The following is a 57085-nucleotide window of genomic DNA, read 5'->3' as shown; positions in this document are numbered from 1 at the left end:
ACTATTCGCATCATCACCGGACATTCCTGACCTGTTACGCCGATACCCACCGCTACGGCTGGCACCACGTCGACCTCTTCGTGCACGACGAGGACGGCAACGAAGTGAACTGGGTCCACTGGCAGACCCGGGAGGACGGACCGGACGGCGCCGACGCGGCCACCGCGCGCGTCGAACCGAACCTGCGACGGACCACCGACTGGCAACACGGAATCAGCGCCGACGGCAGCGAGTACTGGATCGCCGAGGCGGCATGGGCTCAGTGAACCGGAGGATCGGGGAGGCGCCCCACAGCCGGTTCGCCGACAAAGCGGCGAACCGGCTGTTCTGACGTATCGGTACCGGGCTTACGCGACGCTTTCGGCGACGCGCTGGAACACGACCTCCCCACCCAGCACGGTGGAAACGACCTGCATTGCCGGAATGTCGTGTGGGTCGATGGTCTCGAGGTCGCCGTCGAGGATGCACAGGTCGGCCACCTTCCCGACCTCGAGGGAGCCCTTCCAGTCGTCGGCGAAGTCCTGCCAGGCCGCGTTGATCGTGTACGTGCGGACTGCGTCGGCGAGCCCGATGCACTGGTCGGGCCCGCTCACCGCGCCGCTCGCCTTGCTCTCGCGCAGGATCATCGTCGAGATGCCCTGGCGCCAATCGGGTGGTGTGACCGGTGCATCGGAACTGCTCATCAGGTGCACCCCGGATTCGACGGCGCTGCGATACGGCCATTCGTAGGCGGCTCGCTCGGTCCCGACCACCCCGACCTCCAGGTCGGCGATCGTCCATTTGATCGTCGGGTTCATGTTGACGCCGATGCCGTTCTCGGCCAAGCGCTTCAGGGTGGCTTCGCTGATGAAGTCGCCGTGGATCAGGTAGTGCCGGGCCTCCTCGCGGGGGTGCGCATTCTGCGCGGCGATGATCGCGTCGGCGACGGTGTCGATGGCACGGTCACCGGTGACGTGCACACCGACCTGGTAGCCGGCCTCGTGGCCGATGCGGACCATCTCGGTCACCTCGTACACCTGACGTTCGTCGGTGTCGCCACCGACGCAGAGTGAGCCGCAGCCGCCGCCGACGTACTCCTCGTGCATCCACGCGGTCTTGCTCGGCGGGATGCCGTCGGCGAACACTTTTACCCCGAGAACCCGGAACATCCGCGGATCCACCGATTCCGGAACATCGATCTCGGCGAGGTTCTGCCCGAAATCCTCAGCAGATCCGGACATTCCGGTGGGCAGGAGGAGAAGGTTGACGCGGGCGCCCAGTTCGCCGCGGCGGGCGAGGTCGGCATACACCGCGAGGCCCTCCGCCCCCATTGCGCCACCGGCGAGGGCCTCGCCGCCGGGGCCGATCGCGGGATCGGTGAAACTGGTGATCCCCTCGCTCTGCAGGGTCGAGATCGCCGAGCGGAGTGCCTCCTCCCGGCGCTCCCGGGTGAGGGCCGGGAGAACACGCTGCACGAGGGCCTGCGCACCCTCCATGACGATGCCGGTCAGCAGGCCGTCCTCACCGACGGGCATGAGGCTGCCCGGCGGCAACGGGGTGGTCTCGTCCACCCCGGCGAGCGCCAGCGCCGCGCTGTTCACCCACGACGTGTGCCGCGAGAAGTCCTGCAGGAATACGGGATTGTTCGGGGACACCTCGTCGAGGTCCCAGCGGGTCGGTGTCCGTCCGTCTTCGGTGAGACACTCGTCGAGATACCCGTCGTCCCAGCCGGTTCCGATGATCCACTCGCCGTCCCCTGCCGCCGCGGCGGCCTCCCGCACGAGTTCACGGACGTCCGCGATCGACCGGACCGTCGGGAACGACACGTCCAACGACAGCGGCGGGGTGTCGAGCCCGTACGCGATGGCGTGCAGGTGTGAGTCGTTGATTCCCGGGAGGATCGTCTTCCCACCGAGATCCGTGACCACCGTGTCCGGTCCGATCAGGGTTTCGATCTCCGCATCGCTGCCCACTGTGTGGACGAGTCCGTCACGCACCGCCAGGGCGGACGCGATCGTGAAGTTTTCGTCGACGGTGAAGACCTTGCCGTGGGTGTAGACGGCATCGGCGTAAGTCATCGGTTCCTCCAGGTTGCTGTCGGGGAGAGCGGTCAGACGGCCATCGGGGCCATTCCGAGGATCATCAATGCGGATCCCGCCGCCGCGGTCCTGACGCCGGACCGGCGTTCGCGGGGAGGTGTGGATCGAAAGAGGTGCAGTGCCACCAGGACCCAGCACACGAGGACGACGACGGGCAGCCAGCCCGTCGAGATTCCGGCGCCGCCGTGATGATGCCCCGGCGTCACCGAGGCCGACGCCGCCGGGGTGGGAGCGGACGTCGGGGCCAGGATCAGCAGCACCCCCATGGCGGTGAGGTCCACCGCGCAGGGCACGGCGGTTCGGCGGTGCATCGTCTCACCTGTGACGAAGACGGCGAGACCGATGAGGACGGCACCCTCGAGCAGGTGAATGCCCGCCGGCAGGCCGGGGATCAGCATCGCGACCATGGACACCGCCATCGCGCCGTGCGCGATCCGCACCCGGCAATCCGTTCCGTGCGCCCGCCACATCGGCACGACTGCGCCGACCGCTCCGACGAGCATCGCCGCGTGCACGGCAGGGATCTCGAACATCGTCGGACTCAGATCGTGGGGGTGAGTTCGCGGTCACGCTCGACGCCCGCCCGGCTCTGCCGGGTGACCCGGGCGACGACCAGTCCGGCGACGAAGAACATCGCGATCACTGCCAGCAGGATGTCCGCGAGTAGTTCCGACCCGCCGATCAGCGTGGTGAAGTTGTCGAGCACCAGCCCGGTGACGGCCACCAGCCCCACGCATCCGAGCAGCGGGGCGATACGCGTGTGCCAGAGCCGGGTATCCAGCCGGGTGCGGGCGAAGAACGCGACGATCGCGACGCTGGTGAGCACCATCAGCACCAGGATGCTCACGGTGGCCAGACCAGCCATCCAGGTGAACAGCTCCAGCACCGGGTCCGCGCCGACGAGCGCGAACACCCCGACGACCACCGTCGCCGAGATTGTCTGGGCGACCGAGCCGATATGCGGGGAACCGTGCTTGGTGTGGGTGCGGGACAGTGCGCGCGGAGCCGCGCCCTTGCGGGCAAGGGCGAACACGTACCGGGAGATGGCGTTGTGGAAGGCCAGGAGCGCGGCGAACAGGCTCGTGACGAGCATGATCGCCATGACGTCGGCCGCGGGACCGCCCAGGAAGTGCGCGGCTGCGGCGAACGTCAGCCCGGCAGGGTCGGCGGCGGCTGCGGTGGACACGTTGTCGCTGCCGAACGCGAGAACCACCGCCCAGCTCGCCAGCGCATACACAAGTCCGATGACGATCACGGCGGCGTACGTCGCGATCGGAATCGTGCGCCGGGGGTTGCGGGCTTCTTCTCCGTAAATCGCGGTCGCCTCGAAGCCGATGAACGACGCGATCGCGAACATCAATGCGACACCGGGGGATCCGCTGAAGAACGACGTCGGGGTGAACGACGCGAAGTCGATACCTGCGGCCCCGCCCCGCACCAGCACGCCGAACGAGAGCAACAGAATTATGCCGATCTCGAGCACGAGGAGCACCCCGAGAACCTTGGCGCCGAGGTCGATGCTGCGGTATCCGAGCACGGCCACGAGAGCGATGAGTACCAGCGCCCACATCCACCACGGCAGGTCGGGTCCGCCGTACTGGACCACGAGACCCTGAATCGTTGCAGCGGCCAGGCCGTACACGGCGGCCTGGATGGCGGTGTAGGTCAGCAGAGCGAGGCCGGCCGCGCCGAGCCCGCAGGACTCGCCCAGTCCTTTGGCGACGTAGGCATAGAAGGCGCCCGTGTCGACCATGTGGCTGCTCATGGCCGCGTATCCGACGCTGAAGACGAGCAGGACCAATGCGGCAATGAGATAGGCGGTCGGGGCGCCCGCGCCGTTGCCGATCGCGATCATGACGGGCAGAGCGCCGCCGATCGCGGTCAGCGGCGCCGCCGCGGCGATGACCAGGAAGACGATTCCGACGACGCCGATGGATCCGCGTAACTTGCCGGCTCCCGTTGTGGTGTCAGACATCTGTCCCCCCGTCCGAGTGGCAGCTGCCGGCTCCGGTCGCGCAGTGCTTCGACGTCGTGCGCGGAACGTCGAGAGCGGGGTTGCGGTCGAAGAATCCGTTGGGCTTCAACGTGAATCCGGTGTAGTCGACGGGCATGATCGGCCAGTCCTCCGGACGCGGAAAGTGCGTGAGGCCGAACGTGTGCCAGACGACGACGTCTTCGTTCTCCAAATCGCGATCACCGGCAACGAAGCTGGGCAGCCCGGCACCACCCGCGTGCTGGTTCACGAAATCCCCTGAAGCGTAACGCTCCTTCTCGTCGAACTGGGTGACCCAGAGGTGTTTGGTGGCGAACGTCGCCCGCGCCGCGATCGAGGAGTCGTCGTCGGCCAGCAGGACCGGCTGCCCCTCCGGGTGGAGTGCGTACGCCACCGGCTTGCCCAGGCGATTCAGCTTGTTCGGGTTGCTGATGTGCCACACGCGTCCGACGCTGTTGTCCGCGAGGCGCTGCGCCTCGGATTCCTTCGTCAGCGGCGTGCGTTCGAGTGTGAAAGCGTTTCCGTGCGGGTTCCCGGGGCCCATCTTCACCCGCTTGGTCTGCACCTCCTCGACGGAGTTGCGGTCGCCGTCGATCATCATGTCGAGGCGGGCGCTGAACAGGTGCTGGTGGTACGGGGCGCCGAGGCCGGGAGCGATCTCCGAGGCGTACGGGTAGTCGCCGCCCGGGTGACCCGACGTGAAGACGATGCCGGTGGCCTTGACCTCGAACTCGATGGTGCCGTCGAGGTACAGGTACCAGAAGAAGCCGTAGTCGTAGTTGCCGATCGTGGTGAAGAAGGAGATGACGAGACGGCGCTGACGGCGGGTCTCGGCGGAGCCGGCCCACAGGTCGGTGTGCTTCCACAGCACCCCGAAGTCCTCCTCGTGCATGCATACTGCGTTCTTCAGCGTCTTGGGAGTACCGAACTCGTCGGCGATGACGGCGTCGAAGTAGGTGATGTCGCCGACGCAATCGCAGCCGAGTTCGAGGGCGTTCGCGTAGCGGCCCACCATGTACTCGCCGGTGTCGAAGTAGTTCTGCCACGACCGGACCGGCGAGGGATCGCCGTAGGGCACCACCATCTCGGCGATGGACGCGCGGTGGATGATCGGGCGCACCCGATCGCCGTCGGCGAATCCGAGCTGGTGGAGGACGAGACCCTCGCGTGCGTCGAACCCGACTCGGAACGACCACTTCTCCCAGTCGACGCGGTTGCCGTCGACGACGAAGCTGGGTCCCTCGGGCTGGCTGATCTCGATGGGCTTCTGGGTGGTGCGCAGGGGGCCGGTGACGGCGAGGTCGTCGAAGTTGCCCGACTCCTCGGGGATCGGGACGGCGCCGAGGTCGAGAACGTCGGTGACGGTTCGGGTCATGACGTCGACGAATCCGACGAGCCCGTCGATCGGATGTGCCCAGGCGTGATCCTTCGGGTGGTCCTGGCGGAACGCGAGCCCCCGAAGGATCCGCTTGCCCGTCTCGCCGGGGTAGTCGAAGACACCGGCGGAGAGGGGAGCGACCCGGACGTCGGCGACGTCGAGGCCGCGGGCCGCGAGCGCGGCGAGCCAGCGTTCGTCAGCGGCCAGCACCTGTTCGACGAGCTCGAACTCCTCGTCCAGAACCGGCATCTGACCGTCGCGGACCGCGTCGAGGGTCACCGAGCTGATCACCGACCGCTGGGTCACGGACACCACGACGTCCACCGCGTTCGGCGACGAGATGTCGTGCAGCAGAACGCGAAATCGGCGATCGGCCTCGGTGCCAGCCGCCGTGTACAGCGTCGACTTGTCCGGTTCCTCGAGGCCGACATAGACGAATCTGGTCTGCTCGGTCAGCGTGTCGGCGGCCTCGAGGATCTCGCGGAGGGAGGCGATTTCTTCGACGGTCGGCAGCGACAGCGGGTGGTCGATTCGCGCAGGGGAAAGGGTGGGCATGTCGCGATCCTTTGGTTCTACGGATGTTGAATAAAAGCTTAGTGACGTACGTTACAGCCGAGGTGTCCTCGTGTAAACAGTGAGTTTCGCGCCCGGCAAACTGACCGTTCGGTCAAAAGCTTCTCTATCAGATTTCGCAGCAACGGTTTTCGCTGAGCGGCGGAAGGCTCAGAGTGCGGCGACGAACTGCTCGAGCATCTCCAGTTGACGGTCCGGCGACGTTTCGCCCGGCGTGAGGACGCCCAGAATCTGCATGCCCATCATCATGTTGAGCAATTGCTCCACCACGATGCTGACGTCGATGTCGCCGACGGTGCCCTCCTCGCGCGCCTGCTCGAGGAAGATCGCCAGTTGCTCGCGCCAGTTGTCCATCGTCTGTCGGTTGGTCGCAGCCATCTGCTCGTCGTACATGGCGCGCGGCCACAGCGAGGCGGCGATCCGGGCTTCGAGGAGTTTTTCTTCGTTGGTCGGCATCACTTCGCGGCAGAGGATGCGTAGGGCATCGAGTCCGGTCGCGTCGCCGAGGGCTTCCCTGATGCGGCGGTCGGTGGCTTCGGAGATGTGTTCGTACGAGGTCCGGAGGATCTCGTCCTTGCCGGCGAAGTAGTGGCTCAGGGCGCCGTTGGTGTATCCGGCCTCGGCGGCGATGTCGCGCATGTTGGCAGCATCGATACCGCGGGCGGCGATCAGCCGCCAGGCGGCGGCGGTGATACTTCGCCGCCGCTCGTCGTGATCTACAAGCTTAGGCACGACGCGTACCTGCCCTGTCGGCGATCATGCGACCACGGTATCAATGCGCTCCACCGAGTACCGAGGCAGCGCTTACCGTCGGGCGGCCGACCGGGCGGCGGTACCCGTGGCGAGTTTCTCCAGCAGTCCGATGAGTGTGAGGCGCTCGCGCTCGGTGAGCGCATTCGCCCACTGCTGCTCGCGTTGGTTGTGGATGGTGTAGGTGCTGACGATCGCGTCGTGCCCGGCGTCGGTGAGGCTCAGCTGGACCGCTCGCCGGTCTGCGGCGGATGTTTCCTTCCTCAGCAGTCCGTCCCGCTCGAGCGTGTTGACCAGGGCGGACACGGCCGCGCGACTCATGCCGGACAACTGGGCGACCCGTTTGGACTCGCAGGGGCCGGCGAGCCATAACACGAACATCACTCGGAAGCCGGGCCAGCTCCACCCGCTTGGCCGGTGCACGCTCGACTCGAGGTCGTACACCAGGGCGCTGGTCACCCGGTGGAGAGCGAGGACCAGGCGCATGGAGACGGGGTCGACCTCGGGCAGTTCCGCGGCCGTCTGCTTCACGGCGAAATCGACGAAGGACAGAAAGTCGAGTTCGTCGGCGGGCGGAGTTGTCGAGGTCATGGCTGTCACGATAGCGCCGATCCGCCGCGAAATTATCAAAGCTTTGCTTTTTCTGTGAGGACGGTTACATTGGACGGACCAGATGATCAATGCTTTGACTATTGAGGTGGTTTCCATGGCGACAACATCCTTCGCATCTTCGGCGGACCTGGGGGAGAAGGAACAGACCCTCGAAGTGCTGGCGGACGGCGTCTATGCGCTGACCGCCGAGGGTGATCCGAACATCGGTGCGATCGAGGGCGAGGATTTCGTCGTCTGCTTCGAGGCGCTGGCGACTCCCGTCGCCGCGCAGAGCTGGCTGACGAAGCTGCGTGAGCACACCGACAAGCCGGTGCGGTACCTGGTGCTCTCGCACTACCACGCTGTTCGGGTGCTCGGGGCGTCTGCGTTCGACGCGGAGACCATTATCGCCCACGACAACACGTTGGCGCTGATCCACGAGCGCGGAAAGCAGGACTGGGAAAGCGAATTCGGCCGCATGCCGCGACTGGCCAAGGGCGCCGACTCCGTTCCCGGTCTCACCTGGCCCACCATGACCTTCTCCGACACACTGTCCATCGACCTCGGGGGTGACCGGGGCACGCTGGAGTTGCAGTACCACGGACGCGGCCACACCGAGGGGGACATCGTGGCGTGGTTGCCGAAGCACCGCATCCTCTTCGCCGGTGATCTCGTGGAGGCGCAGGCGGCGTTGTACACCGGCGACGCATTCCACCGTGATTGGTCGACCGGGACATTGGACGGGCTCGCGGCGCTGAACGCCGAGGCGCTCGTCGGCGGTCGCGGCGCGGTTTCACGCGGGCGCGCGGAGGTCGATGCCGCGATCGGGCAGACCCGGCACTTCATCGAAGTGATGCTGCGTGAGGTCGCCTCGGTGCAGCAGCGGGGCGGCACATTGAAAGAGGCCTTCGAGGCCACGCACGCTGCATTGCACGAGCAGTACGGGCACTGGCCGATCTTCGAGCACTGCCTGCCCTTCGACGTCTCCCGTGTGTGGGACGAGCTGTCGGGGATCGAACGTCCGGTCATCTGGACTGCCGAACGCGACCGTGAGGTGTGGAATCAGTTGCAGGACTGAGTGAGCCGACGTCGCCGCTATCACTGTTTCAGAGGATCTCATGACAATCAAGAAGACGCCTGCCGGCACCGTCGCCGTGCTCGGCAACGGGCCAGTCGGCCAGACGACGGCGCTGTTGTTGGCGCGTTGGGGAATCCGCGTGATCCTGCTCGATGCGCGGGCCGAGCGGGACCCGGTCGGTTCCAAGGCGATCTGCCAGCAGCGTGACGTCCTCGATGTCTGGGACGCCGTCGGGGTGGGCCGCCAGCTCGCCGAGGAGGGTGTGACGTGGGAATGCGCCCGGACTTTCCACCGTGGTGCGGAACTGTTCGCGCAGACCTTCGTCGATCGGGGACGTTCGGCGTTCCCGCCGTTCGTCAACATCTCACAGGCCCGGACGGAGCAGCTACTCGACGAACAGATCGGGGCCACTCCGCTCGTCGATGTGCGGTGGGGACACTGTGTGAGCGCGGTCGAGCAGGACGGTGACGGGGTGACCATTGCTTGCGAGACCCCGGACGGGCCTGCCGTGGTGCGCGCCGACTACAGCGTCGTGGCACTCGGTTCACGAGCCGGCCGGATTCGCGAGCAGCTCGGTGTCACGTTCGAGGGCCGCTCGTTCGACGACAAGTTTCTGATCTGCGACATCCGCGCGGATATCCCGGGGTGGGCCAACGAACGCCGCTTCTATTTCGATCCCGACTGGAACCCAGGCAGGCAGGTGCTGATCCACCCCTGCCCGGACTCCACGTTCCGCATCGACTGGCAGGTTCCCGGCGAGTACGACCTCGACGACGAGGTGGCGTCGGGGGCCCTCGACACCCGGATCCGCCGCATCATCGGTGACACCGAGTACTCGATCGTGTGGAAATCGGTCTACCGCTTCCATTCGCGGGTCGCGAGCCGAATGCGGGTGGGCCGGGTCCTCCTCGCGGGAGATGCCGCCCACATCGTGTCACCGTTCGGTGCCCGGGGCCTCAATTCCGGGGTGGCCGACGCCGAGAACGCCGCATGGAAGCTCGCTTTCGTCATCCACGGCTGGGCCGACGAGGAACTGCTCGAGAGCTACCACGGCGAGCGGCACGCCGCCGCACTCGAGAACATCGCGATCACCACGGCCACGATGGACTTTCTCGTCCCCCAGGACGAGTCCAGGAGTCGGCGTCGCCGCACGATCCTCGAAGCCGCGGTCGGCGATGTGCAGGCCCGCGCCTTGGTCGATTCGGGACGGTTGGCGGAGCCGTTCTGGTATGTCGACTCGACATTGACCACCACAGATCCGTTGCGGCCCTTCGCGGGTCGGCCCGCGCGGGGATGTGTCCCCGACGCCGGCCCGGGAATCCTGATCCCCGACGTGCCCGTGCAGATGCCGGACCGGTCTGCTGTCCGGGTGCGCGAGGTTGCCCGGTCCGGTTTCCTCCTCTTGTGCGGCTCGGCCGTCGATGTCACTGCGGTGCGCGAAGTTGCCGCCGACGCGACCACCGCCCCGACTCGGATACACGACATCGAGAGTGTCGACGGCGACGGCGCGTTGACCCTGGCGTTGTCGCCGGGCCCGAAGGAGGTATGGCTGATCCGGCCGGATGCCTACGTTGCGGCGGTCGTCGACGGTCCGGACGCGGCGGCCTTGCGCTCGGCGATACGCCGGGTCACCGGGTGCATTGCCTGATAACGAAGGAAGGGTCTTTACAGCCCCGCCGTCGCGATGTACGTTTCGACGATCAGTTTATTTCTACAAGCGTAGATCCAACTATTCGCTGTGAGACAGATACAGCACCTTCAGGATTCGATCGGGTTCCACACTGCCCGAGGCGAACCCGATCCACGGTCATGCAGCGACGGCTGGAGCCGTCGCAGCACCACACCCAATCTCGAGGAGAAGGCAATGTCCCAGTTCGAAGATCTGTTGACGAAGGTAGGCGCACCCGCCGGCGAGGGACGCGAGATGAGGGAGCCCGCGACAGGCGCGGTCGTCGGGTACGCGCCCGTGCACACCGTCGACGATCTCGAACGTGCGATCGCCTCGGCATGGGCCGCGCAGCCGGCATGGGCAGCGCTGGGCCACGCCGAGCGCTCGGCGATCCTGCACCGCGCGGCCGACCGGGTCGAGTCGGTGGCCGAGGGCCTGGCGGAACTGCTCGCCCGCGAGCAGGGAAAGCCGCTGAACGGTCCGGGCGGTGGCGCTCGCGCGGAGGTCGGCGCGACGATCGCCTGGATTCGTGCTACTGCGGACACCCCGCTCGAACCCCAGGTCGTGCGCGACGACGAACAGGGCTACTCCACGCTCGAGTACCGACCCCTCGGCGTGGTCGCGGCGATCGGACCGTGGAACTTCCCGATGATGGTGGGCATCTGGCAGATCGCACCGGCTCTGCGTATGGGCAACGCCGTGATCGTCAAGCCATCCGAGTTGACCCCGCTCAGCGCGCTCGCTCTGGTCGAGGTGATGAATGAGGTACTACCCCCGTCCGTGCTGGTCGCGCTCTCCGGTGACCGCGAGGTCGGGGCACGGTTGTCGGAGCACCCGACGATCGCGAAGGTCATGTTCACCGGTTCCACCCCGACCGGCCGGGCCATCGTCGAAAGTTCGTCCCGCAACCTGGCCCGGCTGACACTCGAACTCGGTGGCAACGACGCTGCGATCGTGCTCGGCGACGTCGATCCGGTCGCCGTCGCCGAGGGACTCTTCTGGGGTGCGTTCGTGAACACCGGCCAGACGTGTGCAGCGATCAAGCGCCTGTACGTGCACGAGGATGCGTACGAGGGCATCGTCGACGCGCTTGCCGCGGTCGCGGCGTCGGCGCCCATGGGTCCAAGCCTCGACGAGTCCAGCATGCTCGGCCCGTTACAGAACAAGAAGCAGTTCGACATCGTCGCCGACCTGATCGACGACGCAAAGGCACACGGCCGTCGCATCGTTACCGGCGGCATTCCGGCGACCGATCTCGGCGAGTTGTTCTACCCGATCACCCTGGTCGCCGACATGAAAGACGGCGATCGACTGGTCGACGAGGAACAATTCGGCCCTGCCCTGCCGATCATCAAGTTCACCGACATCGACGACGCCGTCGCGAGCGCGAACCGGCTCGACGTGGGACTGGGCGCGTCCGTGTGGTCGGCCGACCTCGACGCCGCGGCGCAGGTCGCGGATCGTCTCGACGCCGGCACCGTGTGGATCAACTCCCACGCCGTTCCGCATCCGGCCGTCCCGTTCGGCGGAGTAAAAGGCTCCGGCTACGGACTCGAGCACGGGGTCGAGGGTTTGAAGGCCGTCGCAGCCCCCCGCGTGGTCAACCATCCACCGAAAGGACAGTGATCGGGAAGGGCGGCAGCCTCATCGGTCAGTCCGACTTCGCAGATTCGTCGATGAGACGCTCCAGATAGTCGAGATCTTGGCGGAGTAACGCAATGGCGCGGGCGGGACCTTCGGGTGTGACGGGATGTGGGTTCTCCTGAACCAGGGAACGTACTGCCATGTCGGCGAGTTGGCCGGCGATAGCCCGGTCGTTCTCGGCATTCCCGGGTTGGTGCCACCACGCGATCCAGTTGATCATGCCGATCACACCGAGTGCGGCAGTTCGGGGATCGACGGGGCGCATCTCGCCGAGTCGGATTCCGTCTTCGATGACTCGAATGAACTCTTTGAGCACGTGCCGGCGGCTTTGCTGGTACGTGGACGCGATCTCCTCCGGAAGTTCGGCTTCGGATCGGATGATCAGCCGGAATCTGTCCGGACCTTCCGCCTGGTGCAGGGCGATGGCGGTGGCCATTTGCCGAAGCTTCTCGGTCGGACCGACTTCGGGACGCTCGTTGATCTCGTGCAGGAGAGCGGCGGGCGTCTCGGTGCTCTCACTGACCAGGCGCGAAAGGAGCTCGTCCTTGTTGGCCACGTAGTGGTAGAGAGCGGGCCGGGTGAGGCCGGTCGCATCAGCGATGTCCTGGAGCGTGGTGCTGGCGAAGCCTTTCTCGGCGAACAGCCGAGTAGCCTGCTCCATCATTTGCTTCTCCACGAGCTCACGACGAGGGTTGCTGCGGCTCGCTGTGCTCTCGACCGTGGCCTGATCTGCGGTGGTCGACTTACCCCGCCCACGGGGTCGGCGCCCGGGTGCAGCTTCCTCGCGTGTCATGCCCGAAGGATAACGGGAGCCCGACACGGGCCGGGTGCTCATCCCGAGGCCCCGAATCTGGCCAACACGGGATCGGCCGGTGTCGATGCGGGCTCATCGAAGAAAGCAAGGTCAATGCGTGCGCTGGCCAGACCGGCGGCGATATCTTCGCGGCATGAGGTGGGGGCTTCGACGACGACCAGGGCATCGGTGTGGTGGCGGAGTCGTTCGGCGAGATCGAGCCGGGTGAGCACGGCAGCCCTGGTAGGGGGGCCGGCGAGCCACAGAAGACGCGCGTTCGGTGCGGACGCGACGAGGTCGGTGGCTTCGGCGTCTAGAGCTGAGTCGAGATCGACATCGAGTACGACGGTGGTCGCCGACTCCCGCAGCTCTGGCGTTGCGATCCGGTGCTCGAACCGGTCGTTGTCGTGGTCGAGCGGTTGCTCGAAAATCCAGTCCGCGATGGCCGTGCTGGGGACAGAGTCGACGGGTGCGTTCGCGTAGCTGGCCAGCCCCTTACGAACCAGGTCGGGTGCGGACTCGTGGAATCTGCTGACGCTGACCTTTCCGGCGCGGGTCATGTAGGCGATCATCAGCTGTTCGACGGGAAGGTTCATGCGTCGCGGGAAGGATTCCCACCAGAGTTCGCTGCGGTGCGCGATCTGCTGAAGGTATTCGACGGCGGGACGCCGTACCCGCTCGTACTCCGCAAGGGCGTCTTCGAGGGTCGGGGCCGTGGTGAGTGCGCGGTCGAGGGCGATGGCGTCCTCCATCGCCAGCTTGGTTCCCGAGCCGATGGAGTAATGCGCGGTGTGGGCGGCGTCGCCGAGAAGGGCAACGTTGCCGCTGTGCCAGCGCCCGCACGAGACGGTCCGAAAGCGCATCCAGCGGGTGCGGTTGCCGATGAGCGGGTGATGTTGCAGCGTGTCGACGAACGCATCCTGCAGGTACTGCAGCGCGAAGTCGTCACTGTCCTGCGGTGCGGTCTTGTCGGTGGAGACGTCGAAACCTGCCCGCCGCCACGTTTCCTCGTCGGTCTCGATGAGGAAGGTGCTGCGGTCCGGGGCGTAGGGATAGGCATGCGCGACGAAGGTTCCGTGTTCGGTGGTCACGGGGATGAAGATGGCGCTGGGAAGCGCGAAATTTGTTCCGCACCAGAGATACAGGCCGGCGCCGGTGTCGATGCGGGGCCGGAGTGTGTCGGCCATCTGGGTGCGAGTGGCACTGTTGATCCCGTCGGCAGCGACGATCAGGTCTGCGTCGAGTTCTGTTGCGTCGCGTCGTTCGCCGAAATGCAGTCGCACGCCGGCGTTCTCCGCTTGCTGCTGGAGGACGTGGAGCAGGGTGGTGCGCGCGACGGCGAGAAGGTCTCCGTGTGCCAGCCGTGCGATCTGATCGCCGACCTGCATCGACATTTCGTGGGGGTGGGCCGCTGCCACGATCGCCTCGAGTGACGCCGGGTCGGCGTCCCGGAGGTTGCGCTGAGTGCGCGAGGCGAGACCGACGCCGAAGCCGAATGTCTGATCCGGGGGGCTCTGTTCGTAGACCGTCACCTCGGCGTCCGGGTGGCTGCGTTTGAGCAGTCTCGCGGCGTAGAGGCCACCAGGCCCGCCGCCGAGTACTGCGACTCGCTCGAGATTCATGACAACTCCAGTCTGTGACGTTTAAGTAGATTATTCTACGCAGCTGTCGAATCGTCAATCCGACATGTGGCGATCTCGGAAGTAGCTCCGGTGTTGCGTTTCGCGACGCCCCGGCCCCGCACGGGTTTCGGGGCATGCCTCGCTGAGGCATGCCCCGAAAGGTGTTGAACCGTTGGTTTACACGACCGTGTGACTCATTTCTGCCTCGGCGGCCACTCTCGCTGCGATCTCGGCACGCAATCGCTTCTTGTCGATCTTGTTCACGTTCGTGTGCGGCAACGACGAGGCCCATTCGAGCCGTTCGGGCCATTTGAACTTGGCCACACCGAGTTGCGCCAGATGGTCCTGAATATCGCTGAGTGGCAGCGGTTCTCCGTCAGTGGCTACCAGGTACGCGCAGGTTCTTTCCCCGAGTCGCGGGTCGGGCATGGCGACGACCGCCGCGTTTGCGACTCCGGGGTGTGCGAGCAGGAGCAGTTCGAGTTCTTCGGCGTTGATCTTCTCCCCGCCGCGGTTGATGAGATCTTTGATGCGGCCTTCGATCGACAGGTACCGCTCACCGTCGATGATCGTGATCGCGGCGAGGTCCCCTGTGCGGTAGAAGCCGTCGGAGGTGAAGGCTTCCCGGTTGTGGTCCGGGGCGTCGAAGTAACCGGGGATCGTGTACGGGCCTCGGCAACAAAGTTCCCCCACCTCTCCGTCGCCGAGTTCGTTCTCGGTGCCGGGCTCGAGGATGCGGATTTCATCGTCCGCGGCGACCGGGGTGCCCACTGTCGTCAGTCGCGCCTGGGTGGGGGCACGGGGCGGAGTCACCGTGAACAGGCCTTCGGACATGCCGAACAGCTGCCCGGCCCAGTGGCCGGCACCGTCGTCGACACGCTCGAACAGTTCGAGTGGAACCTTGGCACCGGACAGTACGACGCGGTGCAGCGTTTCCCGGGCCTTGTCGAAGTCCGGGCTCAGCACGGCCTGGTAGTGACCGTGCCCGATCAGGACCTCGGTTGCCCGGGCCCGTGCCATCAGTTCGAACGCCGAGGAGGCGTCGGCAGTGGCTAGGATCAGGCAGGCACCGACCGAGTGCGCTGCGTGCAAACCACAGGTGATCCCGGCGTTGTGGATGATCGGAATCAGATGTGCCACACGACTGTGTTCGTCCCAACCGAGTCGCCGCGCGTAGAGCAGGGCGTTGTTCCAGTATTCGGCGTGAATGCGTGGAATGACCTTCGGGACCCCGGTGGTGCCGCCGGAAAGTTGGAACGCCGCGACGTCGAGTGGGTCGGTCTGTGCCTCGGTCTGCTCGACGATCGCTCGCGCCGACGTGACCGGGATGTCCAGCCCCAGTTCCTCGAGTCTCGGTTCGGCGCCGTCGGCGGCGCCGGCGACGGTGAGGATATGGCGAATAGTGGGATGGTCGGCGGCATGTTCGCGGGCGAACCCGACGAGATCGAAAGTCGGCAGACTCGCCTCGACGATGTGCGCAACGGCACCGACCTTGCGACTGATATTCCCGATTTCGTGCATGCGGTGCGCAGCCAACGTCGCCACCGGAATCAGCCCGGCTTTGACGCAGCCGTACCAGGCGAGGACGGTTTCCAGTCGGTTGGTCAGTTGGAAGATGACCGGGTCGAGTCGCTGGAGACCGAGCCGGATCAGCCCGACCGCGATCTGGTCGGTGCGCCGGTCGAGTTCGATGAAGCTGATCTCCCGTTCCGCGGTGATCACGGCCGATCGGTCCGGGAATCGGATGGCGATCTCGTGCAGTCGCTGCCCGGTGGGATCACTACTCCACGCACCGCTTGCGCGGTAGTGATCGGCCCGATCCTCCGGGAACGGCACCAGGCGCCCACCCCAGTCCGAGAATGTCACGGTCGATCTCCTCTGCTGATCCTGATTGTGGCGGCGGGAAACATCACCGCTCCGTGACGGCAGGCAGAAGCCGTGCCAGCTCGAGGGCGTGGTCCGGGTGATCGGCAGGCACGATGCCGGAGTAGATGGCGGTCCAGCAGCCCGGGCAGCACAGCTGCCGGAATACGACGGGGGTGTCGACGTACTCGGCCGGGTCGGACGTGACCTGTGGTCCGGCGGTCGACGACGGACCTTCGAACCGTGCCAGATCGAGCGACGTGTTGTTCTTGTCGTCTCCGAGAAGTCGTCCGCACTGGGCGCAGGCGATGGCGCGGGTGTCTCCGATGGTGACCTCGGCGAGGTTGTCGTCGAGTCGGCGAGCGCCGGTCAGATCGAGTGTGGGGGCGTCGATCGGTGCGGCACCGGAGCGCTCTCGCCTCTCGGTGCGCATCGCGTCTCGCCGATCCGAAGTTCGAATCTCGTCGACGGCGCCGTCACCGAGGATGACGCCGTACACGGTCTCGGCACCGGATGCGGTGACCTTGCCCTCGCGGAAGTCGGCGGCCACCGCGGCCGGGTCGCGCAGCAAGGGGTCGCCGTATCCGCCGCCGCCCTGCCAGTGCATGTACAGCACCTCGCCGGGGGCGACATAGCTCTCGGCGTAGCAGGCTCCGAGTTCACGACCGCCGCCGAGGTCGTCGAGCGACCCCGGAATGCGGCCGGCCGCGAATTGCTCGACGATGTCGGTGCCGCGGGCAAGCACCTCGACCCCGGTATTTCCGGGGTATCCGCCGGCGAGTCCGTTGTTCTGGGCGACGGCCTTGCCGGCGGATGCCAGGACAAGGCCCATCGGCAGGCTGGTGCCGTAGGGGGTGATGGCGATGGAGGCGCTGACACCGCCGCGGTGACGTCCCGGTCCGCCGGAATCGGGTTCCTCGCGGCGCCACAGGGTGAGCAGCGGATAGAGGAACTCGGTCATCTCGGTGTCCGGAATGCGGCCCATCGGGATGCAGAACAGGCCACCGGTGTCCATGCCGTCGGCGGTTGGGCGCGCACCGTATCCGCCCGCCATGGGTTCCATCATGATGTTGAGGAACGGGACCGATTGTTCGGGGCGCTCGTCGAGACCGGCGATCACCGCGGTGTCCCAGGTGCCGCAGCAGGCGGCCTGCACACTCGTGCCGAGATCGACGGAGCGGTCGAGCATCTGGGACAGGCATTCGGCGATCAGGGTGCCGGTGAGCCACGCCGGTCCGATCGGGCCGCGGCTGACGGCGGCGGGGAAGGTGGCGTTGTTGATCGTCCCTTCCTCGGCGACGAGGTCGAAGCAGCGCATCAGCCCGCCCGCGGACCACGGAATGTCGCCGGCGAGGATCGGCAGCAGAGCCAGCATGACGCCGCCGCGCATGCCGGCGTAGGTGCAGTTGATGACGCCGGTCTGGGGGTCGGTGCCGGTGAAGTCGAAAGTGAGGTGATCGGCGGTCTTGGTCATCGCGACTGTGATCTTGTGGACGCCGCGGTCCCCGGTGTGTGACTGGTCCTGGTAGCCGGTGGCCTTCCAGGTTCCGTCGGGCAGTGAGGTGAGCTTGCCCCGCAGCCGACTCTCGGCGTCGGCCATCATGCGCTTCATCACGGCCTTGACGGTGTCGGCACCGTACTGCTCGATCACGGCGAGAAGCCGATTGCGGCCGACCGTGTTGGCGCCGATCTTCGCCCGCAGGTCGAGTCCGACGAGCATCGGGACCCGCGAGCGCCGTACCCAGGCATCGGCGACGTCGCGCTGCAGTTCGTAGTCGCGGACCACCTTGATCGGCGGGGTGGGCAGCGACTCGGAGAACACATCCTTGGCTGCGGGGTCGAAGGAACCGAGGCCGGATCCGCCGAGATCGGGCTCGTGGCAGATCGCACTGGTCCAGGCGAACAGCTTGCCTTCGTGGAAGATCGGCTGATAGACGATCACGTCGCTCTGGTGCAAGCCGCCCCCGACCCAGGGGTCGTTGCACAAGAACATGTCACCTTCGGTGATGCCCGGATTGGTGGCGCGGTGCTGCAGGGTCCAGTAGATCGCGAGGTCGACGGCACCGACGAGCATGGTGTTGTAGAGGCCGACCTGGACTTCCTGGCCGAGCTCGTCACTGATGGCGAAGTCGAAGTCGTTTGCATCGGTGACGATGGGGGAGCCGGACATTCGCTTGAGTGCCTCACCCATCTCGTCGGTGACCGACCACAGACGGTGCCGGATGACCTCATAGGTAAGCGGGTCGAGGTTGTCGATCTGTTCGTCGGTGACGGTGTGGACTTCCAGCGTCGGCGGAAGGGATCGGGAGAGCGCGTCGGGGTCGACGGGTCGGCTCGAGAAAACCTCGGCGCCGGGAATTTGCATGGTCATCTTCGGTGCTCCTAGTGGGCGACGATGTTGAGGTTGCCGAGACGGTCGACGGTGCCGGTGGTGCCGTGGGGGACGACGACGGTGGTCGTCGGGACCTCGACGATCGCCGGGCCGGACAGTACGTGTCCGGCGAGCAGCTTGCTGTAGTCGTAGACGTCGGTGTCCACGTATCCGATCCGGCCGTTCAGGCAGACCTTGCGGGTGCCGATCCTGGCGGCGGATGCATCGGCGGAGTCCGCGGACTTCAGTTCCGGAAGCGTGGGGGAGAAGGGCAGAATGCCGGTCGCGCGCACCCGGTAAGTAATCGCCTGAATGCCGGCTTCCCGGAATCCGCTGTCCTCTCCGTAGAGTTCGGCGTACCGCTGCTCGAACAGATCCGACGCCTGCGCGATCCCGACTGCGTCGAGGTCTCCAGCCGGGATCGGGGTGGCGACCTCGGCGAGCTGCATGGTGTAGCGCATGTCGATCTCACGCTCGATCTCGACGCTGGTGAAGGTCAAGCCCTGTCGGTTGATCTGTTCGAGCACCTGGTTTTCCAGCTGCGTGAAGTTGCGCTCGGCGCGGGCGGGGTCGAGGGGCATGGCGGCTGGGTCGGACAGTTCGGCGGCGAGGACGATGTTGGACGACGCGAGACCGTACGCCGAGAAGGCCGAAGCGACTTGGCCGAGCGGAACGATGACCTCCCGGACACCGACCTCGGCGGCGTAGGCCGCGCAGTGGGCTGGGCCGGACCCGCCGAAGGCGTAGAGGACGAAGTTCCGGGGATCGTGGCCGGCCTCGACCACGGTCTTGCGAAGCAGGTCGCCGGTCTGGGCGTTCTGGACCGCGTAGATGGCCGCGGCGGCGTCCTCGATCGACAGACCCAGGGGCTCTGCAATTCTGGTGCGGATCGCTTCGCGCGCAAGGTGTTTGTCGAGCGGTTTACGCCCGCCGAGGAGGCCACGTTCGGGCAGGATTCCCAGCACCAGATTGGCGTCGGCGTTGGTCGGTTCGGTGCCGCCCTGGCCGTAACAGGCCGGGCCGGGGACGGCCTGCGCGCTGTGCGGGCCGATTTGCAGGTTGCCACCGGCGTCGATCCAGGCGATGGCGCCACCGCCGGAGCCGATGGCGTGGACCTCGAGGGTCGGCACGTTGATCGGATGGTGGTTGATGATCGTGCTGGAGGACCGGACGGGCTCCCCGTCGACGACGAGTCCGACGAGGAAGGTGGTTCCGCCGACGTCGGTGGCGATGATGTTGCGGTGGTCGAGTTGCTTGCCGAGGGAGACGGCGCCCACCACACCGCCGGTCAGCACTGATCCGACTGTGCTGATCGCGTTCTTCGGTGCCTCCGCGGCGGCGACAGCGCCACCGTTGCTCTGCATCACCAGCAGAGGTCCCGCGAGTTGGAGCTTGCGCAGCTGGGACTCCAATTCGCCGAGGTAGTCTCGGAGCCCGGGCCCGATCTGGGTGCTCATGATGGTCGTCGCGTTGCGGGCGAACTCGCGGATGCGGGGACTCACCTCGCTCGACAGGGAAACGAACATCGTCGGGTCGATTTCGTGGACGAGTTCGCGAATGCGCTGTTCATGCACGGGGTTGCGGAACGACCACAACAGCGAGACCGCAATCCCCGACACCTCCTCGGCGAGGAGCTCGCGGATGGACTCGCGGGCGGAGTCCTCGTCGAGGGCTACGACGACGTTGCCGTCCCGGTCGAGCCGCTCGGTCACCTCCAGGGCGTGCTTCTTCGGGACGAGACCGTGGGACTTGCTCTGTCCCATCACGTTCTGGAGCTGCTCAGGTGAGCTGCCTAGATAACGTCCTTCGACGTTCATGATGTAGATCGAGTCGCGGTGGCCCTTGGTGGTGAGGAAGCCGACCGGGGGCACGTTGCCCATGACGAGGGCGTTCAGGGACGAGGTGGTGCCGTGAGCGATGTGGTGCGTGTTTGCCAGCATCTCCTCGACCGGGCATCCCAGCTGCTCGGCGAGCACCTCGAGAACGTCGATCACGCCGCGTGAGTAGTCGGGCGGGGTCGAGGGAGCCTTGGCGGCGAGAACAGTGCCGGCGTTGTCGTCCAACACCGCGTCGGTGAACGTGCCACCGACGTCCACTCCGATTACATATGCCATTGCCGCTGTGCTCCTTCGTGCCGGGGGTATGCGACGGGGTGTGAGGTCATCCTCGAACACCTCCTTACGTCAATGTCGAGTATTCGACGTGACTGACGACCTGTCAAGTGCTGAATGTGAGGACGGACACGAACGTGGCTCGAGTCGGCCTCGTTGCTCGTGAGGCGCGCCAACCCCGCGGGTTGACGAATCGTCATTCGCGTCGAATAATCGTCATCAATGTAAGTATCCGGCAGGGCGGACCGCGCTCCCAGCTGCCATTCCAATCAGAAGGACTACGCCATGGGCATTCACCGCATCGGACTCGTCGTACCGAGCTCGAATGTGACCGTCGAAACGGAAATGCCGGCCCTGCTCGGCCGACATGCTAAGGCCCAGTTCTCATTCCACTCGAGCCGCATGCGGATGCAGGCGGTGTCTCCGGAACAACTGCGAGCGATGAACGCTCAACGCGAGCGGTGCATCCTCGAACTCGGTGACGCAGGCGTCGACGCCATCCTCTACGCATGCCTGGTCGCCCTGATGTCAGTGGGACCCGGGGAGCACCAACGCGTGGAAAGCCTGGTCGCCGAGCAACTGGCGACCGGGGATTCCGACGCAGTGGTCCGCTCCAGCGCGGGTGCCCTCGTCGAAGCGCTCCACGCCCTCGACGCGAAACGGATCATCCTCGTCACGCCCTACATGCTTCCGCTCGCCGAGCAGGTCGTCGCCTATATCGAGGCGGAAGGCATTGCAGTGTCCGACTGGCGCGCTCTCGAGGTCTCCGACAACGCCGAGGTCGGCTGCATCCCCGGCGAAAGGGTCATGGAAGCGGCACGATCGCTCGACCGCACCGGAGCCGATGCCATGGTGATCTCCGCCTGCGTGCAGATGCCCTCACTCGACCTCGTCCAAGGCGCGGAAGACGAGTTCGACCTGCCGGTGCTGTCGGCCGCTACCGCCGGCGCCTACAGCCTACTGCGCGCACTCGACCTCGACGTAGACATTCCCGGAGCCGGAAGTCTGCTGCGCGCCGACGCGCCGGCTGCCGCCCGCCAGTAACCGAACCCTTGGGAGAATTTACATGTCCGAACTGCAGCACACCGTCAGAGGCGTTGACCACGTCGCTTACCCGACCTTCGATCCCGCCGCCACCGTGAAGTTCTATCGCGACGTTCTCGGGTTCCCGGTCGTACACTCCATCTGCGCCGCCGGCTGGGGACCGGAAAAACACCCCGACTTCATTCACTTCTTCTTCGACATCGGCAACGACGACCGGCTCGCCTTCTTCTACTACTTCGGCCTCGAACCTTTCGACGGTGGACCACAGGGCGACTCGTACTCCCGCTTCGATGACGACGTGCCCATCTTCTTCATCCGCTCGCGTCATCTGGCCATTCACGTCGATAGCGAGGAGGACCTGACGGAATATCGGCGGCGACTGGACCACAGCGCATGGCCGGTGGAGATGCAGATCCAGCACGAGACGATCGAGTCGATCTACACCCATGACCCCAACGGGTACATGATCGAGATCACCCGGGCGCTGCGTCCGGTCACCCCGCAGGAAGATCTCGACGCGAACCTCACCATCGACGCCCTCGTCGATGTGGTGACCGGCCCCGATCCCAGCATGGCCGCCCTGCTGACTCGCAAGGCGGAACTGATCACCGAACGCGCGGCCGCCTGGCAGCAGGAACAAGAATCGAAGGAGGTGGTGACCCGATGACGACCCTGTTCGTCCTCGACGTCCCGGAGAACACCGCGGTCGCCGAAGTCGCCGGTCAGGATCCGGCGGTCACCGTCGACCACGTCGGTCCCTACTTCCGGATCGTCTCCGAGACGGCCATCGTCATCGACCGCCGCGCCACCGGCTGCCGCCACGCCGTCTGGTACAGCAGTGTCGCCGGGCTGACGCAGTCTCGAATTACGCAGTGGGACAAGGACCTCATGCGGGTCGAGCCGCGATGACCGAGAACTCACGGGTGGGCGCCGGCCGGTATATCGACGCTGCTCGAGCTCCCGAGGCCACGGTGACGTCGACGCACGAACTCGCCACCGCCGACGGTGCCAAGGTCTCCGGCGTGCTGCGGGTCGTTCCCGGTGCGCGCACCGTTGTCACCTTGATGCACCCGCGTCAGGATCTGACTCATCATGTGCTCGTTCCCGAACTGCTCGCCCGTGGATTCGCGGTGTGGACGCAGGGCACCCGGTCGGTCAACAACGACATCGCCCTGGTGCACGAGCAGGCGTTGCTTGATGCCGCGGCCGGACAGGTGTTCCTGCGGGAGAAAGGGTTCGAGTACGTCGTCAGTCTCGGGCACTCTGGAGGCGGGACCCTCTTCGCCTTCTATCACCAGCAGGCCGCACTACCGGCAGAGGAGCGGTTGACCCGTACCCCGGCGGGACGACCGATCGATCTCCCCGGCGCCGAGATGCCGCTGCCACACGCGGCGATTTTCATGGCCCCGCACCCCGGACAGGGGGCACTGCTGTTGCGGTTGATCGACCCGTCGGTCACCGACGAGTCGGACCCCCTCGCCGCCGATCCCGACCTCAACCCCTTCGATCCTGCGAACGGTTTCGCCGAACCGCCGCACAGTTCCTCGTATCCACCGGATTTCGTCACCCGCTACCGGGCAGCGCAGCACGACCGGATCGCCCGCCTCGACGCGATCGCCCGCGCACGAGTCGACGAAGCCGCCGATGCGCGTCGCCGATACAAGCACACCGCGGACCCGGCGGATCGACGCGCCGCGCTGGCGCCCCGCGTCCTGACCGTGTACCGCACCGACGCGGACCTGAGGTTCACCGACCTGTCCCTGAGCCCGAACGAGCGTCCCTACGGGTCACTGTTCGGCCGGCGACCCGACCTGACCAACTACGGACTCGTGGGCTTCGGACGGTTCGCCACCCCGGACGCCTGGCTGTCTACCTGGTCGGGCCTCAGCAGCAACGCCGACTTCCTCCGCTGTGCTCCCGCAGTCACCGCCCCGACACTGTTCGTCGAACTCACCGGTGATCAGGCGTGCTTCCCCGAGGACGCCACAATGATGGTCGACGCCCTCGGATCGACCGACACAACGCACGTCCGCGTCGCCGGTACCCACTTCGGAGGGCCGATCCGCGACGGCGCCCCCACCGGCGCCAGCCTGGCCGCCGCCGAGATCGGCGCGTGGCTCGAAACCCGCTGCACGTAACGCGTCCCTAGCCACCGATGCATTCGCCCTGACCTGCCTCTGGTGGGACAGCGTGGTCATGTCACTTCGAGCGGAGACACCGATGTCTGCCCGTATCACCCCTGCCGCGCCCGTCGTCGGACTCTGCTTCATGGCACTGGTCCTCGAGGGGTATGACCTTCTGATGTACGGAACAGTGGTCCCCTCACTGTTGAGCTACGACTCCTGGAACCTCGACGCCACCCAGGTGGGAATGCTCGGCTCCCTCGCCGGAGTCGGCATGCTCATCGGCGCCCTGCTCGCCGCGGCCGTCGCCGACCGTTGGGGCCGCCGCCGCACTCTCCTCACCGCCGTCCTCGTCTTCTCCCCGGCGATGGGGGTGTGCGCGTTCGCACCCAGCCCCGAAGTGTTCGGGGTCGGGCGTGTTGCGGTGGGACTCGGGGCCGGTGTCCTGATGCCGACTGCGGCAGCAACATTGATCGAGTTCGCCGAACCGGGTGCTCGGGCCCGGTCGGTGGCGCTCGGGTTCGTCGGCACCAGCATCGGCGGAATACTTGCCGGAGTGCTGTCGCTGTGGCTCGTGCCCGCGTATGGGTTCCGGGCGATGTTCCTGGCCGGGATGGTGCCGGCACTCGTTTTCCTTCCGGTGATGCTCCGATACCTGCCGGAGTCACCGGCCTATCTGAATGCTCGTGGCCGACATGAGGCCGCGGCGGCGATCGTCGACCGCTATCACCTCCAGCACGCCGCGAGCTCCGCTCCGGCCGAGCCCAGCCCCCGACGCGGGCTGCGAGCACTGTTCGGCGCGGACCGCACTGTCGCGACGCTGCTGTTCTGGGGCATGACCCTGGTCTGCCTGCTCGTATTGTTCGGCGTCGCGACCTGGCTTCCCGCGCTCATGAAGTCGGCCGGTTACCCGCTGGGCGCCGCCTTGTCGTTCCTGCTCACCCTGAACGTCGGTGGCGCGGCGGGCGCACTCATCGGTGCCGTACTCGCCGACCGGTACGGCATAAAACCCGTCACCGCAACCTTCTTCGTCATTGCCGCAGTCTCTCTGCTGCTCGTCGCCACCGCCCCGCCGCTCGCGGTCATCTATCTACTGGTACTGCTCGCGGGTGTGGGCACCACGGGCACCCAAATCGTGCTCAACACCTTCGTCGGCACCTTCTACCCGGCGTCCTGCCGGGCCACCGGGCTCGGCATGGCATTGGGAGTGGGCCGGATCGGTGCGATCATCGGCCCCACTTACGGGGGACTTTTCGTCGCACTCGGCGCCGGCACCACCTGGCAACTGCTCGCCTTCGCCGTCCCCGCCGTCGTCGGCGCCGTACTGACGCTGCTCGTACCGCGCCATACCGCAGCCGACGGCGTGATCCCGACTGTTCGGAGATGTCCCGTTTGACGGCCCCAGGGTTATATCGGTCATTGCAACACCTTCGGCGAGGTGGTGTTGGAATGGCGAAGATGCGGATTCTGCTGCTCAGGCCCGATTTTTCGGGGTTGGTTCGCGACGGACGAGGTCGAACGTTCCCCAGAAAGTAGTGGTGTTGTGTCGGCATGTTGATCGCGGGCATGGTCGGCGCCGACAGCATCACTGACATGGCCCTGCTTCGGCACGGGGCAATGGGAACGATCTGGGCGACGGTGTAGCGGTGTTGGTCGTGGTCGTCGGTTTCGTCGTACATCTGGCGTGCCTTGAGCGTCTGCAAGGTGGTCTAGTCCGCTGGGTGCCCGCGGACTCGTCCGCGTGCGCGGCGGATTCGAGTCCTTCGAGGGTGCCTTCGCTGATGAGGTCGGCGGTCATCTCGTCCATGGCGGCGATGACGTGGAACAGGAACCGCCCGGCGGGGGTGGTGGTGCCGGACGATGAGACGAAAACGGTCGTTACTGTCCCACATCCGATCCGGCATACCGGTGTTGCGAAACCGCAGCTCGCCACAACCCCAATTCGAGTCAGAACTCGTGTGCGGATGGAGAACTGTTCCGCGATGGATTGCCATTCCTGGGTCGAGCCCACCATCTTAAAAATCATCCTGTTGGGAGTCAGGTGTCTCGGAAGGCAGCTCCCGGGGGTCCTTCCGCACGCATACCGTCGATGAACAGCTTGAGGTGCTGGCGATACAGGTCCGGCGAGGTGTCGTGGGTCGCCTCCATGATCGCCGCCAACGCCACCTGGATGTACGTGACGTCTGTGGCGTCGAAGTCGGGACGGAGCGTGCCCTGCTTCTGCGCCTTTGCCACCATCTGCCGCACCAGCGGGGCAATTTCCGTCCGGGACTTGACCACCATCGGGCAGCTGGGGACGGTCGCAATCACCAGTCCGCGCAGGCCGCAGTTGTCCCTTTGCGTGCGCATCGAGTCCTCGAGGTAGCGGACGAGACCGCGCCACCCATCCGGGTCCGCCGCCGCCCTTCGGGCACTGTCGGTCGCGGAGGCCAACCGGTCGGCGAAGATCTCATCCAGGAGGTCGTCCTTCGTCGGGAAGTGCCGGTAGACGGTGCCGACGCCCACCCCTGCCCGGAGGGCGACGTCCTTCAACGTCACATCCAGCCCCTCGCTGGCGAACAGCTGTTCCGCAGCCTCGAGCAACCGGGCGCGGTTGCGCGCGGCATCCTTTCTGGTCGGGGGGCTCGTCGTGTCGGTCACACAGGGATCCTACCCAGCACACCGATTCGGAATCATCAGTCCGTTTCTGCTACCGTCGCCATCCGGACTCACTGTTCCGTTTCAAGTTTCTACCGGAGGCATGCGTGCAAACGCTTCAGTCAACAGATCGCGGTGCCGAGCCGACCGCGCCGATGAGGCGAAAATGGCTTGTTCTCGTGTTCATCGTCATCGCGCAGCTGATGGTGATACTGGACGGCACGATCGTGACTATCGCGATGCCTGCCGCCCAGGTCGATCTGCAGTTCGGTGACGAGGATCGGCAGTGGATCGTCACTGCCTACTCGCTCGCCTTCGGCAGCCTGCTCCTCCTGGGCGGTCGCATCGCGGATCTTGTCGGGCAAAAGCGCGCTTTCATCATCGGGCTGGCCGGGTTCGCTCTGGCGTCGGTGCTCGGAGGTATTGCGCCGTCGTTCGGTTTTCTGGTCGGCGCGCGAGCATTGCAGGGTGTGTTCGGCGCGCTCCTGGCCCCGGCCGCGCTGTCCCTCATCTCGATGATCTTCACTGATGGCAGGGAGCGGGCGAAAGCGTTTGGTATTTTCGGCGCCGTCGGCGCCTCGGGTGGTGCGATCGGCATGCTCCTGGGTGGCGTGCTGACCGAGTACATGTCCTGGCGCTGGTGCCTGTTCGTCAACGTGATGTTCGCCGTCGTCGCGCTCGTCGGCGCGGCATCCCTGCTGCCCCGCATCGTGGTCACTGCTCGCCCCCGCCTCGACGTGCTGGGGGCGATCACGGTGACGGTCGGTCTCGTGGGAATCGTGTACGGGTTCGCCCGCGCGGAGACCGAGGGGTGGAGCGATGCGCTGACCCTGGCCTCATTGCTCGTCGGTGTCGCGCTCGTGGCCCTGTTCGTGCTCGTGGAACGGCGCGCGGCACACCCCCTGCTCCCGCTTCGTGTGGTCCTCGACCGTGACCGCGGCGGCGCCCTGCTCGCCTTGGTCCTGGCCAACATCGGCCTGTTCGGGTTGTTTCTGTTCCTGACCTATTACCTGCAGAGCACCTTGGGGTTCTCCGCGCTGATGACGGGTGTCGCGTTCCTGCCCTTCCCACTGGCGGTCATCATCAGCGCGAATTTCGTGGGCGGCATGCTGCTGCCCAGGGTCGGGCCGAGGGTGATGCTCACCGTCGGCGCGCTGATCGCCGCCGCGGGCCTGCTGATCCTGCAGGGCCTTTCCGTCGACGGCTCCTATCTCGCCGTGGTCCTGCCCGCGCTGGCCGTGATGGGATTCGGCATGGGACTGATCTTCACCGCGGCCATCTCGACGAGCACCCTGGGCGTCGAGCCCGGCGACGTGGGCGTTGCCTCGGCGGCGGTCAATATGGTGCAGCAGGTCGGCGGATCCATCGGAACGGCTCTGATGAGCACCATCTACGGCGGCGCGGTCGCGCAATACCTTGCCGGCCGCGACCAGACCAAGGGTGCTACCGACGCCGCCGCGGTACACGGCTACCACGTGATCTTCGCCGTCTCAGCCGTCGCCCTCGTCGCGGTCGCACTCGTGTGCGGACTGCTCGTCCGGCGCGCCCGCGACCAAATCACGCCCGCCCCCGAGCAGGCTGACGCACCCGTCGTCGTGCACTAGCCCTGCCCCTCACTGCCTGGTCGAAAGACACAGGGAAGATCTCTCATCGAAAGCGGATACCGCGAGCAGGACGTCCGGAACAACCACGCAAGCCCACAGTCATCACATCCCGTCTCCCCCCTCTCAGGAGAGGCACATCTCCAGTAAGGACGAATCATGAAAATTGGTGTTATCGGTACAGGGGCGATCGGGGCACACCTGGCGCGCATCTTCAGTGCAGGCGGGCACGAGGTCGCCGTCGCGAACTCCCGGGGGCCGGAGACCATCGATGCGGACGTGCTGGAATTCGGGGCGCGAGCGGCGACGGCTGCCGACGCCGTACAGGGCAAGGACGTCGTGATCCTGTCCGTCCCCTTCTTCAAGGTCCCGGAGGTGGCCGGACTCTTCACTGCCGTGCCCGAGGAGACCGTCGTCATCGACACCACCAATTACGTCCCCTTCCGGGCGTGGAACGTTCCTATCGAAGGGGTGGGGCAGGGTCAGGTCGAGAGCCTGTGGGTGGCCGAGCAGTTGGGACGACCGGTGGTCAAGGCGTGGAACGCGGTCCTGGAAGGCACCTTGAAGACCAAGGGTGTTCCCGCGGGAACACCAGGCCGGATCGCGCTTCCGGTCGCCGCCGACTCCGACGAGGCGCGGCAAGTGGCCATGCGCCTGGTGGACGAGAGCGGCTTCGACCCCTTCGACGCAGGCAAGCTGGCCGACTCCTGGCGTCAGCAGCCGGCAACGCCCGCGTACTGCACCGAGCTGAGCCTCGACGAGCTGGGGCCGGCCCTGCAGGCGGCCGACCGGGAACGGACCCCAGGCATCCGTGACCGCCAGCTGGAGTACCTAGCGGGTCTCCCCTCCATGCCCGCGCTGGACGAAACGGTGGAGCTCAACCGCTCCCTTCACCGCTGACGCCGATTTCGTCACCGACACCACCGACGAGCCCGCCGGTATGTGTGGCACAGTCGTGCCCCACGTACCGGGCGAGTCCTCGACTACGAGTAAGAGATCGTTCACCGGCCGCGCCGGCTGGGCGGCCCGACCCGAACACAGGGTCCACCTCAAACGGCTCGGCGCTTGTCCCCGACCGAAAGGAACGCATTCATGAAACGCTGGCAGGCAAACGAGTTCGGCGCGCCCAACACCGTCCTGAAGAAGGTGGAAGTCCCCCTTCCCGAACCCGGCCCGAACGAGGCCCGCGTGCGCGTCCTGGCCGCCAGTGTCGCGCTTCCCGACCTCATGATGGTCCAGGGCCGCTACCCGCTGGTCCCCTCGGCCCCGGTCTCTCCCGGCCAGGAAATCGTCGGCATCGTGGACAAACCCGGCCCCGGATACCCCTTCTCCGCGGGCACCCGGATCATGGGCAACAGCCGTGCCGACATCGCGATCGGTGGACTCGCCGAATACACGCTCAGCCCGACTACCGGGGCGACGCCGGCCCCCGCCGAACTCACCGACGCGCAAGCCGCCGGATTCCCCGGCTCATACCACGTCGCCCACGTCGGCCTCGCCCACCGGGCCACGCTCCGCGAAGGCGAGACCCTCCTGGTCCTGGGTGGCTCAGGGCGCACGGGATCGGCCGCCATCCAGCTCGGCAAAGCCCTCGGTGCCACCGTCATCGCCACCGCCCGCCACGAGGACAAGGCGCGCTTCTGCCGTCTCCAGGGCGCCGACCACGTCGTCGACCTCAGCGAACACGACCTCGCCGAGACAGTGCTCGAACTCAGCGGCGGTCATGGCGCCGACGTCATCTACGACACGGTCGGCGGTGAAGCATACGAGCAAGCCACCTCGGCTGTCAGCCGTGGGGGACGCATTCTGCTGGTCGGCTTCGCCAGCGGCACGTGGGGACAACCCGACCCCCAGCACATCGTCTTCAACGACTACTCCGTCAGCGGAGCCCTTGCCCTCTTCCGCTCCGACACCGAACGCGACCTCACCCGCGAAGCCCTCTCCGCCTTCCTGCGCGACGGATCGATCACCCCGCCCGTCACCGAGACCTACGACTTCGATGACGTCCCCGCCGCCATCACCAGCCGCAGCGGAGGCGCCGTCGGCCAGGCCGTCGTCACTGTTGCTCCAGCGATCGTCCCGCAGCCGTGACGACTTTGGGGCGCAGCGGCGGGCACAACCTGATCAGCCTGCCCGAGGGTCTGCTCTACGCGACCGCCTGTATGGCATCCGGTCCCTGGCCGGCATCGAAGCCGGAACACTGCCAGCCGCGACGACCTCCGCCCAGCTATCCACCTGCTGAGCACGCTGACACTCTCTAGAACAGGGTGTCGCGCACCCGCAGCGGCCGGTACCCGGTCGGCCCCAACGCGGCGAGTTCGGCGTCGATATCGACCTCGATCGCGCCGAAGAAATTGATGTTCTCGCTGTGCGCTGGACTGATGTGGGCCAGTACGTCCTGATCGATACGACGGCCGGTACGCCGCATCTGCTCGACCGCCAGGCCGTAATACTCTGTCGTCCAGGCGATCACGGTGTTCGTCGCCAACGTGAGGCACCAGGCCTGTTCGGTCTGCCCGTCCAGGTGCCGGGCAGAGATCATGCCCTCGTGGGTGTAGAGCAGGTCGCGGCGCAGCGCGTGCAGGGACTCGCCCTTGTTCAGCTGGCGGGAGATCTTGCGCCGATAGTCCGGATCCGACAGGTACTTCGCGGCGTAGATGGTGCGCCGCAGCGCCCCGTACTCCTTCAACGCGGCAGCCAGGGCGTTCTGACGACCCGACGCCGAGAGCTTTCCGACCAGCAGCGAGGCGGTGGCGTGCCCGAACTTCAACGACCCCGCCAGCCGGAGCAAGTCGTTCCAGTGCTCGGCGATCAACTCGAGATTCAGCTTCCGGGTCATCAACGGCCCTGTCCGCGGGAACCTCGCCTCGGCCTCGGCCTCGGCCTCGGTACGCGGACCGGCGCTGCCACCATCTGATCGATGTATTCAGGCTGAGTTGAGCGCGGATGTCTGGATGTAGGTTTGGTGTCCGATCGATCCGGTGGCGAACGATGAGGTAGGGCTATGTCGACGAGAACGTCCCCGTTTCAGGAGCGGAACTTGCCGGAAAGCCCGACGAGTTTCGTCGGGAGGCGAGCGTTGGTCACTGCGGTCAAGTCGGCGTTGGCGACAGCACCGATTGTGACCATTACCGGTCCTGGCGGGGTGGGGAAAACGCGACTGGCAATTCAGGCGGCGCGGCGGGTGGCTCGTTCTTTTCCTGGCGGGGTGTGGTTCGTCGAACTGGCGGATGTGACGGACCCAACGGCGATTGCCATGGTAGTTGCGGAGGCGATGCGGATTGCTGATCAATCGAGCGCAGACACCGTTGAAGTGGTCCTCAGACATCTGCCTGATCGTCGGGCACTGCTGATTCTGGACAACGGTGAACACCTGGTCGACGCGGTGGCAGATCTGGCGGGCTCCCTGATTCGACGTGCCCGCGATTTGCGGATCATTGTGACCAGCCGCGAGCCACTGGCGGTGGCGGGCGAGCATGTGGTGTCGGTTCCTCCTCTCGCGGTCCCCGAGCTTGATGATGGTGGTCTTGTCAGCGACGACGCTGCCGGCTTCGAAGCAGTGGAATTGTTCGAGCAGCGTGCGTCCGCTGCATCTCCAGGCTTTGTCGTCGACGCCGGCAACATCGACGACGTTGTCCGGCTGTGCAGGCGGCTGGACGGAATTCCTCTGGCGATTGAACTGACTGCTGTGCAGGTCCGGAACCTGAGCATCGCCGAGATCGCGCATCGTCTCGAATCGAGTGAGGGGTTGCTGGCGGCAAAAGTGCGGGGGGTGGACGTGCGTCACCAGACTATCGAAGCGGCAATGAAGTGGAGCTATGACCTGTGTACGCCCGGTGAGCAGCAGATTTGGATCCGCTTGTCGTACTTCGCTGGCAGCTTCACCCTCGACAGCGCGGTCACCATTTGCACTTTCGGCGGTGTGAATGAGACGCAGGTGCGGGAATGGATTCTCGGACTGATCACCAAATCTGTCGTTGATCGCCTCGACGATGAAAACCGGTACAGATTGCTCGAACCGATCCGGCAATTCGGGCGGCGGCTCTTGTCCGCGTCATCCGACGAGCGCGTAGTAGACGAATCGGAGCTGGCGCTACGCCATCTTCGCCACTACGCAGATATTGTCGCCGTCGCTGAGCGCGCGTGGCGTTCGGGAGCGGGGCAGGTCGATGCGGCGAACTCAGTGATGTCGGAAATTCCGAACATCCGGCAAGCAATCCGTAACGGCCTCGAACGAGATACCCACGCAGCGGTGGCCGATGACATGATTACCGGCCTGTGGCATCGGTGGATCTCGGGACTGGCACGAGAGGGCCAATATTGGTTCGGTCGATTGTCAACCTCTCCTGCGGAACTTTCAGCAAAGTCCCTGTGGGTCAAGGGGTGGATCGCGTTGGCGCAGGGCGACCCTCGGGCGGCGATTCCCGTCCTCGACGAAGCGGCCGAGCGAGCTGATGCCGATGACGACCCAATCTTGACCGGCTATGTCACCCAAGCAAGGGCATCGGCGTCGATGTTCACCGGGCGTTTCGACGAGTCGGCCCGCCTGTACGAGGAGGCAGTGTCGATCTTCGACACCGTTGAGCTGTGGGACTCGGTTCATCTGTTGGCGCTCGCTCAGCAGTCGTGGATTCATTTGGTCCTCGGAAATCTCGAGCGGTCACGCTCGTTGGGGGTCATCCTTCGGCGTCGCAGTGACGAGATCGGCGAAGTGTGGGCGCGAAGCTGGGGGGACTGGGTCAACGCTGTCGACCTCTGGCAAACGGGAGAAACGGACACTTGTGCTGAACTCTTGCGTAGGAGCATCCGGTCGAAGCGGTCCCTTGCCGACCTCACCGGTATCGCGTTCGCGCTCGAAGTGTTCGGTTGGCTCGAATGTGATCGCGGGAATCGGGTGCGCGCCGCACGGCTACTCGGGGCGAATCGATCCCTCTGGGGGCCGATCGGAAACCCCTTGTTCGGTTTCGACCAGTACCTCGAAATTCACCACGAGCATGTCGACATTCTCGAAAAGGACCTCGGCATCGAGAGATTCGATGCCGAACTTGCCCGCGGCGCGAAGATGAAGGTGAATGAGGTCCTCGACCTGGTATTGAGTGCACCGGACCGCGCATCGGCAGGTTCCTCGCCCGCGCAGGGCTCGGGCCTCGCTCGCCCCGAAGGTGCCGGTACAAGGAACATCGGGGGACCGAGTCGCGGCCGCCCCAAAGCGGCTGGAGTGCTCACTCCCCGCGAATGGCAGGTGGCGGCGCTGATCGCCGCGGGCTCAAGTAATGCTCAGATCGCTGCCGACTTGGTGATCGCCCTACGTACGGTGGAAACGCACGTGGAAAACATCCTGGTCAAGTTGGGTTTCACATCCCGCACTCAGGTCGCCAGCTGGTACCACACGAACACCGAGAATTAGATACGTAGTCGTCTACGTAGTTGCCCCGGTTCATCTGCTCGGTGGCTCACGCACAGTTGTGTATGACAGAAGTCACACACAATCGTTTGTGTGACTGACCGACTGGACGTGGGAGGCAACCAATGGACGTACGACTGGCCGATGGTAGGTCGGCTGAGTCCGTGGCCACCGAATTTCGAGAGGTCATGGCGGGAGTGTGCACTCCGGTGGCCGTCGTGACCGCCATGGACGGCACTCGACCCCACGGCACCACCGTCAGCGCGTTCGCGTCGTTGTCGATGAGACCGCCGATGGTCTTGATATCACTCGACCGCGGATCGGCTCTGTTGACCGTGGTGCGGCAGACCGGACGTTTCGGAGTGAACATCATGTCTCACACCCAGTCAGGAACCGCTATGCAGTTCGCCCGCAAGGGGCCGGACAAGTTCGAGGGAACATCGTGGACGAGTTCCAGTGGGCTTCCTCGACTGCACGGAACCTCAGGCTGGCTGGCGTGCGATCTTGTGGAACTTGTCGACGGCGGCGACCATGTCATCGCCTACGGCGGCATCGTCGAAGCGGTCAAGTCCTCTGTGGCTCCGCTGACCTATCACGCACGCACATTCGGCACCCATTCTGCAGTGGAGGTGAAACCATGATGTCTTCTCGCCACCCCCACGACGCCGTGGACCACGCCGTCGCGGCGCTCGCTGCAGGCCGGATGATCATTGTCATCGACGATGCCGACCGAGAAAACGAGGGGGACCTGGTGGTTGCCGCCTCGTCCGTCACGGACGAGCAGATGGCCTTCATCGTGCGGCACAGCACTGGAATCGTCTGCGCCCCGATGACCGTCGAGCGTGCCGCGGTGCTGCGGCTTCCGCTGATGGTCGAGGACAACACCGATGCGTACGGGACGGCCTTCACCGTGACGGTCGACCACGTCGATACCGGAACGGGGGTGTCGGCGACCGACCGCGCCGCCACCGTGCACGCGCTGGCCGATGACTCCACTGCCCCCGCCAACCTCCGACGACCCGGCCATATCTTTCCGCTCCGCGCCCGTCCGGGTGGCGTCCTCGTCCGCTCCGGCCACACCGAAGCCTCCGTGGATCTGGTGCGGCTGGCAGGAGCGGGCGAGGTGGCGGTGATCTCCGAGATTGTCGCCGACGACGGATCGATGCGGCGCGGAGAGGACCTGTTGGCCTTCGCCGACGCTCATGGGCTCCCGGTTCTGCATATTGGCGACCTGGTGCGTTACCGCAACGCCACCGAGTCGCAGGTCGAGCAGGTCTCCACGTCGTCGATGCCCACCGCATTCGGGCAGTTCCGGGCCGTGGCATATCGGTCGAGTTTCGATGGCATCGAACACCTGGCTCTCGTGATGGGTGATGTCGCCGCCGCCGGGCGGACCGATGCTGGAGTGCTCGTACGGGTACACAGCGAATGCCTCACTGGTGACGTCCTCGGCTCGCTGCGCTGCGATTGCGGAACACAACTCGAGCAAGCTCTGGCGGCCATCGCCGACGAGGGCTGCGGTGTCCTGGTTTACCTCCGCGGACACGAAGGTCGAGGAATCGGTCTGGCACACAAGATCTGCGCCTATGACCTTCAAGACCAGGGCCTGGACACCGTCGATGCCAACCTGGCGCAGGGTCTTCCCGTGGACGCCCGCAGCTACGAGGTCGGCGCCCACATCCTGATCGATCTCGGAGTGCGCCGGTTGCGCTTGATCACCAACAACCCTGCCAAGTACGACGGCCTCGACGGGCACTCGCTCGAACTCGCGGGACGAGTCCAACTTCCCACGGCCGAGACTGACCACAACATCGACTACCTGCGCACCAAGCGCGATCGGCTGGGCCACCACCTCGAGATGCGGCCGACCGGCCTGGCGCCACGCCCGCGACCACTCGTCGAACTCTCGATGCTCTGACCCTGCACCCTGTTGCACCGTCTCACCGACAGCACACCGGCCGGCCATCGGTCGCCACCCGCGGCGGCAGTAACCGACACGGCTCCCAACAGATCCCCTCCGGCGTCCCTCGCCGCCCCACCCTGGAGAAAACCATGACCACCGTCGTCGAAACCACCACCTCTGACAACGCTATCGATCACACCGAACTGGTCTCCCGCGCGGAAGCTCTGATCCCGCTGCTGCAGAAGAACGCGGTCTCCACCGAAGAACACCGTCGCGTGGACCAGGACAACATCGATGCCATGGACCAAGCCGGGCTCTTCCGGGTCTCGGTGCCCCGACGTCACGGCGGATTCGAAGCCGACTTCCGCACCTGGATCGCGATCGAAGAAGCGCTCGGGCGCGGTGACGGGTCGACTGCATGGGCGTTCAGCCTGCTCAACATCGGTAACTGGTTCGTCGGACTGTACGGCGAACAGGCCCAGGAGGAAATCTATGGCACGGCAGGCGGCGCCCGCACCTGTGGGGTGTTCACCCCCTCCGGATCGAGCACCAAGGTCGATGGGGGCTGGAGGGTGACCGGCAAGTGGGGCTTCGCCTCGGGCAGCTGGCACGCGAACTGGGCCATGGTGGGATTTCCGCTCACCGACAGCGATGGCAACCCCGATGTTGGGTTCGGCATGATTCCTGTGTCCGACTATTCGATTGAGGAGACGTGGTTCGTCGCCGGGATGTCCGGTTCCGGAAGCAACACCGTCGTTCTCGACGACGTCTTCGTGCCTGAACACCGCGTCCTTGCCCTCGGCGCCTCGGCCGTGCACGGATTGCCGACTCCGTTCACCGACGAATCTCTCTACCAGGCCCCGTTCCTCGCTCCCGGATGTCTGATCCTCGCCGGCCCACAACTGGGATTGGCACGGGCCGCCCTCGACCTGGTGATCGAAAAAGCCGGCCGCCGTGGCATCGCGTACTCGAGCTACGAACAGCAGACGTACGCGCCGACGGTGCAGCTGGCCGTCGCGGAAGCCGCCGCGCAGATCGAATCCGCCCGCGCACTCGTCTACACCCTCTGCGACGAGGTCACAACCACTGTCGCCGCCGGACGCACACTCGAGCTCGCCGACCGGACCCGCATTAGGGTGGCCAATGCCTACGCCATCAAGACCGCACGGGAAGCGATCCGCACCTTGGTCTCTGCGCACGGCGCCTCATCGTTCGCGAACGCCAACCCCCTTCAGCGGATCTGGCGCGACAGCGAAGCCGCCAGCCGGCACGCCTTCGCGCTGTTCGAGACCGCCGCAGAGGTGCACGGCAAGGTTCTGCTCGGTGTCGACGAGCTCCCCACAACGCTTCTCTGACAATCCATTCCATTCCATCCCGATACAGGAGGTCCTCATGCCCTCGCCCGAACGTCTGGCCCACGTGGTGTTCCAGACCAACGACGTTCCCCGGCTCCGCGATTGGTGGCTCAACGTTCTCGAGGCCAAGGTCCAGTACGGAAACGACCGCATCTGTTTCCTCGCCTACGACGACGAACACCACCGGCTGGCCCTGGCGAACCTCGCCGACGGGTACAAACCGCACGATCCCGACACGCTCGGTATGCACCACGTGGCATTCACCTATGCCACCCTCGCCGACCTGATCGCCACCTACGAACGACTCCGCGACGAGGACATCACCCCCTGGTGGCAGATCCACCATGGACCGACCCTGTCGCTGTACTACCGGGATCCGGACGGAAACCAAGCCGAGATGCAGGTCGACGTGTACGACACCGTCGACGAGGCGAACGAGTTCATGTTCGGCCCCGAGTTCGCCGCCAACCCCATCGGCATCGAGTTCAACATGGAAGACCTGATCGCCCGCCGCAAGGCCGGCGAACCGGACTCCGAACTGATCAAGAGACCGACGACGACAGCGACGTCGTAACCGTCTCACTGCGCCTACGCGCGTACCTATTCCCTATCCAACTTTTGCTCAGAGGGCACTTCATGAAGATCGCGAACCAAAACAACCGCGCCGTACTCATCTCCGGTGACCAAGCACTCGACATCGAACAAGCCAGCAGCGGCCGATTCCCCGCCGACATCGCCGCCCTCTTCCACGTGTGGCAGGAATTCAGCGAATGGGCACAGTCCGCATCGTTCGCGTCCGCCGGTGACCTTCGTCAGGACCAGTTGGGGGCACCGAGCCCGACACCGTTGCAGGGATTCGGTATCGGCGTCAACTATGCCAAGCATGTCGCCGAGGCGGGCTGGCCCGTCCCCGAATACCCGCTCGTGTTCCCGAAGTTCCCCACCTCGGTGACCGGACCGGGCACCACCATCGCACTGTCCGGACCCCGCGTGGACTGGGAAGTCGAAGCAGTCATCGTGATCGGCCGCGAAGCCCACAAGGTTTCCGCCGACGATGCGTGGGACTATGTCGCCGGAGTGACCATCGGCCAGGACTTCTCCGACCGGGACGTGCAGCAGCGTCCCGAATCGCACCCGCAATTCGGCCTCGGCAAGTCCTTCCCCGGATACTCCGCGATCGGCCCCGTCCTGGTCACTCCTGACGAATTCGACGACCGGAACAACATCGCCCTGGGTAGCTTGCTCAACGGCAAAGAGGTACAGAACTCGAGCACCAGCGACCTCATCTTCCCGGTGGGCCAGCTGATCGAATACATCTCGGGAATCGTGACCCTCACCCCGGGTGACCTCATCTTCACCGGAACACCCTCCGGCGTCGGCACCGCCTGGAACCCGCCACGTTTCCTGCGCGAGGGCGACGTCATCGAAAGCTGGATCACCGGTATCGGGCAGATGAGCCACACCTTCTCCGGACCGGAACCGGCGCACGCATGAGCACCATCCTGGTCACGGACTACTCCTGGCCCACCCTCGACATCGAACGTGAGATCCTCGCCCGGGTAGGTGCGGAGCTCGTCGTGGCCGACACCGGAACCGAAGACGAGCTCGTCGACCTCGCAGCCGACGTCGACGCGATCTTGACCTGCTGGAAGCCGGTCACCGCTCGAGTCCTGGAAGCAGCACGATCCTGCCGTACCGTCGGCCGCTACGGGGTCGGACTCGACAACATCGACGTCGAATGCGCCACCCGGCTCGGCGTGATCGTGTCCAACGTTCCCGAGTTCTGCACCGAAGAAGTCGCCGACCACACCCTCGCCCTGATCCTCGGACACACACGTAAAGTCGCGCAGTTCGCGCAGCAAACCGCCACCGGTGGTTGGGACAACAAAGAATTCGGCGCACTCAAACGGCTCCGAAACAGAACTGTCGGGCTGGTCGGCTTCGGAGCCATCGGGCGGGCTGTAGCCCACCGGGTCCAGGCCTTCGGGATGAACGTCGTGGCGTTCTCACCGTCACAGGCCGGCAAGAGGGAAGACGCCGGGGTGACGTTCACCCGCACGCTCGACGAGCTTCTCGCCTGCGCCGACATCCTGTCCCTCCATCTGCCGGCGAACCCGGCCACGACAGGCATCATCGGAGCCCGCGAACTCGGGTTGCTTCCCGCCGGCGCCGTGGTGATCAACACCTCACGCGGTGCACTCATCGACGAATCAGCCCTGCTCGACGCGCTCGAACGCAATACCCTGGCCGGAGCCGCACTCGATGTGATGGCCACCGAACCTCCCGGGAAGGACCATCCGCTCCGCCATCGACAGGACGTGATCCTGACGCCACACGCGGCATTCATCTCCGACGAAGCCGTCGCAGACCTGCAACGCACGGCAGCAACGAACGTCGCCGCCGTGCTGCGCGGCGAACTACCTTCGCATGTGGTCAACGCCCAGGTGATCGACTCCCCACACGCACGCTTCTCGACCCGGAACACGGCGCTGACATGACCATTCACCCCATCGATAACACCACGACCGGGCTTGCTGACGAGGTGACGGCCTTCCTGATCGACCGCGGCCTCGCCAACGAGGACACGCCTCTCGACATCGCACCGCTGTCGGGGGGAGTGTCCAACGACGTCCTGGCCGTCTCCGGTCCTGGAGTAGACGTCGTCGTCAAGCGTGCGCTTCCCAAACTTCGCGTCGAGGCCGACTGGTATGCCTCCCCACAACGCCTTATCACCGAGGCACACGCGATCGACGCCGCAGGCACGCTACTGCCGCACCACGTGCCGCCGATGCTGGCATTGGACGAGGACAGACACTTGATGGCCCTCGCCCGAGCCCCACGGGACTTCACCGAATGGAAGACCGACCTGCTCGCAGGACAGGTCGCGCCCCACATCGGCGCAGTTCTGGGACGACTGTCGGCCACCCTCCACGCGGAGTCCAGCGACAACCCGGTCATGCGAAACACGTTCGCCGACACCGACGCCTTCCTTGAACTCAGAGTCGACCCGTTCTACCGATGGACGAGCGACCACCATCACGACCTCGCCCCAGCGATCGAGGCCACCGTCGACCATATGCTCGCCACCCGGATGTGTCTGGTCCACGGGGACTTCTCGCCGAAGAACATCCTCACCGGTGCCGACGGGTTGTGGATCATCGACTGGGAGGTAACCCACATCGGTGACCCGACCTTCGACGTGGCCTTCATGCTGGCGCATTTCGTGTGCAAGGCACTGCACACTCCGTCCGCAGCCCACGAATTCCGGGATTTGGCACGAGCATTCCTCGATGCCTACCTCACCCACCCCCAGCCTCGATTGCCCGAATTCGACCGCGACCACCTGCTGCGGCAGATCGGGTGCCTCCTGCTCGCCCGCGTCGACGGTAAGTCGCCGGCGACCTACCTGTCCCCGGCCGCCCGGGCGCAGGCGCTCCAGATCGCTCGGCAGGTACTACTTCATCCCCGCCCCACCTTCGACCTTCTCTGGAGGAACTGACCATGTCCGGTACCCGAATCAAATCGGTGTTCTCCTGGGAGGCCCTCGATTCCCGCGGCAATCCGACCGTGGCCACGGAGGTCACCCTCCACGACGGGACCGCGGCCACGGCGATCGTGCCGTCGGGTGCCTCCACCGGCACCCACGAAGCCGTCGAACTACGCGATGGCGGGATCCGGTACGGCGGAAAAGGCGTAACCTACGCGGTCGCGAACGCCAACACCACACTGCGCGACGCCGTCTGCGGGATCGACGCCACCGACCAACGAGCCGTCGACGCCGCTCTGCGCGAGGCAGACGGTACACCCCACCTGTCGACGATGGGTTCGAATGCCGTCTTGTCGGTGTCGATCGCCTCAGCCCGAGCCGCTGCCCGAGCCGCCGGATTGCCCCTCTACGCCCACATCGGAAACGACCCCCTGCTTCCGCTGCCCATGGTCAACGTCATCTCCGGTGGCGCCCACGCCGACGGAGCGGTCGACATCCAGGACTTCCTCGTCGTCCCGGTCGGCGCCGACAGCTTCCGCGAGGCGATCGAATTCGCCTGGCGAGTGCGTCGCGGCACCGCCCAGGTGCTCGAGGATGCCGGATACGATGTCGCGCTCGTCGCCGACGAAGGCGGACTGGGCCCGAGACTGCCGTCCAACCGTGCGGCATTGGAGTTTCTCGCGCGCGGCATCGCCAAGGCCGGCCTCGATCTCGGAGCACAGGCCGCGATCGCGATCGATGTCGCCGCCACCGAGTTCTACGACGTGAACTCGGCCCGCTACCATTTCGCCTCCGAGAACCGGCACCTGAGCTCCAGCGAGCTCATCGCCGAACTCGAAGCATGGTCGTCGGACTTCCCGATCGTGTCCATCGAAGACATCCTGTCCGAAGACGATTGGGACCATTGGCCCAAGGCACAAGCAGCTCTTCCCTCCACCCAGCTCCTCGGTGACGACCTGTTCGTGACCAATCCCCAGCGACTGGCACAGGGAGTGGACCGCGGCGCAGCAAATGCTGTTCTGGTCAAACCCAATCAGATCGGCACCCTCTCGCAGGCGCGCGAGGTCGTCGACTTCGCACGAGAACACAACGTCGCCACGGTGCTCTCCGCCCGATCGGGTGAAACCGAGGATTCGTGGCTGTCCGACCTGGCGGTGGGCTGGCGCACGGGACAGATCAAGGTCGGATCGACCACCCGCTCGGAGCGAACCGCCAAATGGAATCGGTTACTCGAGATCGAAGCGAAACTGGGGTCATCGGCCCAGTACGCGGGGGCTGGAGCGCTGGCACCGAACCCCGTATGACCGAGGGTTCCTACACAAGAACTCCTATCTCGCAAACGAATCGGCCCGAACTCGACATGGAGAAGTATGTGCCTCACAAGCAAGGTGTTTGATCCTTCCAACAAACTGACCAGGCGAGGCCTACTGGCCGGTGCAGGAAGTCTCGCCGCTGCAGTGGGGCTGTCTGGCTGCTCTTCAGGGACAGGATCAGCGACACTCCCACAGACGTTCGACGACGTCACCGTCCCGCCTGCCATCGGTGAGGAACGTTTCGAGATCATTCTTCTGGGCACGCAAGGCGGCCCTCCTATCGAACCCAATCGAACAGGCATCTCAACTGCTGTAGTCATCGAGGGCCAGGTGTATCTTGTCGACTGCGGCCGTGCATCTGCAAGCCAGTATGTACGCTCGGGTCTGCAGCAGAGAAATCTGAACTCGATCTTCCTGACCCATCTGCACGCCGACCATGTCTCGGACTTCTATGACTTCTTCCTCGCAGGGGGAACGGTTCCCAACAGCGCATATGGCGACTGGATCGAGAATCCTGTCCACGTGCACGGACCTGGCCCGGCCGGTGGCCTTCCGCCGAAGTTCGGCGGCGGTGAAGCTACCACGGTGGGCACCGATCCAACACCCGGAACGATCAAGTTCGCTGATCGCTTGCACGATGCGTTCGCATACAGCACCAATATGTTTCTCCGCGACAGCGGAATACGCGACGTCCGCACGCTCATGGACATCACAGAAATTGGAATCCCTGAAGTCGACGTCAACTACACCACCAGGGCGCCGAGCATGACACCTTTCACGGTAATGGAAGATGACCGTGTACGAGTGACTGCAGTCTTGGTTCCCCATGGGCCGGTGTTTCCATCATTTGCATTCCGGTTCGATACCGACTACGGATCGGTTACTTTCTCCGGAGACACAGCCTATTCCGAGAACGTCATCAGGCTTGCGAACCGGACCGATCTGCTTGTGCACGAGGCGATCAACCTGCAAGGGGCAGATCTACCCGAAGCGTTCCGATCCCACATGCTCGAGTCTCATGTAGAGGTGCAAAGGGTCGGCTCCGTCGCCGAACAGGCAGGCGCCCGACGACTCGTGTTGTCACATGTTGCCGACATAACCAATGAATCCATCGATGTCGACGTTTGGAACGGGTGGGCGCAAGAAGGGTACGGAGGTGACGCGACCGTTGGATCCGATTTACAACGCATCCAGCTCGCATGAGTTCCGCACCATCCGCGAAGGAAATGATCTGCAGGTCGGGCCCTGCCGTCCACGCACGATCGACCGCAACTCGACCGCGCAGACTGCGCTGACAGAACGCATACATCGGGCCCACACGGCCTCAGCTCAACCGGAAGGGGGCATCACACGATGTCTGTACAAGGATCGACGACATCCCTCGCTCGGCCGAAAGTGGTCGCATCCGCGGCCGACGCGGTCTCCGACATCCCCTCCGGAGCCTCGCTCGCGGTCGGTGGATTCGGTCTCGCCGGGGTACCGGACACGGTGATCGCCGCCCTCGCGGACACGGACGTCGCCGATCTCGAGGTGATATCCAACAACTGCGGAGCCACCGGACACGGACTGGATCTGTTGCTCACCCGCGGCAAGATCCGGCGGATGATCGCCTCATACGTGGGCGAGAACAAAGAGTTCGCCCGCCAGTATCTCTCCGGAGAACTCGAGGTGGAACTCACCCCGCAAGGCACCCTGGCCGAGAAACTCCGAGCCGGCGGCGCTGGCATCCCAGCCTTCTTCACACCGGCCGGAGTCGGAACCCCGATCTCTGCCGGCGGACTGCCGTGGCGCTACGCACGAGATGGGTCAGTTGAGCTCGCCTCCCCGCCGAAGGAAACCCGGACGTTCGCTGGAAAGCGATACGTTCTCGAGGAGTCGATCACCGCGGATTACGCGCTTGTTCACGCCCTCATCGGGGACACCGAAGGCAACCTGGTCTTCAACAAGGCAGCACAGAACTTCAATCCCCTCGCAGCGATGGCCGGACGACTTTGCATTGTCGAGGTCGAGCAACTCGTCGCACCTGGGGTCATCGACCCTGCTCAGGTGCACCTGCCGGGCATATACGTCGACCGGATCGTGCACACAGGCCCGCAGGACAAACACATTGAAAAACGTACCGTCCGTGCCGGCAAGGAGGACTGACCATGACCGCAGTAGTGCAAACCCAAGGCTGGACCCGCGAACAGATGGCGGCCCGCGCGGCCCAAGAACTCGCGCCGGGACAGTACGTCAACCTCGGGATCGGACTGCCCACGCTGATCCCGAACTTTCTGCCGGCGGGTGTACGAGTAACCCTGCACAGCGAAAATGGAATTCTCGGTACCGGGCCCTACCCGGATGAGCAGCACGTCGACGCCGATCTCATCAACGCCGGCAAGGAAACCGTTACCGTCAACCCCGGTGCGTCGTACTTCGATTCGGCCGCCTCGTTCGGGATGATCCGCGGCGGACACATCGACACCGCAGTACTCGGCGGAATGCAGGTCTCTGCATCCGGAGACCTGGCGAACTGGATGGTCCCGGGCAAGATGGTTAAGGGCATGGGTGGGGCGATGGACCTGGTGCACGGTGCCCGCAAGGTCATCGTGCTCATGGAACACACCGACCGGGACGGCAACCCAAAGATCGTCGAGGAATGCGCCCTGCCACTCACGGGCGAGGGCGTGGTCAACCGCATCATAACCAACCTGGCGGTCCTCGATATCACCGACACCGGGCTGGCGCTGCGCGAATGCGCCCCCGATGTCACCTCAGAACAGGTTCGTGCCGCGACCGGTGCGCCGCTGTCCTAGGCGACGGTCGCCGGCGCGAACCGAGGGAGATGCCCGAGTCGGGCCGATCCGGGCATCTCCCTCCTCCCACTTTCTCCAGACAAGGACCGCAAAATGCCGATGGGCCACGTGATCACACTGACCTTCACCCACGACACTCCCGAGCATGTATTCACCGCACTGTCCGCGTCCCTCGACAAACTCGCGTCAGCATGCCAGGGAATCGAATCCTACTGGCACGGAAAGGATCTAAGACTGCGAGAAACCACCGCCGACTACGCCGTCACCGCCATATTCCGGGACCACGACGCCTTCACTGCATACCTCGCCGCACCAGCACACGTCCGGCTCAATGCGGAACTCGTCCAGCCTTACCTCGCAGAGAAGTCATCGGTACAGTTCGACGTTCCGGCGACCACCCACCCGTAAAGACGACCTCGGACGGTTACATACCGTAACTCACGTCATCGACTCACAGCACTCAGCACGTCGGATGCCCGAACAGCTCGGGCTCCGGCGGATACACCTGCAACAAACAAGATCGGAAGATACTAGACATGACCACTCAGGAATCTGTCGTCATCGTCGACGGTGCCCGCACCCCCGTTGGCAGCTTCGGTGGCGTGTTCGTCGATGTACCCGCCCACGAACTCGGCGCCACCGCCACCAAGTACGCCCTTGTCCGCGCGGGCGTCGCGCCCGAGGACATCGACGAAGTGGTGATGGGCTGTGTTGGTCAGGTGGGGGCGGATGCTTACAACGCTCGCCGTGTCGCCCTGTCCGCTGGACTGCCGGTTTCGGTCCCTGCCCATACCGTCAACCGGTTGTGCGGCTCAGGGTTGCAGGCTGTATGGTCCGCTGCGATGCAGATACGTTGGGGTGGAGCCAATCTCACCGTCGCCGGGGGTAACGAGAACATGTCCCGCATGCCCTTCTACGACTTCGGGGCCCGCACCGGTTACAAACTCGGGAATCGGACGCTCGTCGACGGCACCGTCGGCATGCTCACCGACCCCTTCGACGGCATACACATGGGTATCACCGCCGAGAACGTTGCACGCAAGTACGGAATCAGCCGTCAACAGCAGGACGAGTTCGCGGCCGAATCGCAGCGCCGCGCCGCTACCGCTCGTGCCCGAGCCGTGTTCGACGAGGAGATCACCCCAGTCCAGGTCGGAGGTCGCAAGCCTGTCACCATCACCACCGACGAACATCCCAAGTCCAGCACCACTGTCGCAACCTTGGCCACGCTGCGCCCTGCCTTCGAGGCCGGTGGGACCGTCACCGCCGGCAACGCTTCGGGCATCAACGACGGGGCAGGTGCGCTGGTACTTTCTCGTGGATCCGTTGCCCGGGAGAGAGGGTTGGGCGGGCTGGCAACGATCGAGTCGGTCGCAACCGCTGCCCTCGAGCCGGAGCTGATGGGCTACGCACCGGCGTTGGCGCTCGCCAAACTGTTCGAGCAGACCGGCACCACCGCCGCCGACATCGACACCATCGAGTTGAACGAGGCATTCGCCTCTCAGGCGGTCGCGGTAATCCGCGACGCCAAGCTTGATTCGGAGAAGACTAATCCCTATGGGGGTGCGATCGCACTTGGCCACCCCGTCGGCGCCACCGGCGCCATTCTGACCTTGCGTGTTGCCAAAGATCTGGTGCGACGCGATCTAGAGCTAGGTATTGTCACCATGTGCATCGGCGGCGGCCAAGCCCTCGCCGCGCTGTTACGTCGTGTGCACTGATGTGCTGCCAATCCAGCTCAGACGCCTGGCCCGGCAACACGTTGATTGACACATATGGGTAACGCGACACTGCCACCGCCGAGGGCTGCGCCATGTACGGCATGTTGTCGGCGGTAAGGGGGCCGGCCCTCGAAGCTCAGCCCGACCAGATCGAACTCGCACAGCGCCTCTACGACGCGGGCGAGCACACCGTCGCGCAGATCGCGGACATGCTGAAGGTGCCGCGCACCACCGTGTATGGGCATCTAGGCACGGGAAAGAAGCCCGATCGGAGCACACGGCACCGCCCGAACCGTCGCCGCCTCACCGACAAGCACTCTGTGGTTACTTCGTACCTGGTTGCGACGTTCCAGGCTCGAGGTTATCGACCAGGCGCGGATGGCCCGAGCGGCGCGATGCGTGGGGGGACCGGTTGCGTGCGTCTCGCCGGAAGTTGTCGTTCTCGATGGTCAGTACGTGCAATGCGCGAGCGAAAGTTTCGCTGGTCAGGCGGTAGCGGTCCCGTTCGTCTCGCAGCGACTGGTTCGACTTCTGCAGGGTGGCGATCTGCTCGCGGAGCTTGACCTCGTTGTCGGGGATGCCGTCGCGGGTTCGTCTTTGCGCGTAGAAGAGATTCTTGAGGTCGGTGTGCTTGTGGGTCAGCTTGTTTCGCTTCACCCCCGCTTCTTGCGCGAGGGTGACGATGTCCAGCTTGCCCGACGACCGCAGCGGTGTTCCCGCGAACAGGCGCTGCATGGCCGCGGTGATGGCACGTCGGTCGTCGTCATCGGTCAACGTCGGTCTCCTCGCGGTTCGTGATGCGGGTCTTCTCGTGCTGTTCGACGAGTTTGTTCAGGTGGGCTGCTCGTTGACGGAGGCGTTCACGCAGCGGCATCGGGGTGGCCGGCTCGACGATTTCGTCGCGGAGTCGGGCGATCTCGCTGCGCAGTGCGGCGATGTGGGTGTCGGTGCGCGCGATGTTCGCGCAGGACGGATCGCACCGGTCGATCGCCGGGGATTTCGACCGGCCGGACGGGTGAGCGCGATCCGGGTGGCAGAGCGATTTGGCTGGATCGTAGTTGCAGGTGAGGAACGCCTCGGGGTTTGTCGTGAACGTGGAACTGCGGAACTTTGAGCAGTGCGCGGGCCTGTGTGGGGGTCAGGAACATGCCCTCGAACCGGTTCCGGGCTTCGGTGGCGGCGCTGATCAGCCGAACGTTCCAGTCCGTGGCAACGGGGTGCGAACGAGAATTTCAACGGGCTCACTCGACAGTATTTCCCGAAGGGCACCGATCTTTCGGTGCACAGTCACGCTCATGTGCGGTCGGTAACACGTGAGCTCAACACTCGCCCACGGAAGAACCTGGAGTACGCAACTCCCGCCACGGTATTCAATGCCGAGCGACGGGCCACCGCTCACCGGCGACGCACTGCGCTGGAACTCGCGATGCCGACTGCGGTAACGTAACCCGTGAGCTGGGAAGACCCAGATTTCAATAGGCTTGTGTTGCAACGACAGTGAGAATCTGCCCGCCCCGAAAGCGAAATCAGCACCGGACGGGGCTATCGGGTTTGTGCTGGTCAGCGAGTTTCGGTCAGGGGCCGGCTTTCGGGACGTGCCGGTGAGCGTTCCGCTATTGAAGCGCGGCGATCGCCTCGACTTCGACAAGCTGGTCCGGGTAGCCGAGTACAGCAACGCCGAGCAGTGTGCTGGGCACGTCGTGATCGCCAAAGTGGCGGCTGACGACATCCCACGCCGTCACCAGGTCCGCTCGTGCGTTGCTGGCGACGTAGACCGTCGTCTTGACCACGTCGGGCAGATTGGCACCAGCGGCGTGTAGCGCGGCGCGCAGATTGAGCATCACTTGTTCGGCCTGACCTGCGATGTCCCCAACCGCTACCGTGGCGCCGGCCTCATCGAGCGGGCAGGCACCAGCGGTGAATACGAGCCTGGATGGCTGCTGGGTCCTCGCCGCGTACGCGTAGGGCACGTTGCCGTCAACGCCGACGGTCGAATCAGCTCGATGTGCATGTCGTCGCTCATGGTCACAGTCTCGCAGAGCGCAGGTTTCGACATAGTTTCTCGACACGAGTTGTCGACGCTTGCGACGTACCGAATCCGCCGGTCAGAAGTGATGTCGATAAAAAGGGGATCGAACTTCGACGCCACTTGAGGCCCGCCCACCGGTTACCGCGGCGCGCTGCCGGTTGCCGTTTCGTTCGCCGGTGTCAGCGGATTCGTCTTCGTCTTCATTCTGGCTGACAGGGCGAGGGCGGGCACGATGCTCAGCGCGATCACTCCGCCGGTGACGGCGAGGACGGTGTAGTCGGTGGCCGCGACGATCATCCCGGAGGTCAGCCCGCCCCCGGCCCCGGCGACGGCGATGCACAGATCGACGGTGCCCTGGGTGCGGGCCCGGGTGGTCAGCGGGACCTCGTCGGTGATGATCGTGGTGCCGCTGACCAGTCCGAGGTTCCAGCCGAGGCCGAGCAGGCCGAGGGCGAGGGCGAGGGCGGGCACCGACGATGCCGGTACCGCGGCTGCGGTGATCCCGGCGGCGAGCAGGGTGAGCGCTGAGGCGGCGGCGACCGGCCGGGGTCCGAGGCGGTCGACGAGCAACCCAGACAGCGGGGACGGTAGGTACATGGCGCCGACGTGGACGGCGATGACCATCCCGGCGGCACCGACACTGTGGCCGTGGTGCTGCATGTGGATCGGGGTCATCGTCATGATCGCGACCATCACCAGCTGGGTCACCACCATCACCGTCGCCCCGAGTACCACTGCCGGGGACCAGGTCCGCTCCGCAGCGGGGGCGGTCTCGTCGACGGCCGCGTTGGGGGTGTCGACGGCCAGGGTCCGCGCCAGCAGCAGCGGGTCCGGGCGCAGCAACACCCACAGCACCAGCGCGGCGAGGGCGTAGGCGGCGGCGGAGAGCACGAACGGCCCGGACAACGCCGGGATGCCCCACCGGGTGGCCAGATCGCCCATCACGGTCACCAGATTCGGGCCCACGACGGCACCGACGGTGGTGGCCACCAGCACCGTGCTCACCGCCCGGCCGCGGTGGTGCGCGCTCGCCAGATCCGCTCCGGCGTACCGGGCTTGCAGGTTGGTCGCGGTGCCCGCGCCGTAGACGAACAGGGCGAGGAACAGCAGGGCGATGTTGCCCAGGACCGCGGCCGCCACCACCCCGAGGCTGCCGAGGGAGCCGGCCGCGTACCCGAGAGTTAGGCCCGTCCTGCGGCCGAGGCGTTGCGAGATGCGCCCGACAGTGACCGCGGCCGCGGCGGAGCCGATAGTGAACATGGCGCTGGGCAGCCCGGCGAGGCTGGTGGTCTCGAGCATGTCCTGCGCCAGCAGCGCCCCGACCGTGATACCGGCGGCCAGGCCGGCGCCGCTGAGCACCTGGGCGCCGACCAGGACCGCCAGTGTGCGGCGCTGCTGCGGGTTCTGCTGCGAACTCATCGATCACCTCGGAGGTTTCGGGGTGGGCCCGCACAGACGCGGCCGGGACAGGAGTTTTCGGTGATGCCGGGTGTGTGGTCAGGTCAGGGAGTCGACCGGCAGGGCCGCCAGCCGCCACTCGAGCATGCCGTCGGCCAGCCGCGAGGCGCGGCGGCCGTGGTCGGTCAGGAGCCGGACCGCGTCGTGGGCGAGCACGCAGTAGGCGCCGCGGCAGTAGGCGACGATCTCCTGATCCGCAGGTAGGTCGGCGAGGTGATCGGCCAACTGGTCCAACGGAATCGACACGGCGCCGGGGATGTGCCCGGCCTGGTATTCCTCGCGGGGACGCACGTCGAGGACCGTCACCTTCCCGGACCGGGCCCGCTCGAGTAGTTGGTCCTTGCTGACGTGTTCGGTGTCGGCGGGGCCGAGGTAGGCGGTGCGGGCGGCCTCGACATCGGGCAGGTGGTCGTTGGCGACCGTGCGGACCAGCGCGAACAGCTGCGCCACATCCGCACCGGCGAGCCGGTAGAACACCTTGGTGCCCTCGCGGCGGGCGGCGACCAGATTGGCCTGCTTGAGGGTTTGCAGATGCGCGGACGCGGTCGTCAGACCCAACTCGGCCGCGCGGGCGAGCCCGTCGACGGTGCGCTCGCCCTGGGCGAGCAGATCCAGCAGCTCGAGCCGCTTACCGCTGCTGAGCGCCTTGCCGATCCGGGCGAACTGGTCGAACAGTTCCGTCTTCGCGATCCGATCACCCATAGCATTCTCCAATCATCTTTGGAATAGTGTAGAACATGGATCGGGTGTTCCGCCCGGAATGCCCTCATGTCGAGGCAGGAGAAGACCATGGCCGGGATCGATCTGGTGCCGCTCGTCGACGAGGGGCTCGGCAATTCCGCGTATCTGGTGGATCTGGGGGACGGGCGGGCGTTGGTGGTCGACGTCAGCCGGGACCTGCGGGCGGTCCACGCCGCGGCCGCCCGCCGCGGGTTGACCGTCGCGTTCGCCGCCGACACCCACCTGCACGCCGACTTCCTTTCCGGCGCCCATCAACTCGGCGCCACCGGCGGAACGCGGGTGCTGGCCTCGGCGGCCGGGGACCGGGAGTTTCCGCATACCGGGCTGCGCGACGGCGACGAGGTGGACCTCGGCGGTTTGCGGTTGCGGGCGCTGATGACGCCCGGGCACACCTACGAGCACCTGTCGTTCCTGCTCCTCGACGGCGAGAAGGAGGTCGGGGTGTTCACCGGCGGATCGTTGATCGTGGGTTCGGCCGCCCGCACCGATCTGATCGGCCCGGATCGCACCGAAGTTCTCGCCCGCGCCCAGTACGCCTCGCTGCAGCGCCTCGCTGCGCTGCCCGACGAGGTCGCGGTGTGGCCGACCCACGGGGCGGGGTCGTTCTGCTCGGCCCCGCCCGGCGCCGAGCGCACCAGCACCATCGCCCGCGAGCGTGCCACCAACCCGCTGCTCGCCGCCCGGGACGAGGACAGCTTCGTCGACCAATTGCTGGGGTCCCTGGGCAGCTATCCGCCGTACTTCCTCCGGCTCGGCGAGATCAACCGGGTCGGTCCTCCACTCCTCGACCAGGATCCGGTGCTGCCGGCCTTGACCGTCGACACCGTCCGGGCCCGACTGGGCGAAGGTGCCGCCCTGATCGATGTGCGCCCGCTGGCCCGTTTCGCGGCCGCCCACATCCCCGGCGCCCTCTCGATCCCGCTGCGGCCGGTGTTCGCGAGCTGGCTGGGCTGGCTCGCCCCGGCCGACCGGCCCCTGATCATCGTCCGCGACCCCGACCAGGACGTGAACGAGATCGTATGGCAGGGCTTGAAAATCGGATACGACAACCTGATCGGCGAACTCGATGGCGGCCTCGCCGCCTGGACCGCCGCGGAACTCGAGGTGACCGCCACCGCGCTGACCGGCGCCGACCGGGTCGGCAATGTTCGGGTCCTCGACATCCGTCAACGCCCCGAATACCTGGCCGGGCACCTGCCCGGCGCCGTCCACATCGAACTCGGCGCCCTCCCGGGCCGGGTCGACGACCTGCCCCGAGAACCGACCGTGGTGATGTGCGGGCACGGCGAACGCGCGATGGGCGCCGCGAGCCTGCTCGAACGCGCCGGGCACCGAAACCTCACGGTGCTCGAGGGCGGACCCGACGACTGGGCCGCCGCCACCGGCCGCACCCTCGAGACCGGCACATGAGCCCCACCTCGCCCCGGCCGATCCGACTCGGCCTGGGCGCCAACCTTGCCCAGTTCAGCCTGCTCGTCGCCGTCAATGCCCTCGTCGGTGGCATGGTCGGCCAGCAACAGACCGTGCTGCCGCTGCTCGCAGCGAACGAATTCGCCCTCACCGGTTACACGTTCATCTTCACCTACGTGGCCGCGTTCGGGATCACCAAGGCCGCCGCCAACTACGTCGCCGGCACGTTCTCCGACCGCTACGGCCGTAAACCGGTCCTGCTGGTGGGCTGGCTGTTCGCCATCCCCGTCCCGCTGATGCTCATCGCCGCCCCCAACTGGTGGTGGATCGTCGCCGCCAACGTGCTGTTGGGTATCAACCAGGGCCTGACCTGGTCGACCACCGTGGTGATGAAGATCGACCTGGTCGGCCCCGCCCGCCGCGGCCTGGCCATGGGCCTGAACGAGGCCGCCGGCTACGGGGCCGTGGCCGTCAGCTCACTGCTGGCCGGCTACCTCGCCGAACAGTACGGGCTACGGCCCGCCCCATTCCTGCTCGGACTCGCCTACACCGCCCTCGCGCTGCTGCTGTCCGGGGTGTTCATCCACGAAACCCGCGACCACGCGCGCCTCGAGGCCGCCCAGCACATCCCCCGCGCGGACGGTGCGCACGATCACCTGCACGCGGACCTGACCGACCGGCAGATCGCCGCGGCAACGAGTTTCACCGAACCCGCGCTGTCCTCGGCGAGCCAGGCCGGCCTGGTCAACAACCTCAACTTCGGCCTGTCCTGGGGTCTGTTCCCGCTGCTGTTCGCCACCGCAGACCTGCCCGCCGGCCAGATCGGGCTGCTGTTCGCCCTCTACCCCGGTGTGTGGGGCACCGGACAGCTGGTCACCGGCGCCCTGTCCGACCGCATCGGCCGCAAACACCTGATCACCACCGGCATGGCCCTCCAAGCTGCGGCCCTCGCCCTGATCGCCACCTCGGACGCCTTCCTCGGGTGGGCCGCGGGGACGGTGCTGCTCGGAGCCGGGACCGCCATGGTTTACCCCACCCTGCTCGCCGTGATCGGCGACGTCGCGCACCCAGCCTGGCGCGGGCGCGCCGTCGGGATCTACCGGGTCTGGCGCGACAGCGGCTACGCCGTCGGCGCCATCGCCGGCGGCATCGTCGCCGACCTGATGGGCATGCACGCCGCCCTCTGGGCCGCCGCCGCCGTCAGCACCGCCTGCGCCCTCGCCGTCGCCGCCCGCATGTACGAAACCCACCCCAGACCCATCAACACCAGCACCGGACGTGCGTCGAAGGATTGACCGCCTCACCGGAAAATGCGCCTCGGGTCAGCCGCCGAGTGCGGGTCCGCACTAATTCGGCTGTGCCGGTTGTGATTCCAGACGCTGCTCGAGGGTGGCCAGATTGCGTGGCATCTCCCTGCGGGCCTGTGGGCGCACAGCAAGTGGCACGAGAATCTTCCCGATCCCATGGCCTTCGAAGTCGACCGCGATCGTCACCCGCGAGCGATGCCCGGCATCGAGCGGATCGACGGACACCTTCACCACGGCACGGATCGGGCCGTCGACACCGTGCACACCCCAGGTTCTCGGCGGGTCGATGTGCGTGAGTTCGGCGGTCACCGAGCGCTCGGCGAACCCGATGCGGCGCGTGGTGCGGCATTTCTCGCCGACCCGCGGGGTCCCGTTCGCGTCCATGTGACCGCCGACCACGCCCTTCTGCCACTCGGCGAAGCGGGTCGGGTCGGTGACGTAGCCGAACACCTGCGCCGGTGGACGGTCGATCTCGATGCTGGTCGTGATCGGCGCCATCAGTGCCGCTCACTGTCGACGGCGCCACGGTAGCGCTGCAGGTAGAGGGGCCACCCGGCGTCGTGCTCGACACCGTCGCGGACCGCTTCCCAACCCTGACCGTGGCGCTCGAGGTTGCGGTGCTCGAGCTCGACCCGGGTGCGATCATCGGATTCGGCGATGAACCGGACCTCCACCTCGCTGGTCTTGGCCGGGTCGGTCTCGATCTGCCAGTGCCCGTTGATGTCCCAACTGAACACCACCCGGTTCGGCGGCTCATAGGCAAGGACCCGCGCCCACCGGCATTCGGTGCCGTCCACACCACGGTCGTAGATGTGGCCGCCCACCCTCGGTTCGAACACGGTCTCGGCGATCGGGACCGCCATGATGTTGTGCTCACGCGGCTTGATCGCATCGAATCGCTCGATGAACAACGCGAACGCGCGCTCCACACCTGCGTTCACCACGACCTGCTTGCGCACCGACTCGTGTGTTTGTGTCATGACCTCTCCTGCGGGTTGTTCGACCGCATCCTTGAATGCGGTCAGGACCTGTACCCAGAACCGGTCGAGCTGCGAGCGCAGCACGCCGATACCGGCCGGGTCGAGGTGATAGATGCGGCGTGTTCCGACTGCCCGATCACGGACCAGCCCAGCGTCTTTGAGCACCTTCAGATGCTGCGAAACCGCCGGCCGGCTGATCGGCAACTCCCGTGCGAGCTCACCGACCGCGCACGGCCCCTCGGCCAGACGCTCGAGGATCGTGCGCCTCGTCCGATCAGCGAGCGCGCCCCATTCATCTCCAGCTTGGTAAGTATCTACGAACGGTAAGCCTTCGCTTACGAAGCGTGGTTGTCAAGAGTATCCACCGTGACCTGGCGGCCGCAGCACCGCCGATGGGCGCACACGCTCATGCGGCGTTGCAGCGGTGGGTCGACATGAGCACTCCTTGCTACGTTTGCACCGATATACAACACCGTTGCTTTCGTTGCGGAGAGGAGCGGGGCGCGCGGTTGACCACGGTCCACTCAGTCGAGTCGATGCCTCACCCGACAGAGGAGACTGCTACCCGGAGTGACCAGTCGTGCTCAACCTCCGGTTGGTCTGCGCAAGTTGCCATTCCGTTTGCTGCTCGAGGCGGTCGAGCTGGGCGGCGCGGAGTCGGTCGCAGACGAAATTCCAGTGCACCGCCACACGATCGCCGACGGCGAGATCGGGGACGAAGGCTCCCTCGGGCACCGTGTAGTCGGCGGGCACTTCCCGGTCGGGTCCGAGGAATAGCTGCCCGTGCTCGAACATCAGCGGTCGTGAACGGACCACTGCCCGGTTCGCCGTGAACCTCACCACCTCGCCCCAGCTGATCCGGCACGAGTCGAGGACGTGCAGCGGTTGCGGCATCCCCGTGTCGAGTAGCCGCGACCACGGGTAGACGCCGAAGACATGGAAATTGTGAGTCGGCGCCGCTTCGACGAGGAGCTCCCCGGTCAGGTGTTTCCAGTAGTGTCCCGCTGTCGACGCCAGCCGCGCGAGGAGGGTTGCGCCGAACTGGGATCGGTCTATGCGGTCGATCAGGTCGTCGGCCGTCCAGTAGGCACGGACCACCCGCTCGTCCAGGGGGTCGGCGATGCCCGCGAGTTCCGCGATCACCTGTTGATACGGCCAGGCGCCGCTGAACTGCCGTGCCAGCGAGAGCACATCGACGTCGGTGGCCTGACCGCACGCGAACGCCTGCAGTCGCTCGGAACCCGGAGGGCCGCAATACCCGAGCGCATTCGGGGCGTGCGCGTACTGCGCGAACAGGCGGTGCCCCGGCAGCACCGAATGTTCGAGCGACACCATGGCAGTCAGGCTCGCTGCCCGAGCAGCTGCGCGGTCTCCCGGTGCAACCGACCGAAGTTGTAGTAGGCGGCGCAGGCGCCCTCGGGGGAGACCATGCAGGTACCGATGGGTGTCTCCGGTGTGCAGGCCGTCCCGAACACCTTGCATTCCCAGGGCTTGATGACACCCTTGAGTACCTCACCGCACTGGCATGCCTTCGGGTCGGCGACGCGGATGCCCGGCATCGAGAACTTCTCCTCGGCGTCGAACTCCGCGTAGTTCCGGTGCACCTTCAGTGCGCTCTGCGAGATAAACCCAAGGCCCCGCCACTCGAAATGTGGTCGCAGCTCGAACGTTTCGGCCATCAACTTCAGCGCCTGCACGTTGCCCTCCGGGCGCACCACCCGCTTGTACTGATTCTCGATCTCGCAGCGTCCCTCCCGAATCTGCTGGAGCAGCATGTGCACCGAGGCGAGAATGTCGAGTGGCTCGAAGCCGGCGACGACCATCGGCTTGCCATACACCTCGGACACGAAGCGGTACGGGCGCAGTCCGACCACCGTGGACACGTGCCCCGGGCCGAGGAACCCGGACAGCCGCAGGTCCGGCGACTCCAGGATCGCCTTGATGGGCGGAACGATCGTGACGTGGTTGCAGAACACGCTGAAGTTCGTCACCCCGAGTGCCCGCGCCCGCACCAGGGTCACGGCCGTGGACGGCGCCGTGGTCTCGAAGCCGACCGCGAAGAACACCACCTGCTTGTCCGGATTGTCGATGGCCACCTTCAGGGCGTCGAGCGGTGAGTACACGAACCGGACGTCCGCGCCCCGCGCCTTGGCCTCGATGAGATTGCCCTTCGAGCCGGGCACGCGCATCATGTCGCCGAAGGTGGTGAAGATGACACCGGGCTGTTCCGCGAGCCACATCGCGTCGTCGACGCGGCCCATGGGGATGACGCACACCGGGCATCCGGGCCCGTGCACCAACTCCACCGATTCGGGCAGCAGGTGCTCGATACCGTGACGATAGATCGTGTGGGTGTGGCCGCCACACACTTCCATGAACTTGAACTCGTCACCGCGGGCCAGCTCGGTGATGGACTTGACCAGGGCTCGCGCCGCTGCGGGGTCGCGGAATTCGTCGACGAACTTCATCACTTACCTCTGACTCTCAGGCGATCTCGGACGAGTTGAACGCGTCGATCTCGTTCACATAGTCGGCGCCCATCTTCTGCACCTGGTCCAGGGTGAGTTGCGCCTCGATTTCGTCGATCTTCGCCATCGCGAACCCGACGTGCACGAGCACCCAGTCACCGACCACCAGGTTGTCTTCGGCGAGCAGTCGAACACTGATCGTTCTCTGGACGCCGTTCACGTCCACCTTGGCCAGATGCTGTTGGGCGTCGACGATGTCGACCACCTGACCGGGTATTCCCAAGCACATCGGGTTTCTCCTCTCCGGGAGGTTCTCAGCAGATCCGGGGTAGGGGGTCACCGACGAGCATGTCGACGATCCGGCTGCCGCCGAATGATGTTCTCAACGCGACGATTCCTGGGGGTTCCCTCAGAATCTCGCCCACGATTGCGGCATTCGCTCCGCGGGGGTGCGCCCGCATCGCCGTCACGGCGGCCTCGGCTTCCTCCGCCGCGACGACGGCCACGAACTTGCCCTCGTTCGCGACATACAGGGGGTCGATGCCGAGCATGTCGCAGGCACCGAGCACCTGCGGTTGGATCGGCAGGGTTTCCTCGTCGACGATGACGGCGACCTGGGCGGCCTTGGCGAGTTCGTTGCAGACGGTTCCGACACCGCCGCGCGTGGCGTCGCGCATCCACCGTGTCGACGGCGCCGCCGCGAGGAGCGCTTCCACCACTCCGTTCACCGGTGCGGTGTCCGAGGCGATGTCCGCTTCGATCGCGAGGTCACCCCGCGCCAGCATGACCGCCATT

The 57085-nt window shown here is 65.8% G+C and carries 52 protein-coding genes and 4 pseudogenes (2 of these 56 running past the window's edge); 31 read left to right on the top strand and 25 right to left on the bottom strand.

The features are described from left to right. On the top strand, nt 1–266 hold the 3' portion of the coding sequence (locus JQT59_RS33860) for a hypothetical protein (RefSeq protein WP_213578316.1). The gene continues 4 nt to the left of window position 1, outside the view; the window shows 266 of its 270 coding nt (coding positions 5–270); its start codon lies off the left edge, out of view; its stop codon occupies nt 264–266. An 81-nt stretch (nt 267–347) separates the two neighbouring features. Here JQT59_RS33860 and JQT59_RS33855 read toward each other — a convergent pair whose 3' ends face one another. From JQT59_RS33855 to JQT59_RS33830, 6 genes are all read right to left on the bottom strand, one after another. Next, nucleotides 348–2057, bottom strand: a complete 1710-nt coding sequence (locus tag JQT59_RS33855; protein WP_213573894.1) for an amidohydrolase — start codon at nt 2055–2057, stop codon at nt 348–350. 32 nt (nt 2058–2089) lie between these two features. Beyond that, on the bottom strand, nt 2090–2611 hold the full coding sequence (locus JQT59_RS33850) for a DUF5134 domain-containing protein (protein ID WP_213573892.1): 522 nt from the start codon (nt 2609–2611) through the stop codon (nt 2090–2092). Between the two features lie 8 nt (nt 2612–2619). Further along, a complete protein-coding gene (locus tag JQT59_RS33845; protein ID WP_213573890.1) occupies nt 2620–4053 on the bottom strand; it encodes an APC family permease in 1434 nt (477 codons plus the stop codon). Then, nucleotides 4046–6004 (bottom strand): primary-amine oxidase, encoded by a 1959-nt coding sequence (locus JQT59_RS33840; protein ID WP_213573888.1) that lies wholly within the window; start codon nt 6002–6004, stop codon nt 4046–4048. The genes JQT59_RS33845 and JQT59_RS33840 overlap by 8 nt, the downstream gene beginning before the upstream one ends. A gap of 168 nt (nt 6005–6172) precedes the next feature. Beyond that, nucleotides 6173–6754 (bottom strand): TetR/AcrR family transcriptional regulator, encoded by a 582-nt coding sequence (locus JQT59_RS33835; protein ID WP_213573886.1) that lies wholly within the window; start codon nt 6752–6754, stop codon nt 6173–6175. A gap of 72 nt (nt 6755–6826) precedes the next feature. Next, nucleotides 6827–7363 carry a MarR family winged helix-turn-helix transcriptional regulator gene (locus JQT59_RS33830; protein WP_213573884.1) on the bottom strand — a complete coding sequence of 179 codons (537 nt, stop codon included), beginning with the start codon at nt 7361–7363 and terminating at the stop codon, nt 6827–6829. Nucleotides 7364–7478: 115 nt separating this feature from the next. On the opposite strand from JQT59_RS33830, the gene JQT59_RS33825 reads away from it, so the two are divergent. The 3 genes from JQT59_RS33825 (at nt 7479) to JQT59_RS33815 (ending at nt 11736) form a co-directional block, all read left to right on the top strand. After that, the gene (locus JQT59_RS33825) at nt 7479–8441 is read left to right on the top strand and encodes an MBL fold metallo-hydrolase (RefSeq protein ID WP_213573882.1); all 963 of its coding nucleotides are present in this window, start codon (nt 7479–7481) and stop codon (nt 8439–8441) included. 40 nt (nt 8442–8481) lie between these two features. Continuing rightward, nucleotides 8482–10089: an FAD-dependent monooxygenase gene (locus JQT59_RS33820; RefSeq protein ID WP_213573880.1), complete on the top strand. Its 1608-nt coding sequence runs from the start codon at nt 8482–8484 to the stop codon at nt 10087–10089. Nucleotides 10090–10305: 216 nt separating this feature from the next. Then, nucleotides 10306–11736 (top strand): aldehyde dehydrogenase family protein, encoded by a 1431-nt coding sequence (locus tag JQT59_RS33815; RefSeq protein WP_213573878.1) that lies wholly within the window; start codon nt 10306–10308, stop codon nt 11734–11736. A 25-nt stretch (nt 11737–11761) separates the two neighbouring features. Here JQT59_RS33815 and JQT59_RS33810 read toward each other — a convergent pair whose 3' ends face one another. From JQT59_RS33810 to JQT59_RS33790, 5 genes are all read right to left on the bottom strand, one after another. After that, nucleotides 11762–12547: a TetR/AcrR family transcriptional regulator gene (locus tag JQT59_RS33810; protein ID WP_213573876.1), complete on the bottom strand. Its 786-nt coding sequence runs from the start codon at nt 12545–12547 to the stop codon at nt 11762–11764. Between the two features lie 38 nt (nt 12548–12585). Further along, on the bottom strand, nt 12586–14169 hold the full coding sequence (locus JQT59_RS33805) for an FAD-dependent monooxygenase (RefSeq protein ID WP_213573874.1): 1584 nt from the start codon (nt 14167–14169) through the stop codon (nt 12586–12588). A gap of 177 nt (nt 14170–14346) precedes the next feature. Continuing rightward, a complete protein-coding gene (locus JQT59_RS33800) occupies nt 14347–16035 on the bottom strand; it encodes a (2,3-dihydroxybenzoyl)adenylate synthase (protein ID WP_213573872.1) in 1689 nt (562 codons plus the stop codon). 43 nt (nt 16036–16078) lie between these two features. Next, nucleotides 16079–18403, bottom strand: a complete 2325-nt coding sequence (locus JQT59_RS33795; protein WP_213573870.1) for a hydantoinase B/oxoprolinase family protein — start codon at nt 18401–18403, stop codon at nt 16079–16081. 11 nt (nt 18404–18414) lie between these two features. Further along, nucleotides 18415–20517, bottom strand: coding sequence for a hydantoinase/oxoprolinase family protein (locus JQT59_RS33790; RefSeq protein ID WP_213573868.1), 2103 nt, complete (start codon nt 20515–20517; stop codon nt 18415–18417). A gap of 282 nt (nt 20518–20799) precedes the next feature. Between JQT59_RS33790 and JQT59_RS33785 the strand changes: the two genes are divergently transcribed. The 5 genes from JQT59_RS33785 to JQT59_RS33765 all read left to right on the top strand — a co-directional run bounded on the left by JQT59_RS33785 (nt 20800) and on the right by JQT59_RS33765 (nt 25077). Next, nucleotides 20800–21558, top strand: a complete 759-nt coding sequence (locus tag JQT59_RS33785) for a maleate cis-trans isomerase family protein (protein ID WP_213573866.1) — start codon at nt 20800–20802, stop codon at nt 21556–21558. Nucleotides 21559–21580: 22 nt separating this feature from the next. Beyond that, nucleotides 21581–22225, top strand: a complete 645-nt coding sequence (locus JQT59_RS33780; protein WP_159919199.1) for a VOC family protein — start codon at nt 21581–21583, stop codon at nt 22223–22225. Then, nucleotides 22222–22467 (top strand): hypothetical protein, encoded by a 246-nt coding sequence (locus JQT59_RS33775; RefSeq protein WP_213573865.1) that lies wholly within the window; start codon nt 22222–22224, stop codon nt 22465–22467. The genes JQT59_RS33780 and JQT59_RS33775 overlap by 4 nt, the downstream gene beginning before the upstream one ends. Then, nucleotides 22464–23696, top strand: coding sequence for an alpha/beta hydrolase (locus tag JQT59_RS33770; protein ID WP_213573863.1), 1233 nt, complete (start codon nt 22464–22466; stop codon nt 23694–23696). Before JQT59_RS33775 ends, JQT59_RS33770 begins: the two co-directional genes overlap by 4 nt. Nucleotides 23697–23778: 82 nt before the next feature. Beyond that, entirely contained in the window at nt 23779–25077 is a 1299-nt protein-coding gene (locus JQT59_RS33765) for an MFS transporter (protein WP_249354024.1), read from the top strand. Between the two features lie 354 nt (nt 25078–25431). Here the strand turns inward: JQT59_RS33765 and JQT59_RS38090 are convergent. Then, a pseudogene (locus JQT59_RS38090) lies at nt 25432–25695 on the bottom strand (hypothetical protein); the annotation flags it as partial. A 23-nt stretch (nt 25696–25718) separates the two neighbouring features. Continuing rightward, entirely contained in the window at nt 25719–26321 is a 603-nt protein-coding gene (locus JQT59_RS33760) for a TetR/AcrR family transcriptional regulator (RefSeq protein ID WP_213573861.1), read from the bottom strand. 152 nt (nt 26322–26473) lie between these two features. On the opposite strand from JQT59_RS33760, the gene JQT59_RS33755 reads away from it, so the two are divergent. The 3 genes from JQT59_RS33755 to JQT59_RS33745 all read left to right on the top strand — a co-directional run bounded on the left by JQT59_RS33755 (nt 26474) and on the right by JQT59_RS33745 (nt 30010). Then, nucleotides 26474–27922 carry a DHA2 family efflux MFS transporter permease subunit gene (locus tag JQT59_RS33755; RefSeq protein WP_213573859.1) on the top strand — a complete coding sequence of 483 codons (1449 nt, stop codon included), beginning with the start codon at nt 26474–26476 and terminating at the stop codon, nt 27920–27922. Nucleotides 27923–28078: 156 nt separating this feature from the next. Then, complete coding sequence (locus tag JQT59_RS33750) at nt 28079–28819, top strand: NADPH-dependent F420 reductase (RefSeq protein ID WP_213573857.1); 741 nt, start codon at nt 28079–28081, stop codon at nt 28817–28819. 192 nt (nt 28820–29011) lie between these two features. After that, nucleotides 29012–30010, top strand: a complete 999-nt coding sequence (locus JQT59_RS33745) for an NADPH:quinone oxidoreductase family protein (RefSeq protein ID WP_213573855.1) — start codon at nt 29012–29014, stop codon at nt 30008–30010. Nucleotides 30011–30176: 166 nt separating this feature from the next. Here JQT59_RS33745 and JQT59_RS33740 read toward each other — a convergent pair. Beyond that, a pseudogene (locus JQT59_RS33740) lies at nt 30177–30797 on the bottom strand (Tn3 family transposase); the annotation flags it as partial. A gap of 243 nt (nt 30798–31040) precedes the next feature. Here JQT59_RS33740 and JQT59_RS33735 point away from each other — a divergent pair. The 14 genes from JQT59_RS33735 to JQT59_RS33670 all read left to right on the top strand — a co-directional run bounded on the left by JQT59_RS33735 (nt 31041) and on the right by JQT59_RS33670 (nt 45897). Next, a complete protein-coding gene (locus JQT59_RS33735; RefSeq protein ID WP_213573853.1) occupies nt 31041–33326 on the top strand; it encodes an ATP-binding protein in 2286 nt (761 codons plus the stop codon). Nucleotides 33327–33448: 122 nt separating this feature from the next. Then, on the top strand, nt 33449–33964 hold the full coding sequence (locus JQT59_RS33730; RefSeq protein WP_213573851.1) for a flavin reductase family protein: 516 nt from the start codon (nt 33449–33451) through the stop codon (nt 33962–33964). After that, nucleotides 33961–35241: a bifunctional 3,4-dihydroxy-2-butanone-4-phosphate synthase/GTP cyclohydrolase II gene (locus tag JQT59_RS33725; RefSeq protein ID WP_283254034.1), complete on the top strand. Its 1281-nt coding sequence runs from the start codon at nt 33961–33963 to the stop codon at nt 35239–35241. The genes JQT59_RS33730 and JQT59_RS33725 overlap by 4 nt, the downstream gene beginning before the upstream one ends. A gap of 134 nt (nt 35242–35375) precedes the next feature. Then, on the top strand, nt 35376–36581 hold the full coding sequence (locus JQT59_RS33720; RefSeq protein WP_213573849.1) for an acyl-CoA dehydrogenase family protein: 1206 nt from the start codon (nt 35376–35378) through the stop codon (nt 36579–36581). A gap of 37 nt (nt 36582–36618) precedes the next feature. After that, the gene (locus JQT59_RS33715) at nt 36619–37155 is read left to right on the top strand and encodes a VOC family protein (RefSeq protein ID WP_213573847.1); all 537 of its coding nucleotides are present in this window, start codon (nt 36619–36621) and stop codon (nt 37153–37155) included. Between the two features lie 62 nt (nt 37156–37217). Beyond that, nucleotides 37218–38075 (top strand): fumarylacetoacetate hydrolase family protein, encoded by an 858-nt coding sequence (locus JQT59_RS33710; RefSeq protein WP_213573845.1) that lies wholly within the window; start codon nt 37218–37220, stop codon nt 38073–38075. Continuing rightward, nucleotides 38072–39079 (top strand): C-terminal binding protein, encoded by a 1008-nt coding sequence (locus tag JQT59_RS33705; protein WP_213573843.1) that lies wholly within the window; start codon nt 38072–38074, stop codon nt 39077–39079. The genes JQT59_RS33710 and JQT59_RS33705 overlap by 4 nt, the downstream gene beginning before the upstream one ends. Further along, nucleotides 39076–40080: a phosphotransferase family protein gene (locus JQT59_RS33700; RefSeq protein WP_213573841.1), complete on the top strand. Its 1005-nt coding sequence runs from the start codon at nt 39076–39078 to the stop codon at nt 40078–40080. Before JQT59_RS33705 ends, JQT59_RS33700 begins: the two co-directional genes overlap by 4 nt. Nucleotides 40081–40082: 2 nt before the next feature. Beyond that, nucleotides 40083–41372, top strand: a complete 1290-nt coding sequence (gene eno, locus JQT59_RS33695; protein WP_213573839.1) for a phosphopyruvate hydratase — start codon at nt 40083–40085, stop codon at nt 41370–41372. Between the two features lie 66 nt (nt 41373–41438). Then, complete coding sequence (locus tag JQT59_RS33690; RefSeq protein WP_213573837.1) at nt 41439–42584, top strand: MBL fold metallo-hydrolase; 1146 nt, start codon at nt 41439–41441, stop codon at nt 42582–42584. 150 nt (nt 42585–42734) lie between these two features. Further along, nucleotides 42735–43526, top strand: coding sequence for a CoA transferase subunit A (locus tag JQT59_RS33685; RefSeq protein ID WP_213573835.1), 792 nt, complete (start codon nt 42735–42737; stop codon nt 43524–43526). A 2-nt stretch (nt 43527–43528) separates the two neighbouring features. Continuing rightward, on the top strand, nt 43529–44176 hold the full coding sequence (locus tag JQT59_RS33680) for a CoA transferase subunit B (protein ID WP_213573834.1): 648 nt from the start codon (nt 43529–43531) through the stop codon (nt 44174–44176). A 93-nt stretch (nt 44177–44269) separates the two neighbouring features. Further along, nucleotides 44270–44584 (top strand): Dabb family protein, encoded by a 315-nt coding sequence (locus JQT59_RS33675; RefSeq protein WP_213573832.1) that lies wholly within the window; start codon nt 44270–44272, stop codon nt 44582–44584. A gap of 128 nt (nt 44585–44712) precedes the next feature. Further along, nucleotides 44713–45897 (top strand): thiolase family protein, encoded by a 1185-nt coding sequence (locus JQT59_RS33670; protein ID WP_213573831.1) that lies wholly within the window; start codon nt 44713–44715, stop codon nt 45895–45897. Nucleotides 45898–45914: 17 nt separating this feature from the next. Here the strand turns inward: JQT59_RS33670 and JQT59_RS37410 are convergent, their stop codons facing one another. Continuing rightward, the gene (locus JQT59_RS37410; protein ID WP_249354696.1) at nt 45915–46142 is read right to left on the bottom strand and encodes a hypothetical protein; all 228 of its coding nucleotides are present in this window, start codon (nt 46140–46142) and stop codon (nt 45915–45917) included. On the opposite strand from JQT59_RS37410, the gene JQT59_RS38520 reads away from it, so the two are divergent. The 3 genes and pseudogenes from JQT59_RS38520 to JQT59_RS37405 all read left to right on the top strand — a co-directional run. Beyond that, the gene (locus JQT59_RS38520) at nt 46047–46460 is read left to right on the top strand and encodes a hypothetical protein (RefSeq protein ID WP_249354690.1); all 414 of its coding nucleotides are present in this window, start codon (nt 46047–46049) and stop codon (nt 46458–46460) included. The two genes, JQT59_RS37410 and JQT59_RS38520, sit on opposite strands and share 96 nt — an antisense overlap. Nucleotides 46461–46708: 248 nt before the next feature. Then, complete coding sequence (locus JQT59_RS33660) at nt 46709–47011, top strand: hypothetical protein (RefSeq protein ID WP_213573827.1); 303 nt, start codon at nt 46709–46711, stop codon at nt 47009–47011. An 87-nt stretch (nt 47012–47098) separates the two neighbouring features. Continuing rightward, a pseudogene (locus JQT59_RS37405) lies at nt 47099–47344 on the top strand (transposase); the annotation flags it as partial. A gap of 166 nt (nt 47345–47510) precedes the next feature. On the opposite strand, the gene JQT59_RS33655 reads toward JQT59_RS37405, so the two are convergent. The 3 genes from JQT59_RS33655 to JQT59_RS33645 all read right to left on the bottom strand — a co-directional run bounded on the left by JQT59_RS33655 (nt 47511) and on the right by JQT59_RS33645 (nt 50086). Then, nucleotides 47511–47867 (bottom strand): RidA family protein, encoded by a 357-nt coding sequence (locus tag JQT59_RS33655; RefSeq protein WP_213573825.1) that lies wholly within the window; start codon nt 47865–47867, stop codon nt 47511–47513. 197 nt (nt 47868–48064) lie between these two features. After that, nucleotides 48065–49345 (bottom strand): MFS transporter, encoded by a 1281-nt coding sequence (locus JQT59_RS33650; protein ID WP_213573823.1) that lies wholly within the window; start codon nt 49343–49345, stop codon nt 48065–48067. A gap of 78 nt (nt 49346–49423) precedes the next feature. Then, nucleotides 49424–50086 (bottom strand): ArsR/SmtB family transcription factor, encoded by a 663-nt coding sequence (locus JQT59_RS33645; RefSeq protein WP_213573821.1) that lies wholly within the window; start codon nt 50084–50086, stop codon nt 49424–49426. An 87-nt stretch (nt 50087–50173) separates the two neighbouring features. Here JQT59_RS33645 and JQT59_RS33640 point away from each other — a divergent pair, with 87 nt between their 5' ends. Together JQT59_RS33640 and JQT59_RS33635 are read left to right on the top strand one after the other, a co-directional pair. Continuing rightward, nucleotides 50174–51535, top strand: coding sequence for an MBL fold metallo-hydrolase (locus tag JQT59_RS33640; RefSeq protein WP_213573819.1), 1362 nt, complete (start codon nt 50174–50176; stop codon nt 51533–51535). Then, entirely contained in the window at nt 51532–52830 is a 1299-nt protein-coding gene (locus tag JQT59_RS33635; RefSeq protein WP_213573817.1) for an MFS transporter, read from the top strand. The genes JQT59_RS33640 and JQT59_RS33635 overlap by 4 nt, the downstream gene beginning before the upstream one ends. 51 nt (nt 52831–52881) lie before the next feature. Here the strand turns inward: JQT59_RS33635 and JQT59_RS33630 are convergent, their stop codons facing one another. From JQT59_RS33630 to hypE, 7 genes and pseudogenes are all read right to left on the bottom strand, one after another. Next, complete coding sequence (locus JQT59_RS33630) at nt 52882–53340, bottom strand: SRPBCC family protein (RefSeq protein ID WP_213573815.1); 459 nt, start codon at nt 53338–53340, stop codon at nt 52882–52884. Further along, nucleotides 53340–53822, bottom strand: a complete 483-nt coding sequence (locus JQT59_RS33625; protein ID WP_213578311.1) for an SRPBCC family protein — start codon at nt 53820–53822, stop codon at nt 53340–53342. Before JQT59_RS33625 ends, JQT59_RS33630 begins: the two co-directional genes overlap by 1 nt. Nucleotides 53823–53840: 18 nt before the next feature. Then, nucleotides 53841–54140, bottom strand: a pseudogene (locus JQT59_RS33620) (ArsR/SmtB family transcription factor); the annotation flags it as partial. A gap of 243 nt (nt 54141–54383) precedes the next feature. Beyond that, on the bottom strand, nt 54384–55157 hold the full coding sequence (locus JQT59_RS33615) for a DUF6390 family protein (protein ID WP_213573813.1): 774 nt from the start codon (nt 55155–55157) through the stop codon (nt 54384–54386). 5 nt (nt 55158–55162) lie between these two features. Then, nucleotides 55163–56290 (bottom strand): hydrogenase formation protein HypD, encoded by a 1128-nt coding sequence (gene hypD / locus JQT59_RS33610; RefSeq protein ID WP_109326808.1) that lies wholly within the window; start codon nt 56288–56290, stop codon nt 55163–55165. A 16-nt stretch (nt 56291–56306) separates the two neighbouring features. Continuing rightward, entirely contained in the window at nt 56307–56579 is a 273-nt protein-coding gene (locus JQT59_RS33605; protein WP_109326811.1) for a HypC/HybG/HupF family hydrogenase formation chaperone, read from the bottom strand. Between the two features lie 25 nt (nt 56580–56604). Further along, nucleotides 56605–57085: the 3' end of a hydrogenase expression/formation protein HypE gene (hypE, locus tag JQT59_RS33600; protein ID WP_213573811.1), read on the bottom strand. Its footprint extends 620 nt past the window's final position; the window shows 481 of its 1101 coding nt (coding positions 621–1101); its start codon lies beyond the right edge, outside the window — the gene reads right to left on this strand; its stop codon occupies nt 56605–56607.

This window comes from Rhodococcus sp. USK13, from assembly GCF_018343855.1.
In the GTDB taxonomy this organism is placed as follows: Bacteria; Actinomycetota; Actinomycetes; order Mycobacteriales; family Mycobacteriaceae; genus Rhodococcus_F; species Rhodococcus_F oxybenzonivorans.
The sequence above is the reverse complement of the archived record's forward strand: the minus strand, read 5'-3'. Positions and strand labels throughout refer to the sequence as shown.

Excerpts from the sequence above, each read along its gene's own strand:
- JQT59_RS33755 (WP_213573859.1), top strand. The coding sequence starts at position 26,474 with ATGAGGCGAAAATGGCTTGTTCTCGTGTTCATCGTCATCGCGCAGCTG.
- JQT59_RS33645 (WP_213573821.1), bottom strand. The coding sequence starts at position 50,086 with ATGGGTGATCGGATCGCGAAGACGGAACTGTTCGACCAGTTCGCCCGG.
- JQT59_RS33705 (WP_213573843.1), top strand. The coding sequence starts at position 38,072 with ATGAGCACCATCCTGGTCACGGACTACTCCTGGCCCACCCTCGACATC.
- JQT59_RS33845 (WP_213573890.1), bottom strand. The coding sequence starts at position 4,053 with ATGTCTGACACCACAACGGGAGCCGGCAAGTTACGCGGATCCATCGGC.
- JQT59_RS33635 (WP_213573817.1), top strand. The coding sequence starts at position 51,532 with ATGAGCCCCACCTCGCCCCGGCCGATCCGACTCGGCCTGGGCGCCAAC.
- JQT59_RS33650 (WP_213573823.1), bottom strand. The coding sequence starts at position 49,345 with ATGAGTTCGCAGCAGAACCCGCAGCAGCGCCGCACACTGGCGGTCCTG.
- JQT59_RS33700 (WP_213573841.1), top strand. The coding sequence starts at position 39,076 with ATGACCATTCACCCCATCGATAACACCACGACCGGGCTTGCTGACGAG.
- JQT59_RS33605 (WP_109326811.1), bottom strand. The coding sequence starts at position 56,579 with ATGTGCTTGGGAATACCCGGTCAGGTGGTCGACATCGTCGACGCCCAA.
- JQT59_RS33710 (WP_213573845.1), top strand. The coding sequence starts at position 37,218 with ATGAAGATCGCGAACCAAAACAACCGCGCCGTACTCATCTCCGGTGAC.
- hypD (WP_109326808.1), bottom strand. The coding sequence starts at position 56,290 with ATGAAGTTCGTCGACGAATTCCGCGACCCCGCAGCGGCGCGAGCCCTG.
- JQT59_RS33640 (WP_213573819.1), top strand. The coding sequence starts at position 50,174 with ATGGCCGGGATCGATCTGGTGCCGCTCGTCGACGAGGGGCTCGGCAAT.
- JQT59_RS33770 (WP_213573863.1), top strand. The coding sequence starts at position 22,464 with ATGACCGAGAACTCACGGGTGGGCGCCGGCCGGTATATCGACGCTGCT.
- JQT59_RS33825 (WP_213573882.1), top strand. The coding sequence starts at position 7,479 with ATGGCGACAACATCCTTCGCATCTTCGGCGGACCTGGGGGAGAAGGAA.
- JQT59_RS33625 (WP_213578311.1), bottom strand. The coding sequence starts at position 53,822 with ATGACACAAACACACGAGTCGGTGCGCAAGCAGGTCGTGGTGAACGCA.
- JQT59_RS33810 (WP_213573876.1), bottom strand. The coding sequence starts at position 12,547 with ATGACACGCGAGGAAGCTGCACCCGGGCGCCGACCCCGTGGGCGGGGT.
- JQT59_RS33750 (WP_213573857.1), top strand. The coding sequence starts at position 28,079 with ATGAAAATTGGTGTTATCGGTACAGGGGCGATCGGGGCACACCTGGCG.
- JQT59_RS33820 (WP_213573880.1), top strand. The coding sequence starts at position 8,482 with ATGACAATCAAGAAGACGCCTGCCGGCACCGTCGCCGTGCTCGGCAAC.
- JQT59_RS33630 (WP_213573815.1), bottom strand. The coding sequence starts at position 53,340 with ATGGCGCCGATCACGACCAGCATCGAGATCGACCGTCCACCGGCGCAG.
- JQT59_RS33715 (WP_213573847.1), top strand. The coding sequence starts at position 36,619 with ATGCCCTCGCCCGAACGTCTGGCCCACGTGGTGTTCCAGACCAACGAC.
- JQT59_RS33855 (WP_213573894.1), bottom strand. The coding sequence starts at position 2,057 with ATGACTTACGCCGATGCCGTCTACACCCACGGCAAGGTCTTCACCGTC.
- JQT59_RS33775 (WP_213573865.1), top strand. The coding sequence starts at position 22,222 with ATGACGACCCTGTTCGTCCTCGACGTCCCGGAGAACACCGCGGTCGCC.
- JQT59_RS33830 (WP_213573884.1), bottom strand. The coding sequence starts at position 7,363 with ATGACCTCGACAACTCCGCCCGCCGACGAACTCGACTTTCTGTCCTTC.
- JQT59_RS33785 (WP_213573866.1), top strand. The coding sequence starts at position 20,800 with ATGGGCATTCACCGCATCGGACTCGTCGTACCGAGCTCGAATGTGACC.
- JQT59_RS33730 (WP_213573851.1), top strand. The coding sequence starts at position 33,449 with ATGGACGTACGACTGGCCGATGGTAGGTCGGCTGAGTCCGTGGCCACC.
- JQT59_RS33680 (WP_213573834.1), top strand. The coding sequence starts at position 43,529 with ATGACCGCAGTAGTGCAAACCCAAGGCTGGACCCGCGAACAGATGGCG.
- JQT59_RS33840 (WP_213573888.1), bottom strand. The coding sequence starts at position 6,004 with ATGCCCACCCTTTCCCCTGCGCGAATCGACCACCCGCTGTCGCTGCCG.
- JQT59_RS33720 (WP_213573849.1), top strand. The coding sequence starts at position 35,376 with ATGACCACCGTCGTCGAAACCACCACCTCTGACAACGCTATCGATCAC.
- JQT59_RS33805 (WP_213573874.1), bottom strand. The coding sequence starts at position 14,169 with ATGAATCTCGAGCGAGTCGCAGTACTCGGCGGCGGGCCTGGTGGCCTC.
- JQT59_RS33725 (WP_283254034.1), top strand. The coding sequence starts at position 33,961 with ATGATGTCTTCTCGCCACCCCCACGACGCCGTGGACCACGCCGTCGCG.
- JQT59_RS33850 (WP_213573892.1), bottom strand. The coding sequence starts at position 2,611 with ATGTTCGAGATCCCTGCCGTGCACGCGGCGATGCTCGTCGGAGCGGTC.
- JQT59_RS37410 (WP_249354696.1), bottom strand. The coding sequence starts at position 46,142 with ATGCCCATACACGGTGGTGCGCGGCACCTTCAGCATGTCCGCGATCTG.
- JQT59_RS33685 (WP_213573835.1), top strand. The coding sequence starts at position 42,735 with ATGTCTGTACAAGGATCGACGACATCCCTCGCTCGGCCGAAAGTGGTC.
- JQT59_RS33795 (WP_213573870.1), bottom strand. The coding sequence starts at position 18,403 with ATGACCATGCAAATTCCCGGCGCCGAGGTTTTCTCGAGCCGACCCGTC.
- JQT59_RS33790 (WP_213573868.1), bottom strand. The coding sequence starts at position 20,517 with ATGGCATATGTAATCGGAGTGGACGTCGGTGGCACGTTCACCGACGCG.
- JQT59_RS33765 (WP_249354024.1), top strand. The coding sequence starts at position 23,779 with ATGTCTGCCCGTATCACCCCTGCCGCGCCCGTCGTCGGACTCTGCTTC.
- JQT59_RS33745 (WP_213573855.1), top strand. The coding sequence starts at position 29,012 with ATGAAACGCTGGCAGGCAAACGAGTTCGGCGCGCCCAACACCGTCCTG.
- JQT59_RS33780 (WP_159919199.1), top strand. The coding sequence starts at position 21,581 with ATGTCCGAACTGCAGCACACCGTCAGAGGCGTTGACCACGTCGCTTAC.
- JQT59_RS33615 (WP_213573813.1), bottom strand. The coding sequence starts at position 55,157 with ATGGTGTCGCTCGAACATTCGGTGCTGCCGGGGCACCGCCTGTTCGCG.
- JQT59_RS33675 (WP_213573832.1), top strand. The coding sequence starts at position 44,270 with ATGCCGATGGGCCACGTGATCACACTGACCTTCACCCACGACACTCCC.
- eno (WP_213573839.1), top strand. The coding sequence starts at position 40,083 with ATGTCCGGTACCCGAATCAAATCGGTGTTCTCCTGGGAGGCCCTCGAT.
- JQT59_RS33670 (WP_213573831.1), top strand. The coding sequence starts at position 44,713 with ATGACCACTCAGGAATCTGTCGTCATCGTCGACGGTGCCCGCACCCCC.
- JQT59_RS33690 (WP_213573837.1), top strand. The coding sequence starts at position 41,439 with ATGTGCCTCACAAGCAAGGTGTTTGATCCTTCCAACAAACTGACCAGG.
- JQT59_RS33815 (WP_213573878.1), top strand. The coding sequence starts at position 10,306 with ATGTCCCAGTTCGAAGATCTGTTGACGAAGGTAGGCGCACCCGCCGGC.